Genomic DNA, 56,607 nt, shown 5'->3' on the forward strand with positions numbered 1-56,607 from the left:
CCGCCGCCGTCTGGGCCGCAGCCGCCGGTTTCAAGCGGCTCCGGCCTGGCCCGGCCGCGCCCAAGCCCAAGACCGCGCGCGGCGAGGCGACAAGGCGGGCCATCCTGTCGGCGGCGGAAAAGGTCATCGGCGAGCAGGGCTTCAACGAGGCCTCCATCGGCTCGATCACCCGCGAGGCGGGCGTCGCACAGGGCACATTCTACATCTATTTCGCCAGCAAGGACGATGTCTTCTCCGAGCTTGTGGCCGATATGGGCCGGATGTTGCGCCATGCGATCAGCGAGGCAACCGCCGGCATCGCCAACCGGCTGGACGCCGAGCGCGAGGGCCTGCGCGCCTTCCTGACCTTCGTCTCCGCCCATCCGGAGCTCTATCGCATCGTCCAGGAAGCGCAATTCGTCGATCCCAAGGCCTATCTCGCCTACTTCCGCACCTTCGCAGAGGGCTACCGGGACGGACTGGCGCAGGCGGCGGACACTGGCGACATCCGCGCGGGTGACGCCGATATTCGCGCCTGGGCGCTGATGGGGATCGCGCGCTCGCTGGGCGAATATTCCGTCGTCTTCGGCAGCGACGCCTCGATCGACGAGATGGTCGACACCGCGCATGAGATGATCGTCCACGGGCTGGCCGCCGGACGCGCCCGGAGCGCCGACGATGCCTGATTTCGCCGGTCTGGAGATCCACGACCGCGTCGCGACCGTGACGCTGGACCGGCCCGGTCGCGGCAACGCGCTGGTGCCGGAGCTTCTGCGCGATCTTCGCGATTGTCTCGCGCGGGCCGCCCGCGCCGACGTGCATGTTCTGTTGCTGCAGGCGCGGGGGCGGGCGTTTTCCGCCGGCGGCGATGTCGCCGCCTTCGCCGGGCACGGCGCGGACACGCAAGGATTGCTGGCCTATTCGGCCGAGATCGTCGGAGACCTCAATCGCGCCATTCTCGACCTTCTGGCCTTTCCCGTACCCGTGGTGGCGGCGGTCAATGGCGCGGTCACCGGCGGGTCCGCCGGGCTGGTGCTTGCCAGCGACATCGTGGCGATGAGCGAGCGGGCATTCCTTCAGCCCTATTATTGCGACATGGGGTTTGCGCCGGACGGCGGCTGGACCGCGCTGCTGCCGGAGCGTATCGGCGCTGCGCGCGCGCTGGAGGTGCAATATCTCAACACAAGGCTCGATGCCCGCACCTGCCGGGATCTCGGGCTGGCGAGCCGGATCTGCGCGCCGGAGGCTCTCGAGGCGGATGTCGCCGAACTCATCGACGTGATCGTGTCCAAGGATCTTGCGAGCCTCAAGGCGAGCCGCGCGGGCGTGTGGACGCCGAAACGCCGGGCGGCCGTCGCGGTCGCGCTCGAGCGGGAACGCGCCGCCTTCCTTCATCTGATTGCCCGCCCGGAGACGGCGGCCCGCATGGCCGCCTTTCTGGCGCCCGTGGCGGCCGCGGGAAAAGGACGCTGACATGGACTGGCTGACCGACATGGCGGCAAAACGCGCGGAACTGACGCCGGACCGGCCCGCCTTCACCGATCACGCCAGCGGTGAGGTTCTGACCTTCGCCGAGGTGAATGCGCGTGCCATTCGCATGGCGCGCGCGTTTGCGGCCCTTGGCGCAGAGGAAGGCGACCGCATCGCCGTGCTTTGCCACAATCACCCGGAGTTTTTCGTGCTGCTGTTCGCGGCACAGAAGTCGGGCGTGATCCTGCTGCCGCTCAACTGGCGACAGCCGGCGCCGGAACTCGCGCCGGTGCTTGCACAGGCCGGCGCCCGGATCCTGCTGCATGACGCGGCGACCCGCGACACGGCAGCAGCCCTTTGCCAGGGCACGGACGTTCGCCGTCTCGGCTTTGCCGACGCGGCCGGAGAAGGCGGCACCGATAGTCTGGACGATGTGGCAAGCGGCCTTGCGCCGGCGTCGGCTCCGCTCGCACCCCGACGGGTGCCCGCCAACGCGCCCTGGTATCTGCTCGCCACCTCCGGGACCACAGGCGCGCCCAAGCTGGTGATCCAGACGCCGACGATGGCCTGGGCCAATGCGGTGAACTACAGCCAGGCCACGGGGCTTAGCGGCGACGACACGGCGGTGAACTTCCTGCCGCTGTTCCACACCGCCGGCATCAACCTGATGACGCTGCCGCTTTTTCTCGCCGGCGGCCACTCCATCGTGTTGCGCAAGTTCGAGGCCGAAACCGTGCTGGATCTCGTGCGGCGCGGAAAGATCACCGCCTTTTTCGGCGTGCCGGCGATCTATCAGGCGCTGGCGCTCGATCCGCGCTTCGAAACCGTGGATTTCGCGCCGCTGCGCTCGCTCGGCTGCGGCGGCGCGCCGATGCCGGCGCCCTTGCTGCGCACCTATCTGGCGCGCGGCGTGACCGTGTGCAACGGCATGGGCATGACCGAGACGGGGCCGACGGTGTTTCTCGCCGATGCAGCGCGCGCGCCGCAAAAGATCGGCTCCGTCGGCAAGGCACAGATCCTCACCGAGGTGCGTCTGGTCGCGCCCGACGGCACGGTGGTGGAGGGCGCCGGCGAGGGCGAATTGCAGATCCGCGGACCGGGCGTCACGCCCGGCTATTTCGAAAACCCCAAGGCAACCGCCGAAGCCTTTGCCGAGGGCGGGTGGCTGCGCTCGGGCGATGTCGCAAGGCGCGATGAGGACGGCTATTACGCCATCGTCGACCGCATAAAGGACATGTATATCTCCGGTGGCGAGAACGTCTATCCGGCCGAGGTGGAGAAGGTGCTCGTCACCCATCCGGCGGTTCTGGATGCGGTGGTTCTCGGCGTGCCGGACGACAAATGGGGCGAGGTTGGCGCCGCCTATCTGATCCCGCGTCCGGGCATGACGGTCGACCCGGCCGCCCTGGTCACCTGGTGTCGCGAGCGTCTCGCCGGCTACAAGGTGCCCCGCCACATCGAGATCGTCGAGGATCTGCCGCGCACCGCTGCCGGCAAGGTGCAGAAACACATTCTCAAGATGCAACACGCCGAGACCGGCAAACAGGAAAGGCAGGGCCGATGACCGCGCCCCTCGCAGATGCCGCCGCCTGCGGCGATGCCATGGAACATCACGCGCGCTGGACGCCGGACCAGGCGGACTTTGACCGCTTTGCCGCGCTGTCCGGCGACGACAATCCGATCCATGTCGATCCGGCGTTTTCCGCGCGCACCCGCTTCAAGCGCACGGTGTCGCACGGCATGCTGCTCTATTCCAGGCTCTGGGCGCTGATCCAGACCCGTTGGCCGGGCCGCCGCCATGCCGTGCAGGAACTGATGTTTCCAAACCCCGCCTATGCGGGAGAGGAGCTGGCGATCGCCATTGTGCCGGACGAGGCGGATCCCGATGATCTGGCAATCACGATCCGGCGGGTGGCGGATGACGCGGAGGTGCTGCGCGGACGGTGCCGTCTGGGTGAGGCGCCGGGTGCCGGCGCAAGCGCCCGCGAAACGCAACACCAAGATGCGCCGGACCCGGGAGCGCTGGCGGTTGGCCGCAGTGCGGAACTGGTGCGGCTCTATCCGCGCGCGCAAGCCGGCGACTTCGCCGCACTTTCCGGTCTGGACAAGGATCTCGACACGGTGCCGGAATCGCTGATCGGCGGCATGTTCTCCTATCTGCTGGGCGTGAAACTGCCGGGCTCCGGCACCAACTACCTCAAGCAGGAAATGACCTTCCATGCGCCGGCCGCCTTCGATGTGCCCCTGCGGGCGCGGGTCGCCATCACCCGGCTGCGGCCGGAAAAGCATCTCGTCGATCTGGAAACGGTCTGCGAGACGCTGGACGGGGAGGTGATCTGCACCGGGCGCGCGCTGGTCTATGTGGAAGACGTCGGCGCCTGACCGGTCAGCCGGGGAAGGCACAAACAAAAACACCGCCGGCAAGCCGGCGGTGTTCTCGTCAGGTTCGACTGGCCGGTTAAGGCTTAGTCGAGCGCGAGCTGCGCGGCCTGCAGGCCACGGCCGCGACGATCTTCTTCCGTCACGAAGGTCAGCGTGGTGCCTTCAGCCGGAACGGCCATGCCCGAACGTTCGAAAGCGGTGATGTGAACGAACACGTCCTTGCCGCCTTCGGCCGGGGTGACGAAGCCAAAACCACGATCATGGTTGAAGAACTTGAGGGTGCCTGTCTGGCGCATGGGAAACTCCTGTCCCGAGTCTTAGTTTAAAGAGCGCAAGTAAGCGCACTTGCTTGCGCGAGCGTGGCATTCAGAAACGGGAAAGGCAGTTCTGTCCGACAAGACCGGTCCCTGGGACCGGGTAGGCGCCGCATACCGAAACTTTCTTAACCGGGGTTCGAATTTTCAAGCCCGCTTGTGAAGGACCAAAGTCCAACGACGGCATGGTAGTCGAAATGGGCCATTCCGGCAAGGGCAATGAAAATTGACGTAGGGTTTTGGGCGCCCGTTACTCTGCCTTGCACAGGTCGGCAAGGAGCGCGTTGAAGGCCCCGGACGCCTCCAGATGGGGGGCGTGGCCGGCCGTCGCAAAGGGACGGATGCGCCCGTGTCGCAGGCGGTCCAGCTGCCATTCGGCCGCCCCGCCCGCATAGAGCTGGCTCGCGCCGCCGGGCGTCAGCGTGACCGCAACGTCGATCCGCGGGAGGAGGGGGCGAAAGTCCTGTGCGGTGAGCGAGCTCCACATGGCGGCGAGCGCCGGCCCGCGCGCCTTGCGCATCTCGGCTTCCGCAAAGGCGATAAGCTCTTCCGGCGCGTCCGCCGCGAAGCTGCGCCGGGCGGTGGCGCCGACCAGCCGCGGCCACTGGCTGGAGACCGCGCGGGCGAAGTCCCGGCTGCGGACGGCATCGAGGCCGGAGCGCGTGCCATGCGGCCAGTCCGCGTCGTTCAGCACCTTGGGCGACATGTCCTCGACCACGAGATGGGCGAGGCGACCGGTGCCGTGGCGCTCGATCATCGACCAGGCGACCAGCGCGCCCATCGACCAGCCGACCAGCACGACATCCCGAAGGTCCTCTACGGCAAGCAGCCGCTCGAGCGCGTCGGCTGCCGCCTCGATGGTCAGGCCGTCGCTCTGCGCGCTGTCGCCATGGCCGGGAAGATCGGGGGCGATTACCCGGGTTATGCGGCCGAGCGCCTCCATCTGCGGGCGGAAGAAGCCACCGTGGCACGACCAGCCGTGCAGCAGCACGAGCGGGCGCGCGTCCGGCGTCCGGGTGCCGGCCGCGCGAAAGGAAAGCAGGGTCATCCGCGGCTCCGCAGCCGGCCCACCACTCCATCCGGGAAGAAATAGACGGAGACAATGAAGAGCACGCCGAGCCACATCAGCCAGCGTTCCGGTGCCACAAGGTCGGGGATGAGCGGCAGCATGGCGGTGGCGTGTTCGGCGGCCCCCATCAGGCTTTGCAGATAGGTCTGCGCCAGGATGAAGAGCGTTGCGCCGATCACCGCGCCATACATGGTTCCCATGCCGCCGATCACCACCATCAGCAGGATGTCGATCATGATCTCCATCGACAGCGTCGTCGCCGGTCCGGTGTAGCGGATCCAGATCGCGAGCAGCGCGCCGGCCAGGCCCGCGACGGCGGCAGACAGCACGGTGGCGGCGGTGCGGTACCAGATCACCCGGTAGCCGATCGCCTCGGCGCGGAAGGCATTGTCGCGCACGGCCTTCAAGGTTCGGCCAAAGGGCGAGTTGACGACCCTGAGCAGCCCCAGGAAGAGCACCAGCGCGGAGACGAACACGAGATAGTAGGCAAGCAGCCGACCGTCGATGCGCACATCCAGGATGCGCATGTCGAGAAGCTTGTAGGCCGGCGTCAGCACCCGCGGGATGCGGTAGGTCAGCCCGTCCTCGCCGCCGGTGATGGTGGAAAGCTGCGAGACGAGAACCGCAAAGGCGCTGGCAACCGCCAGCGTCACCATGGCGAAGAAGATCGCCTTCACCCGCAGCGAGAACAGTCCGATGGCAAGCGCGAGTGCCGCGGCGACGGCGGTTCCGCCGAGAACGCCGACGACAATCGCCGTGAAGGACGCGCCAAGTGCGGAGAGCGACAGCGCCACGCCATAGGCGCCGATGCCGAAGAACATCGTATGGGCGAAGGAGACGATTCCCGTATAGCCGAGCAGCAGGTCGTAGCTTGCCACCAGCACGATGAAGATGCAGATGCGCGCGGCCGTATCCAGCGACTTGGTGCCGGGAAACAGGAAGGGCGCGAAGGCGAGCGCGAGGGCAATCGCGATCAGCACCAGCGCCAGGGGGCGGGAGTTCGGGCGGTCGCCGGAAAGAAGCCTGTCGATCATGGGTACGTCCTACTTCGCCTTGACGACGGGATAGAGTCCCTCGGGCCGCCACATCAGCACACCGACCATCAGCGCGATGGTGGAGACGAGCGCAACCTTGGGAGCGAGGAAGGTCATGTAGTTGGACAGAAGGCCGACGAGCAGCGCGCCGATGAAACAGCCCTCGATGGAGCCGAGCCCGCCGATGATGACGACGATGAAGACCAGCACCATCAGCTCCGATCCCATATGCGCGGTGATCGTCTCGTTGTAGAGGCCCCACATCACGCCGCCGAGGCCGGCGAGCGCGGAGCCGACCATGAAAACCACCAGGAACAGCCGGCGGATGCGGTAGCCGAGCGCCTCAACCATCTCGCCGTTCTCCACGCCGGCGCGCACCAGCAGGCCGACCTTGGTCGACTTCAGCATGTGGCGCATGCCGAGGAACAGCACGAGGCCGATGGCGACGGCGAAGAGGCGGTATTTCTCGATCACCGCGTCGAAGACGATGACCGAGCCGCGCAGCGTCTGCGGCCGGGCGACATGAATCGCATCCGGCCCCCACACCACGTGAATGAGCTGCTGGGCAACGATCAGCCCGCCCATGGTCACCAGGATCTGTTTCAGGTGATGGCCGTAGACCGGGGCGACGATCACCCGTTCGAAGGCAAGTCCGAGCACACCGGTCACCGCCATGGCGGCGAGGATCGCGAGAAAGACCGCGGCGAGGTTCATCATCACCGCCGGGTTCTCGGTCCAGCCCGTCAGCCAGGCGAGCACCGTGAAGCCGACGAAGGCACCGACGGAGACGAAGGCGCCATGGCCGAAGTTGATCACGTCCATCAGCCCGAAGACCACCGTCAGCCCGGAGGCCATGATGAAGATCATCAGCCCCATGGCGAGGCCGGCCACCGTCAGCGTCAGCCAAGTCGCGGGGTCGGCGATGGCGATCAGCCCCGCCAGCGCCATCACCGGCGCAAGCAGCAGGGGCGCGGCCTTGCGCAGCCGGTCGCCGGTGGAACTGGCCACCAGCTTGGGTCGGATCGCGGTCTCGCTCATTGGTGCACCTCCAGGCTCAGTCCCATCAGCCGCTCCTGCATTCCGGGGTCGCCGGCAAGTTCGGCCATCGCGCCGGCATGCACGACGCGGCCGTCGTCCATCACCGACACCGTGTCGCCGAGCGCGGAGGCCATGGCGAAATTCTGTTCAACGAGCAGGATCGTCGTGTCCGTCTCCTTGAGTTCGCCGAGCGCGCGGGTCATCGCGGAGATGATGGCCGGGGCAAGCCCCTTGCTCGGCTCGTCGATCAGGATCAGCCGGCGCGGCTCGATGATGGCGCGCGCGACCGCGAGCATCTGCTTCTGGCCGCCTGACAGCGTGCCGGCGGGTTTCTCCCAGAAGGTCGCGATCGGCGGGAACAGCTCCTTGATCCAGGCAAGCCGGGTCGGGTCGAAGGGCCCTTGGGTTGCCGCAAGCTGCATGTTCTCGCCGACGGTGAGGTCGGAGAAGATCCCCATGTTCTCCGGCACATAGGCAATGCCGGCACGCGAGATCGCCGGCGTCGGCGTTCCGCCGATGGAGTTGCCGTCGAAGCGGATCTCGCCGGCGCTGGGCTTGAGAAGCCCCATGATGGTGCGCAAGGTGGTGGACTTGCCCGCACCGTTGCGCCCCAGAAGCACGCTCACCCCGCCGCGCGGCACGACAAGGTCGACGCCTTGCAGGATGTGATAGGGACCGATGTGGGTGTGGACGCCCGAGAGCGTCAGCAGCGCCTCAGTCATGGGCGATTTCCTCCGCCGGTTCCGGCGCCTTGCCGAGATAGGCCTCCTGCACGATGGCCGAGCGCATCACCTCACCCGGCTCGCCATCAGCGACCAGTTCGCCGTTGTGCAGCACGATGATCCGGTCGGCGAGCGAGCGGATCACGTCCATCTTGTGCTCCACCAGCAGGATGGTTCGGTCATGATCGCGCTTGAGGTCGCGGATCAGGTCGAGAATGACCGGCACCTCGTCGACGCTCATGCCAGCCGTCGGCTCGTCGAACATCAGCACCTGGGGTCCGAGCGCGATCATCAGCGCCACCTCCAGCTTGCGCTGGTCGCCATGCGGCAGCGCGGAGACCGGAAGGTCGCGTTTCTGCAGGAGGTTGACCTCGGCCAGCACGTGATCGGCGCGTTCGGTCAGCTCGATGTGGCTGTCGGCGCGCGAGATGAGGTCGAAGCCGCGATTGGCGCGGGCCTGCACGACGAGGCGGACGTTCTCGCGCACGGTGAGGCTTGGAAACAGGTTGGTGAGCTGAAAGGCGCGTCCGATGCCGCGCCGGCAGCGCTCCGCGACGCCGAGCCGGGTGATCGTCTCGCCATTGAGGCGGACAGACCCCTCGCTTGCCTTCAGCTGTCCGGAGATCAGGTTGAAATAGGTGGTCTTGCCGGCGCCGTTCGGCCCGACGATGGCGGTCAGCGTGCCGCGCCTGAAGGCGCAGCTCACGCGGTCGACAGCGACATGGCCGCCGAAACGGATGGTCAGGTCCTGGGTTTCGAGCACCGGCGGTTCGACAGCCGTCGGCCGGCCGGCAGGATGGTCGCGCGTCACGGCGGCATCTCCGTAAGGGGGCGACGAACGGCGGCGTGGCCGGCGTCTTGCGTGCGAAAAGGGACGGGGAGACGGCGCGGTCGCCGTCTCCGGGGCGCTGTTGTCAGCGTCCGTTGCGCACAGGGATCGACATGTCCTCGATCTTCAGCTCGCGAACGAGCTCGGGAATGCCCCATTCCACGTCCGGTTCGACCCGGATCTTGAAGTGGTACATCGACTGCAGCGCCTGGTGATCCTCGGGGCGGAAGATCATCGTGCCCTTCGGCGTTTCGAAGGACATGCCTTCCATCGCCGCGATCAGCTCTTCCGTGTCCGTGGAGCCGGCCTTGCGGATGCCCTCGACCACGGCGATCGCCGCCGTCATGCCGCCGGCGGTGAAGAAGTCGGGCGGCGACTGGAAGCGTTTCTCGTGTTCGGAGACCAGCCAGTCGTTCGCCGGGTTCTTCGGGATCTCGTGATAGTAATAGGTGGCGCCTTCCATGCCGGGGAGGGCCTTGTAGGCCTTCATCGCCGCAAGGATGTTGCCGCCGGTGGCGATCTCGATGCCGAGGCGTTCCGGCTCCATCGCCTTGATCTTGCCGATGGGGTTGTTGCCGCCCGCCCAGATGATGAAGAGGAACTTGCGGCCCTCGATATCCTTCATGGCCTCGAAGATGCGCTGGGCGCTCGCGGTGAAGTCCTGGGTGTCGGTCGGCGCATATTCCTCGAAGGCGAGCGTCGCGCCGGTGCCGGCAAGCGCTTCCTTGAAGGCGGCGACGCCGTCGCGGCCGAAGGCATAGTCCTGCGCCAGCGTCGCGATGGTCACGCCCTCCTGGCCGAGCGCCACCGCATTGGCAATGGCGTCCTGCGAGGAGTTGCGCGCCGTGCGGAAGATGTAGCGGTTCCAGTTCTCGCCGGTGATGCTGTCGGCGACCGCCGGCTCGACGATGAGAAGCTTGCCGTATTCCTCAGCGACCGGAAGCATGGCGAGCGCAACGCCCGAGGACACGGGACCGACGGCGATATCCACCTCGTCGTCGCCATAGGCCTCGGCGAGTGCTGCGCGGGCGATGTCCGGCTTGAGCTGCGTGTCCTTCTCGATCACGACGATCTTGCGGCCGTCGATCTCCATCGTGCCGTTGGTGGCATATTCCAGCCCCATCATGAAGCCTGTGTGCGACTGCTTCGCATAGGCCTCCAGCGCGCCCGTCTTGCCGTAGACATGCGCGATCTTGATGTCGTCGGCCAGGGCCGGCGCACCCGCAAGCCCGGCCGCGACGAGCGCGGCGGCATACAAATGTCTCATGGTCTTTCCTCCCGTTCGACGTCCGGTCGGCGCGTGGCATGTGCGTGTCGCGGCGTCTTGCAATATATGACGCATGATTCATGTTTCATGTCAATTCGGCCGCCGGCCTGCCGGTTCCCGGATCCCGACGAATTTCGCCAAATCCCGCCCGATCCCGGCCGGTCGCCCAACACGGCGAAGCGTGATCGCCGTCACATCGGAATGCCGGGGATGGGCCTATCTTCAGGACATAGGCGGACGACAGAGCCGCAGGGATGTTCAAACAGAAGCTCAGACAGAGGGAATCAAGTCATGATGAAGAAGATCGCAACCACCGGGTTTGCCATTGCCCTGACCGCCGGCGCCATGCTCGCGACCGGCTCCACCGATGCCGAGGCGAAGAAGTGGCACCATCAAAACGGCTGGGCCGCGGCCGGCGGCTTCGTGGCCGGCGCGGTGATCGGATCGGCGCTCTCCCAGCCGCGTTACGTCCAGCCGGCGCCTGAATATGTGCCCGCGCCGGTCTACTACGGCCGCCCGGCGCCCTGGTCGCCCGCGTGGTATCGCTATTGTTCGTCGAAATATCGCAGCTTCAACCCGGACACCGGCTATTTCCTGACCTATTCGGGACGCTACAAGTTCTGCCGCTGATCCGGCGGAATTGACAGGACTGCCGATAAAGGGCCGGGCGCACCGGCCCTTTATCTGTTTGGGCCGGCATGCGTCGTGCGGGAGCGGAGGCGACGGGTTATCGCCCGGCGGGTCGGGAGGGGGCGTCTAGAAACTCGGCGGTCGTGCGATCGCGGCCCATGTCCTTGGACCGGTACAGCAGGCGATCCGCCCGGGCGAAGGCCTCGTCCATGGTATCGTCGTCGCGATAGTCGGTGACGCCAAGCGACATCGTCAGCGCGATGTCCTTGTCCTCAAGGGGGATCGGCGTTGCGCTCAGCAGGGTCCGCATGCGTTCGGCGCGCTCGACGCTCTCGCTCGACGAGGTATTTGGAAGGATCACAAGGAATTCCTCGCCGCCGAGACGCCCAAGGTAATCTGTGTCGCGCAGTTGCGATTCAATGCGGCGGCAAAATTCCTTCAACACCTCGTCGCCGGCGAAATGTCCCAGATCGTCATTGACCTTCTTGAACTTGTCGATGTCGAGGATCATCAGGCAAAGAGGTTCGCCGCGCGCGCGTGCCCGAATGCCGCAATCGCGCGCCGCGGACAGGATCGCGCGCCGCGACATCGTCCCGGTCAGCTCGTCGCGATGCGCCAGTTCGTAAAGCTCCGCCTGCCGCATTTTCAGTTCGGTGATGTCGACCCGGAACCCCACCGTGCCGCCATTCGGCAAGCGCTTTTCCAGCACCCGGACCCAACGTCCGTCCGGCAGGAGCTGTTCCACCGGCCCGGTCGGATTCGCATGGGCCGCCAGGCGCTCCGCGATCCAGGCATCTTCCCGTCCGATCGCTTCCGCATATTGCTTGCAGCGCACGCCTTCGCGAATGATCTCCTCGAAGCTGCGCCCCGGCTGGATGACGTGGGCCGATTCCGGATAGGTCTCGCGATATTGCTCGTTGCAGATTGTCAACCGGTCGTGTTTGTCGAAAAGCACGAAGCCGTCGGGAAGCGTCTCGATCGCTTCCACCATCACCTTCCAGGCATCGCGCGCGGTTTGCTCGGCACCGTCGTGCTGGATCTCGCGGACGGCCAGATGGGCGGCATCCTCAAGGGCCTGGCGGTCGATTTCGCTGGCGCTCACGGGCGTGCGGCTTGCAAGGCACAGGGTGCCGATGGCCTTGCCGGTCGCGTCGCGAAGCGCGACACCGGCGAGAAACTCAAGGCCGAGGGCGCCCGGATCGACGGCCTGGCGGTTCGCCGCAGCCGACGGCCCGTTCGCTTGCAGGATCAGCGGGGCCGCGCTCTTCAGGATGGCGTTTGCCACGTCCCGGGAGGCATCGCGCAGCTTCCCGCACCGGTCATTGGAATAAAACCTCCGCCCGTCCAGCGGCTCCAGCAGGGTTATGAAGATGCATTCGACAGGGTGCAGCCGCTCGAGAAGCCGGAACAACCGGGCCAGCGATGGCGCGTCCGGCCCCTGCGAGCGGGACATCGGCTTGGACGCGGCCAAGACGTTCTTTGCCAGAGGCACGAGCCTGGGTGGTGGATTGCCAATAATCAAGAGACCAAACCCCGATAAACGCAACCGAGCATTCTCAAAAATAACACTACGGAAACAGTGTAGTCCGAGAAGGTAAAAGTTCGATCAATTTGCAGGTCTATTTTTTGACGAAAGGTCTCTGCTCCGCTGTCAAAGGAACGCCGCGGTCTTTTTCTCAGGCGACAAAGTGGGGTTTCAAGCCGTGGGGTCTTGCCCTGTCGCGAGACCGGAGCGCAGGGGCAGGGACATGCGGTGGTTCACGTGATGGTCTTGGCGCCCGCCAGTCGCGCATCGATGGCGTGCGCGGCTGCAAGGCCTGTCGCGAAACAGGCCTGGAGCAGATAGCCGCCGGTCGGCGCGTCCCAGTCGATCATCTCGCCGGCGACGAAGACGCCGGGGCGGTCCGTGAGCATGTAGCTGTCGTCGATGCTCTCCCACGAAATGCCACCGGCGGAGGAGATCGCCCGTTCCAGCCCGGCAAGCCCCGCGACGGGAAGCGGCAGGGCCTTGATCTGCGCGGCGAGCGCTTCCGCATTGTCGGGCCGTTCGCCGGCTTCCTGAAGCAGCGCCACGGCCGCGGGCGCAAGACCGGTGCTTTTTCGCAGGTGGTTGGAGAGTGAGTTCTTGCCGCGCGGTCGGGCAAGCCTTGCCGCAAGGGGCCCGGCATCGAGGTCTGGGCGCAGGTCGAGGGTAAGGACGGGAGCGTGTTGCGTTTCCAGCGCCCGGCGGATGTCCGGGCTGAGGGCATAGATGCCGCCGCCCTCCAGTCCGCTTTCGGTGATCATGGCTTCGCCGCGCACCGTGCGGTCGCCGATGCTCAGCGCGATCCGCTTCAGCGGAACCCCCTGGAACCGCGCGGCGAAATGCGCCGACCAGTCGATGCGCACGCCGCAATTGGACGGGGCGAAGGGCGTGCAGCCGATTCCGATGGCATCGGTGGCGCCGGTCCACAGGCCGTCGCTGCCAAGCCGCGGCCAGCTCGCGCCGCCGGTGGCAAGCAGCACGGCGTCCGGCGCGGGAAAACTCCGCGCGCCCTCGGGCGTGTCGAACAGCAACTCGCCTTGCGTGCCGAAGCCGGTCCAGCGCCAGCGGGTGCGGATCGAGACGCTGTTTGCGGCAAGCCGCGCCAGCAAGGCACGCAGAAGCGGCGAGGCCTTCATCTGGCGCGGGAACACGCGCCCGCTCGACCCGACGAATGTCTCGATGCCGAGGTCCGCGCACCAGGCCCTGAGCGCCTCCGGCGGAAAGGCCTCGAAGGCGGCCCTGAGCCGCGGCTCTGCCTTGCGGTAGCGCGAGAGAAAAGCGTCCGCCGGTTCGCTATGGGTCAGGTTGAGCCCGCCGCGCCCGGCCATCAGGAACTTGCGCCCCACGGAGGGCATCCGGTCGAACACCGTCACCTTGATGCCCTGCGCCGACAGGCTGTCGGCTGCGATCAGCCCGGCCGGTCCGCCGCCGATGATCGCGACATGCGCGGATGTCCCGGTCATTGCGACGTTCCTCGTGTCTCGCTCTGCGCCAGCAGTTCGGCCTCATAGGCCTTGGCCAGCCGCAGAAAGCGCGTGTAGGCGAAATTGGTCGAGATCACGAGGCCCCACCAGCCGTAGAGCGCGTAGCGGCGCACCACATAGGCCTTGAGAAAGGCGAAGGGAAATTCGGTGAGGAGCCGCCAGCGCGCGATTCTCCGGCCGCGCGCTGCCATGTCGTCGGCCTGCATGGTGGAGTAGCGGTTCATCTTCTCTACGTGGAAGGCGACGGAGCGAATCGAGCGGTGCGCCATCGCCGCCTTGAGCTGCGCAATGCGAGCGCCTTCCGGCGGGCGCACGGTGTCATGCACGGGAGAATCGGAGAACCGCCCCTTGCTGCGATCGTAGAGCCGGATCTGGTTGTAGCCATAAGCCCAAGGGGCCGGTTCCGATTCATGCGCGAAGACATCGCGGATGCGCACGCGCCAGAATGGTGCGTTTTCGAGCGCTACGCTTGCCGCGAGCGCCTTGATCTCGGCGGCGAGCGCCGGAGTGGCGGCTTCGTCGGCATCCAGGTTGAACAGCCAGTCGTTCCGGCAGAGGTCTTCCGCGAAGCGTTTCTGCGGTCCGTAGCCCGGCCAGGGATTGACGAGAACGCGCGCACCAAACGATTCGGCCACGCGAACCGTCTCGTCCGTTGATCCGCTGTCGACCACGATCACCTCGTCGGCGAATGATTCGACGCTGCGAATGGCCCGCCCGATCCGGTCTTCCTCATTGTGCGCTATTATAAAGACGGAGATCGGGGTGGCGGCGGTCATGAAAAAGGGCCCTTGTCGCGGTCGAGGCAGCCGGCAGCCGGCCTGTGGGCGTTCCTTAGCGGGTTCTCCGGCCTTGGTTCAAGCAAATGCGCCGGCTGCACGGCCCGATGTCCGATACGCGCGCGGAATCACGCGAAAAACCGGCATCGGCGGAAATCCGCGCTTTCGGGCCGACAAGTGCTAACAGGGTCTTAACGGGGTGTGCCCACAAAGACACACTGTGTCCCTCCAGTGCCTTTAGAGGGCATTTGCCGGTTGCGAGGCGCGCACCCCGTCGCTTAAAACAAACTCGAGCTCGCGGGGAAGCTTGCTCAACTCTTCATCTCCTCTTGGCCGACAGGGCCTTGCAGGAAACAACGACGAGGTCAGGAAATGAACATCAAGAGCATCCTGCTCGGCGCTTCCGCAGCTGCCCTGGCAGCCACGGGCGCACAGGCCGCCGACCTTCCGGTCGCTCCGGAGCCGGTCGACTACGTTCGCGTTTGCGACGCTTTCGGCACGGGCTTCTTCTACATCCCGGGTACCGAGACCTGCCTGAAGATCGGTGGCGGTGTCCGCGCTGAATTCCGCATGTTCGACGTGCTCGACAACGGTGGTTCCAACTGGGACGCACGCACCGACGACAGCACCGGCATGCGTGCTCGTGGCTACATGAACTTCGACAGCCGCACCAACACCGAGTATGGCCTGCTGCGCACCTACGTGGCTGCGTACATCACGGTCGACAACTCGGGCGGCGCTGGCCTGACGCTTGACGAAGCCTTCATCCAGCTCGGCGGTTTCGTCGCTGGTCGTACCGGTTCGTACTTCGACTTCTACACCGGCGACAACTGGGGTTCGGTCCTGAACCAGGGCTTCTCGGATAACGGCGACGTCAACCTGTTCGCTTACACCTTCCAGTTCGGCAACGGCTTCTCGGCTTCGGCCTCGGTCGAAGTTGGTTCGGACCGTCGCGCCAACATCTTCTACAACGGCACTCAGATCGGCACGCGGGCTGTGGCTCTTACCGGAGCGGCATCTGCAACGATCACCGGTTACGGCGGCGACAAGGTGCCGGACTTCGTTGCCAACCTGCGCGTCGATCAGGGCTGGGGTTCCGCACAGTTGATGGGTGCCCTGCACCACGTCTATGGTCGCTCCTTGAACGCCGCGACGATGGGTACCGGCACGGCGGCTACCAACTTCCCGGGCGCAGTTCCGAACATCACCGGTAAGGGCAAGCTCGGCTACGCAATCGGCGCTGGCGCCACGTTCAACCTGCCGATGATCGCAGCTGGCGACAGCTTCTCGATCCAGGCAGCTTACGCGAACGGCGCAGTCGGCTACGTGAACGCCAACTTCACCGGCTTCTCGGACGGCTCCTACAACGCTGCCGGCCAGCTGAAGCTGTCCAGCGCTTGGGGCATCGGTGCAGGCTTCACGCACTTCTGGACCCCGGCGATCTCCACGTCGATCACCGCCAACTACTCGCAGCTTGACCAGGCTGCCGGTGGCGCTGACTTCAACGAGATCAACGTCCAGGGTAACGTCGGCTGGCGTCCGGTTTCCGGCCTCTACGTCGGTGCCGAGCTCGAGTACCGCAACCGCGACTTCACGGCAGCTGGTGCAGCTTCCGACGACGCGCTGGTCGGTATCCTCCGCGTGCAGCGCACGTTCTAATCTGATCCTCACGGATTGGATGAAAGCCCGGCGGGAAACCGCCGGGCTTTTTCTTTTGTCCGGCGTGAAGACCGGACGTCTGAACGCGAGATGGGCCGCCCGGCTGACGGGCGGCCCATCTCGTTTGGACCTGTGATGTCTTCGGGGGCGGCCAATCGGCGCCGTTTCAGGCGAGGCGCGGCATGGCCTTGCCGTCGGCGCCGAAGACATGGCAATCGCCGCCCTTCAGTCCGATGCGCACCGTGCTGTCGATCGATTGCGGCGCGTCGCCCCCGGCGCGGGCGGTGAGCAGGGTCCCGTCGGCGAGCCGCACATAGAGAAAATGGCTCTCGCCCAGTTCCTCCACGACTTCGACGGTGCCGGAGATCGCCTGATCGGTGTCCGCGCCGGCATGAAACAGATGCTCCGGGCGGACGCCCAGCGTTACCCGGTCGCCTGTAGCGAGGGCGGTCACGTTTACCGCCGCAAGGACATGGCCGCCGCCGGGCAGGGCGAGCGTTGCGCCTTCAGGGCTCGTCTCAAGCACCTCGCAGGATATGAAATTCATCTGCGGCGACCCGATGAAACCGGCGACGAAGAGGTTTTGCGGATGGTGGTAGAGGTCGAGCGGCGCGCCGACCTGTTCGACGCGGCCCGCCGACAGCACGACGATCTTGTCGGCGAGCGTCATCGCCTCGACCTGGTCGTGCGTCACATAGACCATCGTCGCGTTCATGCGCTCGTGCAGCTTGGCGATCTCGATGCGCATCTGCACCCGAAGCGAGGCATCGAGGTTCGACAGCGGTTCGTCGAAGAGAAACACCTTGGGATTGCGCACGATGGCGCGGCCGATGGCGACCCGTTGGCGCTGCCCGCCGGAGAGCTGCTTCGGTAGCCGATCGAGAAGCTCGCCCAGCTCCAGCGTGTCGGCCGCGGCGCGGACCTTTGCGTCGATGTCGTGCTTGTCCGTCTTCGACAGTTTCAGGCCAAAGGCCATGTTCTCGTAGACGGTCATATGCGGGTAGAGCGCGTAGGACTGGAACACCATCGCGATGCCGCGCTCCTTGGGGGTCTTGTCGGTGACATCCTCGCCGTCGATTTCCAGCGCCCCGACTGTGATGTCCTCCAGGCCGGCGATCAGACGGAGCAAGGTGGATTTGCCGCAGCCGGAGGGGCCGACGAAGACGACGAACTCCCTGTCGCGGATGTGCAGGTCGACGCCGTGGATCGTTTCGACCCGACCGAACGACTTGCGCACCTGCCTGAGAATGACCTCCGCCATGTTTGTCCTCCGTTGATCCGCCGCTGCTGCCGTGGCCGAGCGGGGTATCGCGTGTTTCAGCGTCAGTCCGCGCTGCGGCAGACCTGCGCATAGAGCGCGTCGAATGGCGCAAGCCGCAGCAGCGCTGCCTCGCCGTCGATCTCGATTTCACCCGAAAAGTCGGGCGCGTTTCGCGCGTGTGCCTGTGTGATGCCGTCAAGCCGGACACAGGCTTCGGTATCTCCCAGATTGAAAGCGCACAGCAGTTCACGCCCGTCCAAGACCCGCAGAAAGGCGAGAACCGGCTCATCGGTGTCGAGCAGCGTGATATCGCCGGCCAGCAACTCGGGCTGTTTGCGGCGCCAGGCCAGAAAGCGCCGGGTGCGGTGAAGCGGGGATGCGGGATCCGCTTCCTGCCGCTTGACGGAGCGGGCCCGGTGGTCGTCCGGGATCGGCAGCCAGGCGGAGACCTGCGAAAAGCCGGTGTGCGGCGCCTCGTCGTCCCAGGGCATCGGCGTGCGGCATCCGTCGCGCCCGCGAAACTCCGGCCAGAACTCCTTGCCGTAAGGGTCCTGCAGGTGTTCGAAGGCGACCTCGGCTTCCTTCAGGCCCAGTTCCTCGCCCTGATAGAGGCAGGGCGTGCCGCGCAGGGAGGTGACAAGGGCGACGATCAGCGGCGCGAAGGCCTCCGGCGGATGCATGCCGCCCCATCGCGTCGCGACGCGGGGCACATCGTGGTTCGAAACCGCCCAGCTCGGCCAGCCGCTGCCGATCCCGGCTTCCATGGCGCGAACAGTGCGGCGGATATGGGCGGCGGAGGAATCGGTCGTCAGAAGGTCAAAGCCATAGGCCATGTGCAGCCGCTTGTCGGCCTGGGTGTAGGCGGCGGTGGTGCCGAAGGGGTCGTGATCGGAGCCGATCTCGCCGACCATCGTGGCATGCGGATAGCTGTCGGTGAGCGCGCGCAGCCGCTCCAGGAACGCAAGGTTCTCCGGCTGCGTCTTGTCGTGGATATGGTCCTGATAGGAGTAGGGGTTGGAGCGCTCGACGCCGGAGATCGGCTTGCCCGGCGGCAGCGGCGGATTGTCCCGCAGTTTCGGGTCGTGGAAATAGAAGTTCACGGTGTCGAGGCGAAAGCCGTCGACGCCGCGCTCCAGCCAGAAACGCGCGGCATCGAGCACCGCGTCCTGCACCTCAACATTGTGGAAGTTAAGGTCCGGCTGGCTGGCCAGGAAGTTGTGCAGATAGTACTGCCGCCGCCTGGAATCCCAGGCCCAGGCCGATCCGCCGAAGATCGAAAGCCAGTTGTTGGGCGGTGTGCCGTCGGCCCTGGGATCGGCCCATACGAACCAGTCGGCCCGGGCGTTGTCGCGGCTGGCGCGGCTTTGCTGGAACCAGGGATGACGGTCGGAAGTGTGCGAGATCACGAGATCGATGATCACCTTGAGACCGCGATCATGCGCGGCCGCGATCAACCGGTCGAAGTCTTCCAGCGTGCCGAAGATCGGGTCGACATCGGTGAAATTCGAGACGTCGTAGCCGAAGTCGTCCATCGGCGAGGGATAGAACGGCGAGATCCAGATGGCGTCGACGCCCAGGCTCTCCACGTGGTCGAGTTTCGCCGTGATGCCGGCGAGATCGCCGATGCCGTTGCCGTCCGTGTCGTAGAAGGAGCGGGGATAGATCTGGTAGATGACCGCGCTGCGCCACCAGTCCGGGTCGGTGGCGGGCCGGGGGGCGGTTGCGGGGTCGGTGACGGACAGTGGAAGCATGAACGGACTATCCCTTGACGGCGCCGGCGGTGAGGCCGGAGACGATCTTGCGTTGGAAGATCAGCACGAGAACGACGAGCGGCACGGTGACGATCACGGAAGCCGCCATGATGTTGCCCCAGGGCAATTCATGCTGGCTGGCGCCGGTGATCAGCGCGATGGCGACCGGAACCGTGCGCATGTCGTTTGAGAGCGTGAAGGTGAGGGCGAAGAGAAACTCGTTCCATGCCGCGATGAAGGCGAGCAGGCCGGTGGTGACCAGCGCCGGCCACATCAGCGGCAGGAAGACATGGCGCACGATCACCCACGACGAGGCGCCGTCGACCACGGCGGCTTCCTCGAGTTCCTTCGGCAACTCGCGCATGAAGGTGGTGAGCACCCAGACGGTGAAGGGCAGCGTCAGGATCAGGTTCGACAGCACCAGCCCCGGCAGCGAATTGTAGATGCCGAGCAGCCGGATCAGCTCGAACATGCCGGACAGCACCGCCACCTGCGGAAACATGGAGACCGACAGGATGGTGAAGAGCAGCACCCCGCGTCCGCGAAAACTGACCCGCGCCAGCGCATAGGCGGCGGTGACGCCGAGAAACAGCGACAGGCCGACGACGACGCTCGCGACGGCGACCGAGTTCAGGATGTTGCGCGCAAACGGCTGTTCGGCGAAGACCGAGATGTAGTTGGACGGATCGAAACTGCTCGGCCAGTAGGTGACGGTGAAGAGCTCGGAGCCGGAGCGGAACGACGACAGGATCGCGTAATAGAACGGAAACACCGAGAAGACGACGATCGCCGCCACCAGGGCATAAAGGCCGAGTGTCTTGAGCGGAGAGCGGCGCATCATTTCATCTCCCCGCCGAGCCGGACCTTGCCGAGCGTGATGGTGGCGATGGTGAGCGCCGCGATGACCAGGAACAGAAGGGTCGAGGCCGCGGAGCCGTAGCCGACCTCCTGGAAGTCGACGAGTTGCTGGCGCGCATAGACGGACATCGACATGGTGTCGGAGGAATTCGACGTCAGCACGTAGATCAGGTCGAAGATGCGCAGCGCGTCGAGCGCGCGGAAGATCACCGCGACCATGATCGCCGGCCGGATCAGCGGCAGGGTGACCTTGAAGAACACCTTTACCGGATGGATGCCATCGACCCTTGCAGCTTCGTAGCAATCGGCGGGCAGCATCTGCAGGCCGGCGAGGATCAGCAGCGCCATGAAGGGCGTCGTCTTCCAGACATCGACCATGACCACCGCCCACATCGCGGTTTGCGGATCCGCCGTCCAGGCAACCGGCTGGGACAACAGTCCGATGCCCATGAGAATGTCGTTGAGGACGCCGAACTGGTCGTGCAGCATCCAGCCCCACATCTTGGCGGAGACGATGGTCGGGATCGCCCAGGGAATGAGAACGGCGGCGCGCACCAGGGCGCGGCCCCTGAAGTTGGCGTTGAGCACCAGCGCGACGATCAGCCCAAGCGCGGTTTCGATGGAAACGGACACGGCGGAAAACCAGATCGTGTTCCACACGGCATTCCACCAGGACGGATCGACGATCAGCCCGTAGGTCTCGCCGTCATAGACCGAGTAGTAGTTTTCAAGCCCGATGAACTGCGTGGCCGACAGGTCCGACAGGTTGGCATCGGTAAAGCCGAACCAGATGGTGCGCAGCAGCGGCCAGCCGGCGACCACGGCAAGAACGACGATCATCGGCGTCAGAAAGAGCCATGCGGATCTCAGCCGCGACTGCGACAGGCGCGAGCGTCGGGCCGGCGCGGCGGTGGCTGTGGTCAGGGCAATGTCGCTCATGGGATCGGGTCCGGTTTGCCCGCGCGCCCTCCGCCTGGTGTCGGCGGGAGAGGCGGGAGGCCGTGGCGGCAGGTGACCGTCGTCGGGACCGCCGGGCGGGACGACGTCCGCCGTCTCGCCCGGTCGGGGCGGTGCCGGCGCGCCTACCAGCCGCGCCGCTTGATCCGCTTCAGCTCGCGTTCGAGATCCGCCATCGCGGTCGCCGCGTCGGTCTTGCCGGAGAGGACGTCATGAGAGGCGTTCCAGAAGGCGTTCGAGACGCGGTTGTAGTTCGTTCCGGTCACGCGCGACGGCCGGGCGACCGCATTGGTGAAGGTCTCGTAGAGGTCGCCGAAGAAGGGGGCGGCCGCGAGCACGTCTGCATCCTCGTAAAGCGATGCGATCGTCGGGTTGTAGGTGCCCTCGATGGCCCGGCGCTTCTGCTCGGCCTCGCTCGTCAGATACATCACCAGATCGGCGGCGATCTCCGGGTTTGCGGAGTATTTCGACACCGAAAGCTGCCAGCCGCCCAGCGTGCCGGTGTTCTTGCCGTCCGGTCCGCCCTTGGGAAGGGCCGTGACGCCGATCTTGCCCTTCACCGGGCTGTCGGCGGAATTGCCCAGCCCCCAGGCATAGGGCCAGTTGCGCATGAAGACCGCGTTGCCGGACTGGAACACGCCGCGCGCCTCCTCCTCGGCGTAGTTCAGGACGCCGCCGGGGGTGATGTCGCCGACCCAGGAGCCGGCCAGTTCGAAGGCTTCGATCGCCTTGGGATTGTTGATGGTGATCTCGCCGTCGGCGTCGACGATGGTGCCGCCGCCGAAGCTGTCGACCCATTCCAGCGCGTCGCAGGTCAGCCCCTCATAGGCCTTGCCCTGGAAGACGAAGCCCCAGAGCGTGTCCTTTCCCTCCGCCCGCTCGGCGGCCTGGATGATCCTGGCCGTTTCGGTCATCTCCTGCCAGGTCGTCGGCACCGGCTTGCCGTGTTTTTCCAGCAGGTCCTTGCGGTAGTAGAGCAGTCCCGCGTCCGTGTACCAGGGCATGGCGACAAGCTGGCCGCCGACCCTGTTGTTTTCGACGATGGGGGCGAAATGCGCCTTTTCCGCGCCGTCGGAATAGGCGGCGAGGTCGATGAAATGATTGCTAAGAATGCCGGGCCAGATTACGTCGATCTGGAAAACGTCGATGTCGTCCGCGCCGGAGGCGAGCAATTGCTGGTACAGCGCCAGCCGTTCCGTGGTCGAGTTCGGCGTGGAGACGATCTTGACCGTGTTGCCGGTCTTTTCCGCCCAGGCATCGGCGCCGGACTTGCACAATTCCAGTTCGATGCCGACAGCGCCGCAGGAAATGGAGATTTCCGCAGCCTGTGCGCCGGCGTGTCCGGCACCCAGGGGGGCAAAGAGCGGCACCGCAAGCGCGGTCGCGGCCAGAATGGATGTGCGCAGCATCATGGTCCTCCGATTGCTTCGGCCCTTGCACCGCCAAGGCGATGTCCGCCGATCCCGTCTCGCGTGGCCCGACCGCAAACCGGCAGGCATCACCGCGTCGTCGAAAAAGGTTTCGTCCGGCAAAAACTGTCTGGAGAGGGGACGTCCCGGATGGCGAGGACTTCAGATGCACGCCGGAACGGTCCCCGCGTGTCACCCTGTCCCGGCGCGCCTCGAACGAAGCTGCGTCATCCTGGTCAGCGCCCCTCCCAAAGCGCTTTGGATATCGAGCCTGCCGGATCGTTCCGGATGAGTCAAGCGACGGCGCGGCACTTTTCATTGTGCAGAGCGGCGAGGTGGTTTTGCGACGCACAAGAAAAATGGCTGGATTTGGCGCTTTCAAAGCCCTTAGGATCAACGAGGAGGGTAAGCTTGCGCCCGGGGCTGCCGATTTTCCGGGAAGGGCCCGCTGCGGTCTGGCAAGAATTCGCCTGTGAAAAATGCTGATCTCGAAGTGTTTTTCCAAAGCGCTTTGGGTTACGATTTGTGTGCGGCAACGGATGCGGCCGGCTGTCGGATGCGCGGTCGTTGCAGCCTGGCGCGGCCGACGGGGCGCGGGCGTATCGCTGATCGCCTTGCAAAACCGACGGCCGTGTGGTCGAAGCGCCGGGACGCGCGGGCGGGATGAAAACGGAGAGAGGCTCTTGTCGGGAGGATCGGTCGGGTGAACCTGCGTGAACTCTCCGCTCATCTGGGCCTGTCCCAGACCACGGTGAGCCGGGCGCTCAACGGCTATGCCGACGTTGCGCCCGCCACCCGCCGCAAGGTGGTGGAGGCCGCGGAGCGGGTTGGCTATCGCCCGAATTCCGGCGCCCGGCGGCTGGCGACCGGGCGCTCCCAGGCGCTCGGCATCGCCTTTCCCGTCGACCGCAACCTGCTGCTCGATCCGCATTTCATCGAATTTCTCGCCGGCGTTGCCGCGACGGCGGGGGAGAAGGGCTACGACCTGACTGTCAGCCCCACCACCGGCACGGAAGACGAGGTCTATCGCCGGTTTGCCCGCACGCGCACGGCGGACGCCGTGATCCTGTCGGGACCGGCGGTTGAGGATCGGCGCATCGCCCTGCTCAACGGGCTGGGTCTGCCTTTCGTGGTGCACGGGCGCACGCAAACGCCGCTTCCCTACGCCCATGTCGATATCGACAACCGCGGCGCCTTCCGCCAGGCCTGCCGGCTTCTGCTCGATCTCGGGCATCGGCGGATCGCGCTGATCAACGGCGATGAGGGGCAGACCTTCGCCCGCGACCGCCGCTCGGGCTGGCAGGAGGCGCTGGCGCAGGCGGGGCTGGCCGACGATCCGGACTGCCCGTCCTGCTGCGGCGCGATGACGGAAGAAAACGGCTATCGCTTCGCACGCACGCTTCTGGAGCGAACGCCGGCGCCGACGGGCCTGTTGTGTTCCAGCGTCCTGCTGGCGTTCGGCGCCTATCGTGCGATCCGCGATCTTGGCCTCACGGTCGGACGGGACGTTTCCGTGATCGCCCATGACGACGATCTTCCGTTCTTGCGTCCCCACACGCTCGATCCGCCGCTGACGGTCACCCGCAGCCCGATCCGCAAGGGCGGCGAGCAGGTCGCTGATTTCGCGATCCGTCTTGCCACCGGTACGCTGATCGACCAGCTCACGGACGTGAAGCCGGTGGATCTGGTCTATCGCGGATCGGTGGCCGCACCCGCAAGCGGATAGCGGGACGATCTCCCCAAGGGGCGGATGATGTGCTTTTAAAACGGCAAAATATTGATATAATGTATTTTTTTAAATCTCATTGACGTAATGGTAAAAATAATATCTTGCGCGTTTCCCGCCAAGGTGGAATTCTCGCCGTCGATCCGATCGTCTCTGTCCGATCTGCTGCCGGTGCCGGCCATGAGCCGGGGCGCGGCGGGGATGCGCGACCAACAGGGAGTAAGCAGATGACCGCTGCCATCGTGGGCTGGGCCCATACGCCATTTGGAAAGCACACCGAGGAAACCGTCGAGAGCCTGATCGTCAAGGTCGCGCGCGACGCCATCGCGGACGCCGGTCTCGAGGCCAGCGATGTCGACGAGATCGTCCTCGGTCATTTCAATGCGGGCTTTTCCGAGCAGGACTTCACCGCCTCCCTGGTGCTTCAGGCCGACCCCGCCCTGCGCTTCAAGAAGGCGACACGCGTCGAAAACGCCTGCGCGACCGGGTCCGCGGCCGTGCATCAGGGCGTGCGTGCGGTGACCTCCGGCGAGGCGCGGGTGGTGCTCGTCGTCGGCGTCGAGCAGATGACAACGACGCCGGGTCCCGAGATCGGCCGCAATCTGCTCAAGGCCTCCTATCTCCCCGAGGATGGCGACACACCGGCCGGTTTCGCCGGCGTGTTCGGCAAGATCGCGCAGGGCTATTTCCAGAAATACGGCGACCAGTCCGATGCGCTGGCCGCGATTGCCGCCAAGAATCACCGCAATGGCGTCAATAACCCCTATGCGCAGATGCGCAAGGATCTGGGCTTCGATTTCTGCCGCACCGAGAGCGAGAAGAACCCCTTCGTCGCCGGCCCGCTGAAGCGCACCGACTGTTCGCTGGTGTCCGACGGTGCGGCGGCTCTCGTGCTCACCAATGTCGAGACCGCGCTCGGTCGCGACAAGGCCGTGGCCTTCCGCGCCCTCGCGCATGCGCAGGACTTCCTGCCGATGTCGAAGCGCGACATTCTCGCCTTCGAGGGCTGCGGTGCGGCGTGGAGCCGGGCGCTCGGCGCGGCCGGCCTTGGCATCGAGGATCTCTCCTTCGTCGAGACCCATGACTGTTTCACCATCGCCGAACTGATCGAATATGAGGCGATGGGCCTGACGAAGCCGGGCGAGGGCCATCGCGCCATTCTCGAAGGCTGGACCGAGATGGGTGGCAAGCTTCCGGTCAATCCGTCGGGCGGGCTGAAGGCAAAGGGCCATCCGATCGGCGCGACCGGCGTGTCCATGCACGTCCTGAGCGCGATGCAACTCACCGGCCGCGCCGGCGACATTCAGGTCAAGGACGCCGAACTCGCCGGGATCTTCAATATGGGCGGCGCTGCCGTTGCCAACTACGTGTCGGTGCTCCAGCCGCTGCGCTAGGCGGTTTTCACGACCGGCGATGCCGGGGCGGGCGGCAGGTGTCACGCGCGACGCCTTCTTCCGTTTGCCCCGCGCAGCTCAAAAGGCACCCTAGATCAGGCTTGCCTCCATGTGCCGCGCCAGATCGAGCAGGTCGAAGGCGATCACGTCCCACGCATCGGCGGGCGCAAGGTCGGTGGTCTGGCCCTTGCCGAACTCCTTCGGTCTTGAGAAGAAGGCTGTCTTCAGGCCGGCGGCACGCGCGGCGTCGAGATCCCGGTTGTGGGCCGACACCAGCATGACCTCGCCGGGCTCCAGCCCGATCGCGGCGGCGCAATGGGTGTAAACCTTGCTCGCCGGCGGATGGCAGCGCGCCAGATCGGCCCCGAGGATCAGGTCCCACGGCAATCCCGCGCTCTTTGCCAGCCAGGTCATCATGGAAATCGAGCCATGGTTGCAGGGCGCAATCACATATTCGCGCCGGAGCGCGCGCAGTCCGGGCACGCTGTCTGGCCAGGGGCGCAGGGTCTCCCAGCTTCGCTCCAGGGTTGCCCTGTCCCTGTCGCCGAGACGACGGGCCAGGTCGGCGTCGCCCAGGACTTTCGCCAATGCCTCACGATGGATGGCGTCCAGTCCCAGATAGGGCGCGTCTTTTGCCCCGTCGCCGGTGGCTTCGGCCAGGCGGGAGGCGATCTCCGCGCGCCAGGCATCGGCCAGTTCCCAGGGCTTGATATCGGCGCCGGATTTGGCGAAAGCCTGATCGAAGGCATTTGCAATGCCGCTTCTCCAGTCCACCACCGTTCCGAAAACATCGAAGAAAATAGCTTTGACCACGGCATTCACTCTTGTCGAATTATGGGCTGTCTCAGGGTAGAATGCATGTCTGGGGTTGTTCTCTTCAATTAATCAACCTTTAGTGTTGTATGAGAGTAAAATATTAGCATCACAAAAAACGATTCGACATGACAAAGTACTACTTTTGATGATGAGAATATTGCATATGGTGACCGATTCCGGTAAATGCGAATTAATTTTATTTCTATAAAGCGGATGTGGCATCTTTTATAGTTCGGTTGCAGCAAACAAAAATATGCAATTCTCACTTCGCGTTTTTTCTTATCGCAAACGTATAAGAGTACGCGGATCCAAGCAAACCATGTTTTCATAGCCGGCGACGACCGATCTTCGTCACCAATTCGGTGACGCTTTGGAGGCCTTCGACGCCGGGAGAATGTTTTTTCTCTCTTTGCCCTTGCGATTGAAATGCCATGCCCGGCGCAAAGTCTGCGCAGGCCTTATGTGTTGGCGGTATCCAACGCAGTCGGAGTCTGCTGTCCATGTCGCGCCAGTCCGATCGAAAACTCGATGTGTTTCCAGCCTTTCAAAAGGTCGCGGGTCGCCGTGTGGTCGTGGTCGGCGGCGGCGAGGAGGCGGCCGCCAAGCTCCGGCTCCTGTCGGAAACCTCTGCCGTGCTCGAGGTGATTTCGCCCACCGTCGATGACGCGCTTGCCGCGGCCATCGAGACAACCGGGGCGATCTGGCACCGCACGGCGTTTCGCCCTGCCTTGCTGACCGGGGCCGCTCTTGCCTTTGCGGCAAGTGGTGACGAGGCGGCGGATACCGCCGTCGTCAACGCCGCCCGCGTCTTCGGCATTCCGGCAAATGCGGTTGACCGTCCCGCGCTCTGTGATTTCTACGTCGGCGCCCTGGTGAACCGGGCGCCTGTCGCCATCGCCATCACCTCAACGGGCGTCGGGCCGGTGCTTGCGCGCCACATCCGCGCGCGCATCGAGGCCATGCTGCCCGGCACGACCGGCGACCTTGCCCGTCTGGCCGAGAGCTTCCGCGACACGGTCGCACGGGTGATCGCGCCCGGCGCGGACCGCCGGCGCTTCTGGGCGCGGTTCTTTTCCGGAAGTGTCGCCGCAAACCTTCAGGCCGGGCGTGCCGACGTGGCGCGCGCGGAGGCGCAGCGCCTCCTGAACACCCGCAACGACGAACCCGGTTTCGTCTGGCTGGTCGGCGCCGGCCCCGGTGCGGAGGATCTGCTGACCTTGCGCGCCCAGCGCCTGCTCCAGGAGGCCGACGTGATCGTGCATGACGCGCTCGTGCCCGATGCGGTGGTTGCCATGGGCCGGCGCGATGCGGAGCGCATTGCGGTCGGCAAGCGCAAGGGCGCCCATTCGGTGCCGCAAGAGGAGATCAATGCCATCCTGGTGCGCGAGGCCGCTGCCGGGCACCGGGTCGTGCGGCTCAAGAGCGGCGATCCGCTGGTGTTTGGCCGGGCCGGCGAGGAACTCGCCGCGCTCAAGGCGGCCGGAATCGGCTGCGACATCGTGCCGGGCGTCACGGCGGCCCTTGCGGCTGCGGCGAGCGCGCGCATTCCGCTCACCCTGCGCGGTGTTGCCTCGCAGCTTGTCTTTGCAACCGGCCACGACAAGGACGGCGAGACGCTGCCTGCCTGGGCCGACCTTGCGCTCTCCGGCGCCACAGTCGCCGTCTACATGGGCCGCACCGTGGCTGCACGCGTCGCGACGCGGCTGATCGCGGCCGGCCTGCCGGCGCAAACGCCGGTCGCCGTGATCGAGAACGCCGCGCAGCGTGACGAGCGTTTTCTTGCCGGCGCGCTCGACGACCTCGGCGTGCTGGGCACGCGCGACGACATCGACGGACCCGTCCTGATCGTGGTCGGGGAGGTCGTCGCCCACGCGGATCTCGCTGCCAGCGAACCGCTCCGGGTTGCCGGGCCGCTGCGCGCCATCGCGGCCGCCTGACGAAATCTTGCTGAAAGGATCCCGCACATGAAGGCACTGACCGCAAACCGGCTGATCGACGGCGAGGTCGTCTGGCTCGGCCGGTCCGGCCAATGGGTCGAGATGTTGCAGTCGGCGTGGGGACTGGAAACCCCGGAAGCGGAAGCCGAAGCGCTGGCCATCGGCGCGCAGGCCGTGGCCGACAGGCTTCTGGTCGACCCCTATCTGATCGATCTGCGCCGCACGGAGGATGGCATCGAGGCGGTGCGTTTCCGCGAGCGGATCCGCGCGAAAGGACCGACCACGCGCCCCGATCTCGGCAAGCAGGCACGACGCGAAACCTCCGCCGCGTGACGGCAGTCAACGGGCCCGCGCGCCTTCAGGAGACATGACATGTACCGCTATGACGAATTCGACACCGATTTCGTGTCGGCCCGGGTGGAGCAGTTCACCGACCAAGTGCGCCGCCGCCTTGCCGGCGATCTCGACGAGGAGCAGTTCAAGCCGCTCAGGCTGATGAACGGCGTCTACCTGCAGCTCCACGCCTATATGCTGCGGGTGGCGATCCCCTATGGCACGCTGAACGGCGCTCAGATGCGCAAGCTCGCCTATGTCGCGCGCACCTACGACCGGGGCTACGGCCATTTCACGACGCGCCAGAACATCCAGTTCAACTGGCCGCGCCTGAAGGACATTCCGGCCATTCTGGAAGAACTCGCCACGGTCGAGATGCATGCGATCCAGACCTCGGGCAACTGCATCCGCAACGTGACCGCCGATCATTTCTCGGCTGCCGCCGCCGACGAGATCCTCGATCCGCGCCCCTATGCGGAAATCCTGCGGCAGTGGTCGTCGCTGCACCCGGAGTTTTCCTTCCTGCCGCGCAAGTTCAAGATCGCGGTGACCGGCGCGCCGCACGACCGCGCCGCCGTGCAGGTGCACGACATCGGCCTGCAGGCCAAGCGCGACGCAGACGGTAATGTCGGTTTCACCGTCTTCGTCGGCGGGGGGTTGGGGCGCACGCCGATGATCGCGCGCAAGGTCCGCGACTTCTTGCCCGAGGAGGATCTGCTGGCCTATTGCGAGGCGATCCTGCGCGTCTACAACCGCTACGGCCGGCGCGACAACAAATACAAGGCCCGCATCAAGATCCTCGTCCACGAGACGGGTGTGGAGACGCTGAAGGCCGATATCGAGCGCGAGTTCGAGGAAATCCGCCACGGCGTGCTGCGGCTGCCGCAGGACGAGATCGACCGCATCACCGATTATTTCGCAGCCCCTCCCTTCGATGCGGACGCGGATGACGGCAGCCTGGACCGCGCGTCCGCCGCCGATCCGGCGCTGGCCGCCTTTGTCGAGCGCAACCTCCATGCCCACAAGGCGCCGGGCTACGCCAGCGTCACGATCTCGCTGAAGCCGATCGGCAAGGCGCCGGGCGATGCGACCGCCGACCAGATGGACGCGGTGGCGGCCCTTGCGGAACGCTACGGCCACGACGAGATCCGCGTCAGCCACGAGCAGAACCTGGTGCTGCCGCATGTGCGCAAGGCGGATGTTCCGGCAATTTTCGAAGGGCTGAAGGCGGCGGGTCTGGCGGAGGCCAACGCCGGCCTCGTCACCGACATCATCGCCTGCCCGGGCATGGATTTCTGTGCGCTTGCCACCGCGCGGTCGATCCCGGTCGCGCAACGCATTTCCGAACGTTTCGGGACGCCGGAGCGCCAGCGCGACATCGGCGATCTCAAGATCAAGATCTCCGGCTGCATCAACGCCTGCGGCCATCACCACGTCGGCCACATCGGCATTCTCGGCGTGGAGAAGAAGGGCGAGGAATACTACCAGATCACGCTCGGCGGTTCCGGCGACGAGAACAGCTCGATCGGCGAGATCATCGGCCGGGGGTTCTCCTACGACGATGTCGTCGACGCGGTGGAGACGCTGGTCGACACCTATATCGGCCTGCGCGAGACCCCGCAGGAGGATTTCCTGGCCGCCTACCGCAGGGTGGGCGATGCCCCGTTCAAGGAGGCGCTCTATGGGACGGCATGAAGCCCTAGCGGCAGTCGAAGACACGGGCGATCTCGCGCGCGTGCTTGCCGCCCGCTTCGACGGCGCGCCGGCGGAAGAGGTGATCGCCGCGGCACGGGAGCAGTTTGCGGACGGCCTCGCGCTGGTGTCCTCCTTCGGCGCGGAATCGGCGGTGCTGTTGCATCTCGCCGCCCGCGTCGATCCGGCACTTCCGGTGCTGTTCATCGACACCGGCAAGCTCTTTCCGGCAACGCTGCGCTACCGGGACACGCTGGTGGAGCGCTTCGGCCTCAGGGACGTGCGGGTTCTGAAGCCCTCAGTGGAGGATCTTCAGGCGGAAGATCCGACCGGCGCGCTGTGGATGCGCGACACCGACGCCTGCTGCGACATCCGCAAGGTGCGCCCGCTGGCACGCGCGGTCGCGGGCCTCGATGCCTGGATTTCCGGCCGCAAGCGGTTTCAGGCCAGCTCGCGCTCCAATATTCCGCTATTCGAGGCCGACGGTCCGCGCGTGAAGGTCAATCCGCTCGCCGACTGGGACCCTGGCGATCTGCGCGCCTATATGCAGGCGCACGACCTGCCGGCCCATCCGCTGGTCGCTGAAGGATATCCTTCCATCGGCTGCATGCCCTGCACCAGCCCGGTGGCGGAGGGCGAAGACCCGCGCGCCGGACGCTGGCGCGGCGGCGAGAAGACGGAATGCGGGATCCATTTTCCGCTTCCGCAGGAAAACGAGAACGGAGCGGGGATCTGACCATGGCGGCACAGCTTTACAAAGACGGCGGCTTCGTTGCCGATGACTGGCGCCATCTGGGCGACGACGACCTGCTGCCCGAGGCGGGCGCTGTCATCCTGCCGCTCGCGCGCTTTCTGGAGAGTGTTGCCACAGCGCCGGCTTCTCTCAAGCTCGCGGTGCTCCTGCGCGCGGCGGACGATCCCGACGCGCTGGCACCGCATTTGTCGCGGCTAGAGCTGATCGCCGTCGACTTCGCCAAGTTCTCCGACGGGCGCGGCTATTCCACAGCGCGGCTGCTGTGCCGGCGCCACGGCTTCGACGGCGAGCTGCGGGCGGTCGGCGATGTGCTGCTCGACCAGATCCCCTTGATGCGCCGCTGCGGCTTTACCGCCTTCGAGATCGTGCACGCGCCAACGCGTCGCGCCCTTGAGGCTGGTCACAATGTCGAGGTGCCGTTATATCTGCAGCCTGCGGAGCGGGCCGGCGAACGCCCGGCCGGCGCGCGCGCCTGGGCCAGGCGCCCGGCGGCATCGCCTGTTTGAGACTGTCCATCGCTGTGCATCGGGTGCCTGGACCGCGATGCGCACACCGGCCGGACCGGACCCCGGCGGCCTGTCGTGAATTGCGAATGTAAGGATGCATGGCATGAATGTGGTCGATCTTTCCGGTACCACGGCGGATGTCGTTCCCGCCGGCGCAACCGCCGAGACCGTGACCGAGGTCCAGCATTACACCGACGACCTGTTCCGCTTCCGCATGACGCGGCCGGCAAGCTTCCGCTTCCGCTCCGGCGAATTCGTGATGATCGGCCTGATGGTCGGCGAAAAGCCGATCTACCGCGCCTATTCGATCGCCTCGCCCTCCTGGGACGAGGAGCTGGAATTCTTCTCCATCAAGGTCCCCAACGGTCCGCTGACCGAGCATCTCGCCAGGATCAAGGTCGGCGACAAGGTGCTGATGAAGAAGAAGCCGACGGGAACGCTGGTCAATGACGCGCTGATCGCCGGCAAGCGGCTCTACATGTTCTCCACCGGAACGGGCTTTGCGCCTTTCGCGAGCCTCATTCGCGATCCGGAGACCTACGACAAGTTCGACGAGGTCATCGTCACCCATTCCTGCCGCTTCAAGGCGGAGCTTGCCTATTCCATCGAGACGGTGGCGGCGGCCAAGGAAGATCCGCTGATCGGCGAGCTTGCCTCCGAGCGGCTGCGTCTCTTCACCTCCACGACGCGCGAGCCTTCGGAGCATGTCGGCCGCATCACCACGCTGATCGAGAGCGGGGAGTTGTTCGAGGCGCTTGGCGTTCCGCCGCTCGATCCCGCGACGGATCGCGGCATGATCTGCGGCTCCATGGCCATGCTCAAGGACACCAAGGCGCTGCTGGAAGCGCGCGGTCTCACCGAGGGCGCCAACAATCGCCCGGCCGAATTCGTCATCGAGCGCGCCTTCGTCGGTTGAAGATCCGCCGTCCCCGTGCCATCGCTCCCGACAAAGCGGCAGGGGCGGGAAACGACGGAGCGGGCGTGTGAGCGACGACAGGACGACGGCTGGCGGCGAGGACAAGGATGCGCGCTTGCGCATTCTCGACACGCGCACGCTTTACCGGGGCTTTTCAACCTACCGGGAAATGGAGGTCGAGGAGCGCCGCGCCGATGGCTCGACGCATCGGCTGTCGCGTGAATACCAGACGCGCCGCGATGTCGTTGCGGTGCTGCCCTTCGATCCGGAGCGAAAGGTCGCGCTTGTGGCGCGGCAACTGCGCGTGCCTTTGCTTGCGCGCGGCGACGACGATGGCTTCCTGATCGAGGCGCCGGCCGGCTATGTCGACGACGGCGAAACGCCTCTCGACGCTGCCCGACGCGAGGCGGCGGAAGAGGTCGGGGTTGTTCTCAAGCATCTTGAGCCGGTCGGCCAGGTCTATTCCTCGCCCGGCGCCATGACCGAACGGATCGACCTGTTTCTCGGCGAATACACCTCCGCCGATCGCCAGAGCGCCGGCGGCGGGCTTGCCCATGAGGGCGAGGAGATCGAGGTGCTGGAGCTTCCGCTTTCACGGCTTGTGTCCGACCTGCAAGGCGCCGGCGGTCAGGACGCCAAGACGCTGCTTCTGGTGCAGGCGCTCATGTTGCGCCGCACCGAACTTTTTGCGTAACTTCGTTGCAACGTGCCGGGGCGGCCCTTCGGTCGCCTCCCGGCGATTTCCCTGAAAATCCGAGGATCCTGCAATGTCGATGAACCGTACCGTGCGTCTCGTAAAACGTCCCGCGCCCGGGCTAGTCAGCCCGGACTGCTTCGAGATTCGCGACGAGCCGGTCGCTGAGCCTGGCGAGGGCGAGTTTCGCGTGCGCGCCGAATATGTCTCGCTCGATCCGGCCATGCGCGGCTGGGTGAACGAGGGCAAGTCCTATGTGCCGCCGGTCGCGCTCGGCGATGTCATGCGCGCCTTTTCCGCCGGCACGGTGGAGGCGTCCAATCACCCCGAGTTTCGCGAAGGCGACAAGGTGGTCGGTCTCTTCGGCGTGCAGACCCACGCGATCTCCGACGGACGCGGCGTGCAGCGCGTCGACACCGCCATCGCGCCGCTGCAAAGCTGGATCGGCGGCCTCGGCATGCCGGGCCTGACCGCCTATTTCGGCCTGTTGCGCGTCGGCGAGGCCAAGGCCGGCGACACGGTGGTCGTCTCGGCCGCCTCGGGCGCGGTCGGCTCGCTGGTCGGGCAGATCGCCAAGCTCAAGGGCTGCCGCGCGGTCGGCATTGCCGGCGGGCCGGAAAAATGCCGGGCGCTGATCGAGGAAGACGACTTCGACGCGGCGGTCGACTACAAAGCGGGCGACCTCGGCGCGCAGCTCGACAAGGCCTGTCCGGACGGGATCGACGTCGATTTCGAAAACGTCGGCGGCGAGATCCTCGACACCATCCTGCCGCGCATGAATACCTTTGGACGCATTGCGGTCTGCGGGCTGATCTCCGCCTATACGGCGACCTCCGTGCCGCCGGGACCGGTGAACCTGCGCTATGTGCTCACCCAGCGGCTGAAGATGCAGGGGCTCATCGTCTTCGATTTCGCCCGCGACAATGCGGTTGCGCTCGCCGATCTCGGCGCCTGGGTGAAGGAGGGCAAGCTGAAGCTGCGCGAGGACGTGCGCGAGGGCGGGGTCGATGCCTTCGTGGAGACGCTGAACCTGCTCTACACCGGTGGCAACTTCGGCAAGCTCAGCCTGAAGGTCTGAGCGGATTGCCAATGGCGCGTCGCCATTCTCCTGACACGATGTCCCCGCCATCATCGCACGGTGGCGAGATGCGGTTGGGAGGATGGCGATGCGGTTGAAGCGGATGAAAACGGGGGCCCGGGCCGGGCTCGTGGCGGCGGCGCTCGCTGCCGGGGCGATGCTTGCCTCCTCCGATGCGCTGGCAGCCTCGCTCGACAGCTGTGTTGCCAATATCCGCGCGCAGGCGATCAAGGCCGGCGTGAGCCGCGCCACCGCCGACCGTGCCTTGTCGGGCGTCGCCTATGACGAGAAGGCGGTGCGATTTTCGCAAAGCCAGCCGGAATACAAGACCCCGATCTGGGACTACCTTGCCTTCCTGGTCGATGAGGAACGCATCGCCGACGGCAAGAAGATGCTCGCCCGTCACGCCAGCACGCTGGCCCGGGTCGAAAAATCCTACGGCGTCGACCGGTACATCGTGCTCGCGGTCTGGGGCGTGGAAAGCGACTACGGCCAGTTTCGCGGCGATTTTCATGTGCCCCATGCGCTTGCCAATGTCGCCTGCAACGGCCGGCGCGCGAAATACTTCCGCTCCGAACTGATCGAGATCCTCAAGATCGTCGACCGGGGCGACGTCAAGCTGAAGGACCTGCAGGGGTCCTGGGCGGGCGCCTTCGGCCAGACCCAGTTCATGCCCTCGACCTACCGCCGGCTTGCGGTCGACTATGACGGCGACGGCCGGCGCGACCTGGTCAATTCCGTTCCCGATGCTCTCGCTTCCACGGCGAATTATCTCAAGAAGGCCGGCTGGGTGACCGGCATGCCCTGGGGCTACGAGGTGCGCCTGCCCAAGGGCTACAACGGCCCGTCGGGGCGCAAGAACCGAGCCACGGTCACCGCCTGGGGCAAGCGCGGCATCACCCATCTCGACGGCGGCAAGATCGCCGGCGAGGCGCGTGCGGGCCTGCTGCTGCCGGCCGGCGCCGACGGACCGGCCTTTTTGGTCTTCAAGAATTTCGACGCGATCTATTCCTACAATGTCGCGGAAAGCTACGCGCTGGCGATCTCGCATCTTGCCGATCGCCTGCGCGGCGGCGGCCCCTTCGCAACGCCCTGGCCGACCTCGGATCCCGGCCTGTCGCGCGCCGAACGTGTCCGGCTGCAGGAGCTTTTGCTGCGCGCCGGCTACGACATCGGCGAGGCGGACGGGCGCGTCGGCCCGGCAACCCGCGCCGGGATCAAGCAGGCGGAGGCGCGTTTCGGCATGCCCCAGACCGGCCGGCCCGGCCGCAGGATCTACGAGAAACTCGGCGGGCGGTAGCCGCAGGCCGCAGCGAACGGCTGCGGCTCACCCCTTGCCGGGAATGCCCTTGAAGGCCTCCGTGCCCCAGACCCGCTTCACGGTCTGATCGCGCCCGCACGACCAGCGATAGTAGGAGTAGCGGGTGCTGCTCTTTTCATAGAAGTCCTGGTGATAGTCCTCCGCCGGATAGAAGGTCGCGGCCGGCAGGATCGGGGTAACCACCTCCCTGTCGAGAATGCGTGCGGCTTCCGCCTTTTGCTGTTCCGCGACCTGTTGCTGGGTGTCGTCGGTGACAAAGATCGCTGTGCGATAGGACGGGCCCCGGTCGCAGAACTGTCCGCCCGCATCCGTCGGATCGACGCTGCGGAACAGGGCGGCCACCAGCTCCGCATAGCTTACGGTGTCGGCGTCGAAGGTGATGCGGACGGCCTCGTAGTGCCCCGTTCCGCCCTCGGTCACGGCGGCATAGGTCGGATTGTCGAGCGTGCCGCCGGTGTAGCCGGAGACCGTTTCCAGAACGCCCGGGATCGCGTCGAAATCCGATTCCACGCACCAGAAACAGCCGCCGGCGAAAATCGCCGTCTGTTTGTCCGCCGCGGTCGCGGGGCCGGGCAGGGCGGTCGCCAGCGCCGCCAGGAAGAGCGTTCCGATCAGGCCGCTGGCGGCGCGCCGTGTAGAGGTCGTTGTCATGGAAATCTCCTTCTGATCGCCCAGCAAATGGCGGCCACCGGGCCGGCGATCAAGTCAAAGCCGTATCACATCCTCGGGATGGACATGGCCGGGCACGCGGCGGACGGACGCGCCCATTCGGATTGCGGGGGCTGGTGCCATCGGCTACCGTCCCGGCAACATGGTATTCGTATGACAAACGGGAGGACGGCTTTGTCCAGCGAAATCAGGCGTTTCCAGGCCGTGATCGATGGCGTCGCCGGAGAGGCGACCGGCGGCCGCCGCATCGACGTGATCGCGCCGAGCACGGGCGAGGTTTTCGCCAGCATTCCGCGCTGCGACGCGGGCGACGTGGGGCGCGCGGTGGTTGCCGCGCGCAACGCCTTCGAGGGCGGCAACTGGGCCACTATGCCCGCCGTTGAGCGCGGGCGCATCCTGACCCGGCTGTCCGCGCTGGTGCTTAGGCATATCGACGAATTGGCGGAGCTGGAATCGCGCGATACCGGCAAGCCCTTGCGCCAGGGCCGCGCCGATATCGTCAATGCCGCGCGCTATTTCGAGTTTTACGGCGGGGCCGCCGACAAGGTCACCGGCGACACGCTTCCGGTCCAGACCGGTTTCATGGCGATGACCCTGCGCGAGCCGCATGGCGTCGTCGGCTCGATCGTGCCGTGGAACTATCCGGCGCAGATCATGGGCCGTGTCGCGGGGGCCGCCCTTGCCATGGGCAACACGCTGGTGATGAAACCGGCCGAGGACGCCTGCCTGTCCGTGCTGCGCATCGCCGAGCTTGCGCTGGAGGCCGGGCTTCCGGCCGGCGTATGGAACGTGGTGCCCGGCTACGGCGAGGAGGCCGGCGCCTCGCTTGCCAATCATCCGGGCATCGACTTCCTCACCTTCACCGGTTCGCCGGAGGTCGGAACGCTGATCCAGACGGCGGCGGCCAAGAACCACATCGGCTGCACGCTGGAGCTTGGCGGCAAGTCGCCGCAGATCCTCTTCGCCGATGCCGACCTGGAGGCCGCGCTGCCGGTGATCCTGAACGCCATCGTGCAGAACTGCGGCCAGACCTGCTCCGCCGGCAGTCGTCTTTTGGTCGAGGCGGCGGCCTTCGAGGCGGTGGTCGAGGAGTTGCGTCACCGGTTCCGCGCGCTTGTCAGCGGTCCGCATGACGCCGACCTCGACCTCGGCCCTTTGATCAACGAGGCGCAGGCCCGCCGCGTCGCGAGCTTTGCCGAGGAGGCGGAGGCGGAAGAGATCCCGCTGATCGCGGAAGGCTCGATCATGCCGGACAGCCCGGCGGGGGGCTTCTATCAGCCGGCGCGGGTCTACGGCCCGGTGCCGCGCGACGCGCGTCTCGCCCAGGAGGAGGTCTTCGGCCCCGTGCTCGCTGTCATTCCCTTTGCCGACGAGGCCGAGGCGGTGGAGATCGCCAATGGCACCGACTACGGCCTTGTCGCCGGTGTGTGGACCCGCGACGGAGCGCGGGCGATGCGTGTGGCCCGCGCGGTCAGGGCCGGGCAGGTCTTCGTCAACGGCTATGGCGCCGGCGGCGGTGTCGAACTGCCCTTCGGCGGCTTCAAGAAATCCGGTCACGGGCGGGAAAAGGGCTTCGAGGCACTCTACGAGTTCTCGGCACTCAAGACCGTCGTCGTCAATCACGGATAGACAGTGCGCCTCAAGAGCGCGGCAGCAATCGGGAGAAACGACATGAGCGGACGTCTTGCGGGCAAGGTGGCGATCGTCACCGGTGCCGGGTCGGGCTTTGGCGAAGGCATTGCGAAACTCTATGCCGGGGAGGGCGCGTCGGTGATCGTCGCCGATGTGAATGGCGATGCGGCATTGCGTGTCGCAGGCGAGATCGGCGCGAGCGCCCATGCCGTGACAGCCGATGTGGGCAAGCGCGCGGGCGCGGAGGCGATGTGCCGGGCCTCCGGGGAGCGCTTCGGCGGGCTGGACATTCTCGTCAACAACGCCGGCTACACCCACCGCAACGGCTCGCTGATGGAGGTCGACGAGGACACGTTCGACCGGATCTTCCAGGTCAACGCCAAGGCGATCTATCTGGCGACGCAGGCGGCCGTGCCGATGATGAAGGCGCGCGGCGGCGGCGTGATCCTCAACACCGCCTCGACGGCGGGCCTGAGGCCGCGTCCGGGGCTGACCTGGTACAATGCCTCCAAGGGCTGGGCGATCACCGCGACCAAATCGATGGCGGTCGAACTCGCCCCCGACAACATCCGCGTCAATGCGCTGTGCCCGGTCGCGGGCGAGACCGGCATGCTGTCGCTGTTCATGGGAGAGGACACGCCGGAGAAGCGGGCGCAATTCGTCGCCAGCATTCCCCTTGGCCGGCTGTCGCAGCCGCGCGACATCGCCAATGCCGCCCTGTGGCTCGCCTCCGACGAGGCCGACTTCATCACCGGCGTGGCGCTTGAGGTCGACGGCGGGCGCTGCATCTAGGGACCGGGTGAGGGGCAAGGCACGCAGCCGCGCCTTGCCCCATGGGTGTTACGTCTTGAACTTCCGGATCTCGCCGCTTGCAAGCCGCGCGCTGTAGGACTTCAGTTCCTTCCTGACGAGCTTCATCAGGAAATAGAGCGCGAAGATGTTCACCACCGCCATGGAGAAGATCGCCGCATCGGAGAAGTCGATGACGGGGCCGAGGCTTGCCGCCGCGCCGATCACGATGAAGATGCAGAAGATCACCTTGAACACCAGTTCGGTCGTCTTGCCTTCGCCGAACAGATAGGTCCAGGCCTTGAGGCCGTAGTAGGACCAGGAGATCATCGTCGAGAAGGCGAAGAGCACCACCGCGAGCGCCAGCACATAGGGGAACCAGGAGATCGACGATCCGAAGGCCGCCGATGTCAGGGCGACGCCCGACGTATCGCCGATGGTCTTGATCGCGCTCCCCGCCTCGTTGAGCACGAACTGGCCCGTTTCCGGGTTCATGATCAACTGTCCGGAAATGGTGATCACCAGCGCGGTCATCGTGCAGATCAGAACCGTGTCGATCAGCGGTTCCAGCAGCGACACGAAGCCCTCCGTGATCGGCTCGTTGGTGCGCACGGCCGAGTGGGCGATGGCGGCGGAGCCGACGCCGGCCTCGTTGGAGAAGGCGGCCCGCTTGAAGCCCTGGATCAGCGCGCCGACAAGGCCGCCGGCGACACCCAGCCCGGTAAAGGCGCCGGCGAAGATCTGGCCGAAGGCCCAGCCGATCTTGTCGTAATTGACCAGCAGGATGACCAGTGCCGCGCCGACATAGAGGATCCCCATGAAGGGCACGACCTTTTCGGTCACGCGGGCGATCGACTTGATGCCGCCGACGATCACGGCGAAGACGACCGCCGCGAAGATGAGCCCGGTGATCCAGCCCGGGTAGTCGCCGACGATCCCGGCGATCTGCGCGTGGGCCTGGTTGGCCTGAAACATGTTGCCGCCGCCGAGCGCGCCGAGGATGCAGAAGACGGAGAACATCACGGCCAAGATCTTGCCGCCGGGAAGGCCGAGTTCCTTGAAGCCCTTCGACATGTAGTACATCGGGCCGCCGGAAACGGTGCCGTCGTCATACTCGTTGCGGTATTTCACGCCGAGGGTGCATTCGGTGAATTTCGAGGCCATGCCCATCAGGCCGGCGAGGATCATCCAGAAGGTGGCGCCCGGACCGCCGATGCCGACGGCAACCGCGACACCGGCGATATTGCCGAGGCCGACCGTTCCCGACAGGGCGGTTGCCAGCGCCTGGAAATGGCTGACCTCGCCCGCGTCCTTGGGGTCGGAATAGTCACCCTTCACCAGCGCGATGGCATGGCCGAAGAAGCGGAACTGGACGAGGCCGAAATAGACGGTGAACACCGAGGCCGCGACGACGAGCCAAAGCACGATCCAGGGAAAGGCGGTTCCGGGAAAGGGCGCGAAGATGAAATTGACGAAGGGGCCGGTGACGGTCGCGAAGGTCGCGTTGACCCGTTGATCGATGGTCATGGCCTCCTGGGCGAGGGCGGGAGCGGACAGGCCGAATGCGGCGGCCTGCGCGAGCAGGATCTTGCTGAGGGTTTTCATGATGCCACCTCAGACGACGACCGTGACGGGCACGCTGGCGCTCATCACGAGGTTTGAGGTTGCACTTCCGAAGATGCGCCGGGTGAAACCGCCCTCGGAGGAGCGTCCGACGATGATCTGGTCGGCGCCCTGTTCCTCCGCGAGGGCGTTCAGCGTTTCGGCCACGTCGCCGTGACGCACGACCCCGGAGGCGGTGAACCCGGCGTCCTGCAGCTTCTTCACGGCCGGGTCGATGATCCGGCTCTTGGCGGTGGAGATTTCCTCCTCGCGGCGCTTGTGGCGCTGGGCGTTTTCTTCCTGCGTCTGGAACGAGTAGGGCGACCACTCGATGACATAGGCGGCAATGAGTTCGCAGTCGCCGATCAGCTTTGCCAGCATCTGCGCATGGGTCATGGCGCGCTCACCCGATCCGTGGCCGTCCAGGCCAATCAAGAATTTCATTCCCATTTCTTCCTCCTGAAATCAGGGTTCCCCGATGGTCGTTTCATGTCGAAGGCGCTGGCGCGGTTGAGGCTTGCGCTTCTTGCACCTTCGACGATTAATTATAGGAAAAAAGACTGGTTTGTGTGCCTATATTTGGTCTATATTGAGGAATATGACCTAAATTTTAGAGATAAATAGCCTTATCGGCTAAACTATGGGCTTTTAGACTGGAGAGGCAACTGCGTGAGGCGGCATCTCGATGCGATTGATCGCAAGATCCTGGACGCGCTTCAGCGCGACGGACGACTGTCCATCGTCGAGCTGGCAAACCGGGTCGGCCTGACCAAGACCCCCTGCGCGCAGCGGGTTCGCCGGCTGGAGCGGTCGGGGGTGATCAGCGGATACGCGGCCCGGCTGGATCCGGTGGAGGTCGACCGGAATCACGTCACCATCGTTCAGGTCAACATGATGCTGACCGCCGACACGGCGCTGTCGGATTTCAACGAGGCGGTCAAGCGCATCCCGGAAATCCAGACCTGCATGATGATCGCGGGATCCTTCGACTACCTGCTTCAGGTGCGCACGCGCGACATCGCCCATTTCCGCCAGTTGCTGGGCGACAAGATCAGCAAGTTGCCGAACGTCATGCAGACGCATTCCTTCGCCGTGCTGGAGACGGTGAAGGACAGCGAAATTATCGAGATGGCAGAAGAGCGCGCGCGGATCTAGCCGATACGGCCGCGCTTACGAGGCGACGACGCAGTCCCGCCCGGCGGATTTGGCCGCATAGAGCTGGATGTCGGCGGCATGGAGCGCGTCTTCCAGTGTATCGGCGGTGCCGTCGTTGAGGCCGATGCTCAAGGTGACGGGGCCGATCCTGCTCAGCGTGCCGCCGGGGCCGGTGAGGGTGTTCATGCTGAGGCGCAGGGCGTCGAGGAAGCGGGTGCAGGCCGCGTGGTCCAGGTCGGGCAGCACGACGCAGAACTCGTCTCCCCCCAGCCGGGCGGGAAAGGCCTGCGGCGGACAGCACTCGGCGAGCGCCCGCCCGAAGGCCCGGATCAGGGCGTCGCCGGCTTCGTGGCCATGGGTGTCGTTCACGCTCTTGAAGCGGTCGATGTCGATCGAGGCGACCCTTGCGCCCGCGCCCTTGTGGCGCGCCGTGTCGAAGATCCCGCGACCCTGGGAAAACAGGTGACGGCGGTTGGAGAGGCCCGTAAGCGCGTCGCGGTGGGCCATGTCGGCCAGGGCCTGGATCCGGTCGAGCGTGTCGAGGTTCTGCGAGATCCGCAGCATGAATTCTTCCGGCGTGCAGGATTTCGGCAGAAAGTCGTTTGCGCCCGATTTCAGGAAGCGGGCGATGATCTCCGGTCCGGCCTGTCCCGACAGGCCGATCACGGCCATCTCGTGCATGCCATGGCGCGCGCGCAGACTGCGCAGCAGCTCGAAGCCGTCGGTGCGCGGCATCAAATAGTCGAGCACGACCAGTCGGAGGTTCGGGATCGTGTCGAGCATCGCCAGCGCGGTGCCGTGATCGCTCGCGGTGTGGACGTTGAGCTGGTAGAGCCTGAGCCGCCGCGCGACGATCTCCAGATCGACCCGGCTGTCGTCCACCACCAGGGCGTCGATGTTCCGGTTGGCATAGACGCGCTGCACCAGTGTGCCGACATAGGCAAGGCTCGAGGCATTGTCCTTCAGGATATAGTCGACAACGCCCTTTGCGAGCAGCGTGTCGCGCAGCCGCTCGTCGAAGCGACCCGAGAACACGATGGTCGGCAGACCGGCCGCCATCGTGACGTCGACGATTTCGCCGTCCGGCGCATCGGGAAGCGTCAGGTCGACGAGGGCGACGTCCAGCACGATGCCGGGGTCGGCCAGCACTCGTTCGGCATCGGCGCGCGTCGGCACGGAGATGACGTCAAGCCCTGCGGAAACGGTGAGCTGGCGCTTGATCACCCGTTCGAAGAACGGGGTGTCCTCAACAAGAAGTACCTGTCCCATGGCGCACTCTCTCGGTCCTGTGCCGGTCCCGTGATAGCGAAAACAATTGTCCCTTGCGGGTTAAGGAAACGTTCACCTGGAACGGGATGATTCGCTTTCGACCGGCCGGCAATCGAAAACGGCCGGGCACCCAGGGCGCCCGGCCGTTGTGGATCGGTCCGCAATGGGCGGTTCCAGCGTCAGGCGGGAACCTTGACCTTCGCCTTGGTGTTGGCGAGCACGTCCTCGATTGTCACATCCGGGGCCAGTTCCACCACATCCAGTCCGTCTTCGGTGACGTCGAAGACACCGAGGTTGGTGATGATGCGGTTGACGCATTTCACGCCGGTCAGCGGCAGGGTGCATTCCGGCAGGAGCTTGGGGTCGCCCGCCTTGGAGGTGTGATCCATGATCACCACCACGCGCTTGACGCCGGCAACGAGATCCATCGCCCCGCCCATGCCCTTGACCATCTTGCCCGGGATCATCCAGTTGGCGAGATCGCCTGTCTCAGACACTTCCATGGCGCCGAGGATGGCCATGTCGATGTGACCGCCGCGGATCATCGCGAAGCTGTCGGCGGACGAGAAGAAGCTCGTCTGCGGCAGTTCGGTGATGGTCTGCTTGCCGGCGTTGATCAGGTCCGGGTCGATCTCGTCCTCGGTCGGGAACGGGCCCATGCCGAGCATGCCGTTTTCCGACTGAAGCGTCACATGGACGCCTTCGGGGATGTAGTTGGACACCAGCGTCGGAATGCCGATGCCGAGGTTGACGTAGAAGCCGTCTTCCAGCTCCTGCGCCGCGCGCCGAGCCATGTCATCGCGAGTCCAGGCCATGTCTGTTCTCCTTCGTTTTCTCAGGCTGCGCGCACGGTGCGCTTTTCGATGCGCTTCTCGTGGGTGCCCACGATGATGCGGTCGACGAAAATGCCCGGCGTGTCGATGTGATCGGGGTTGAGCTCGCCGATCTCGACGATCTCCTCGACTTCCACAATCGTGACCTTGCCGGCGGTCGCCATCTCGGGATTGAAGTTGCGGGCGGTCTTGCGGAAGACGAGGTTGCCTTCCTTGTCCGCCTTCCAGGCCTTGATCAGCGAGAGGTCGGCGACCAGGCCTGTCTCCAGGATGTAGGTCTCGCCGTTGAAGTCCTTGTGCTCCTTGCCCTCGGCGATAAGCGTGCCGACACCGGTCTTGGTGTAGAAGCCCGGGATGCCGGCGCCGCCGGCGCGGCAGCGCTCCGCCAGCGTGCCCTGCGGATTGAACTCCAGCTCGAGTTCGCCGTTCAGATACTGGCGCTCGAAGGTGGCGTTCTCGCCCACGTAGGAGGAGATCATCTTCTTGATCTGACGGGTCTGCAGGAGAAGCCCGAGGCCGAAGTCGTCGACGCCGGCATTGTTGGAGATCGCGGTGATCTCCTTTGCGCCATTGTCCCGCAGCGCGACAATCAGATTCTCGGGAATGCCGCACAGGCCGAAGCCGCCGGCCATGACCGTCATTCCGTCGAAAGTTACGCCCTCAAGCGCGGAAGCCGCGTCGGGGTAGATCTTATTCATAGGGATCTCCTTGCATCGGATGAATGCCGGGCGTTCGTCCCAACATGAACCGCTCGTCAGGGGCTTGTGATAACGCCACAGGCCGCGCACCTCAAGCGCCAAGCGCAGACCGGTCGCTTGCCGGCGCCATTCGGGCGGCTTTCGCCTTGAACCGTTGCACGATAGAGCCTATTCCCGCATCAAGGGACCTGCAGCGCGCCCGACGCTTGTACCCGCCCGCAAGAACCGGATCCGCACATGAAACGTCTTCTCGCGATAGCCGCTGCGATCGTTGTGCTGGGTGCGCTCCTGATCAGCGCGCCGGCGCTGCTGATCTCCACCGACGCCGCGCGCGCGCGCATCGAGACGCAGCTCTCGGCCTGGTTCGGCGCCCGGGTGCGGGTCGGCGCGCCGCCGCGCCTCTCCGTCTTGCCGCGGCTCAGTCTCGGGCTCGACGACGTCAGCCTTCAGGGTCGCGGCTGGAGCCTGACCGACGCCCGGTTGACGGCCCGTCTCGATCTCTCCGCGCTTCTTGGCGGAACCACACGCCTTGCCTCGCTTGCAATCGACAATCCGACGATCCGCATCGCCGCGCCGTTGGAGGAACGCCCGCAAGCAGCCTATGCCGCCGGTCGAGCGCTGCAGCGCATCCTGCTCCACCCGCTCACCGTCTCGAATGCCAGCGTGGCGATCGGCGAGACGGAAGAGCCGGTCCTGCGCGACATGACGCTCAGGCTAGCCGCCAGCGGCGACGGCGCCAGCGTCCGCGGGGCGTTTCTGTTCGACGACCAGCGGGTGGAGGCCACTTTGTCGCTGGCCAACACCTCGGTGCTGGCAGGCGAGGGCACCGGCAGCGTGATCGCGACGCTCAATGCCCCGCTGGCGTCGCTGCGCATCGAGGGGATGGTCGGAGAGGGCGGCGCGCCGCGTCTTGCTGGAACCTTCGCGGCGTCCACCAGCGACCTGCGGGGCCTGATGCGGCGTTTGGGCTATGCGCTGATCGGCGACGCGGCCTTCGGGGTTGCGGCGATCTCCGGAACGGGATCCGCCTCGTTCTCCGCGCTCGAGCTTGACGCGGCGCGGGTGGAACTCGACGGCAACGCCGGCGAGGGGCGCCTGGCACTGTCCGACGGCAACCTGCGGCCCCGCCTTGAGGGAACGCTGGCTTTCGAGCGGCTTGATTTTTCGCCCTATCTGGAAGAACTGCGCGGCTTTTCCCGCGCCGGAACCCCGGGACCGGACTGGGTGCGCGCGCCGATGTTCCAGTTGTTGTCGGGGGCGGATATCGACCTGCGCCTGTCGGCGGCAAGCCTCGTTGCCGGCGCGCTGGAAACCGGTCCGAGTGCGGTGTCGCTCCTGCTGCGCGACGGCGACCTGTCGGTCAACCTCAGCGAGACGCAGGTGGCCGGGGGAACCGGAGCCTTGACCGTTCGCGCCCGACCCGAGGCGGAGAACGGCTATGCGGCGACCGCGATGCTGATCGGCGAGGACCTGGCGTTGACGGACATGCCCCTTCCCGAGGGCGGACCGCAGGTCGCGGCCGGCCGGGTCGGCGGTCGGCTGGACGTCACGGCCCGCGGGGCGACGCTGCTGCAGCTTGCGCAAGGCTATGCCGGAACCCTGACCGTCGACGCGGAGGCCGTCGAGGTCGGCGGGGGCGACCTCGATGCGGCGATGGGGGGGCTGCTGGCCGGCGAGGCCGGAGCCGAAGCCGGCAGCAGGTCGCGGTTCGAGACGGTCGCCGCGCGTCTGCAGGTCGATGCCGAGCGTCTTCAGGTGAGCCGGTTGGACGTGCTGACGGCGCGCCACCGGCTCGATCTCGCCGGCAGTATCGCGCGCGCCGATGCCGGCCTTGCGATGCGCGGGGCCTTGAGCGAACGCCGGGCCGATGCGGCGGAAGCCGATGCATCGCCGGCAAAGGCGATGCCGGTTCTGGTGCGCGGCACGCTGCTGGCGCCGCGCCTGCTGCCCGACATGACCGGTCTGACGGGGCCGCCCGCGCGGTAACGATCTTGCGTGAAACACGCGACTTCGCGCGGACCTCCGCCTGATGTATGAAAGAGCTGGAAGCTCAAGGGCCGGGGGCGGATTTCTTGCTGCGAATGCTGTCGACGCTGTTGAAAATCGGGCTGGCCTCGCTCCTGACGGGCGCGGTGCTGGCCGAATTCGACGTGTCCGCCAACGATCTTCTGGCCCAGGCCGGTCTCACCCCGCAGGACATCGCCGACTTCGCCGTGCGGACCTACCAGTGGGCGCTGCCGAATGTCATTCTGGGCTCGCTGATCGTCGTGCCGGTCTGGCTGGTGATCTACCTGTTTCGGCCGCCGCGCGGTTAGGCCCGCCGGGTCGCACGGCGCCTCACGCCTGCGCTTCGGCGAGGCGCATGTCACGCTCCTTCAGCACTTCCTGGCGCTTGGTGACGATGGAGGCGGTGATGACGATCACCGTCACCAGCCCGACCAGAATGGTACAGACCGCGTTGATCTCCGGCGTCACGCCGAGGCGCACCTGGGAATAGATCTTCATCGGCAGCGTCGTGGCTTCCGGCCCCGTGGTGAAGCTTGCGATCACCAGATCGTCGAGCGACAGGGTGAAGGCCAGCATCCAGCCGGCGATCACGCCCGGCAGGATGATCGGCAGCGTCACCGAGAAGAAGGTGCGCAGCGGCGGGCAGCCGAGGTCCTGCGCGGCTTCCTCAAGCGCCCGGTCGAAGCCGGCAAGCCGCGACTGGACCACCACCGCGACGTAGCACATGGCAAACGTGGTATGCGCGATCATGATGGTCCAGAAGCCGCGGGCCTGGTCGACGGCGACGAAGAGCAGGAGCAGCGACAGGCCGAGGATCACCTCCGGCATGACGAGCGGCGCATAGACCATGCCCGAAAACAGCGTCCGTCCGGCGAAGCGGCCCGAGCGCGCCAGCACGATGGCGGCCAGCGTTCCGAGCACGGTGGCAAGCGTTGCGGAGAAGAAGGCGACGCGCACCGTCACCCAGGCCGCGTCGAGAAGCTGCTGGTTGGAGAACAACTCCACGTACCACTTGGTGGAAAAGCCGCCCCAGACCGTGACCAGACGCGATTCGTTGAAGGAATAGATCACCAGCAGGACGATCGGCAGGTACAGGAAGGCGAATCCGAGCACCAGCGAGGTGACGTTGAACCAGCTTGGCCCCTTGCGCATCAGTTCCGCCCTCCAGGTGTCGCTTCGCCGGTCATTGGCTCTTCTCCGCAACCCTTTGCTGCTGGTTCTGGAACAGCACGATCGGCACCACCAGAATGAGCAGCAGGATCACGGCGACGGCGGAAGAGACCGGCCAGTCTCGGTTGGTGAAGAACTCCGTCCACAGGGTCTTGCCGATCATCAGCGTGTCGGAGCCGCCGAGAAGGTCGGGAATGACGAATTCGCCGACGGCGGGAATGAACACCAGAAAACACCCCGCGATGATGCCGGGCATGGAAAGCGGCACGGTGATGGTCCAGAAGGCGCGCCAGGGCGGGCAGCCGAGGTCGCTCGCCGCTTCCAGCAGGCTCACGTCCAGCTTTTCCAGGTTGGCATAAAGCGGCAGCACCAGGAACGGCAGGTAGGAATAGACGATGCCGATATAGACGGCGATATTGGTGTTGAGGATCGTCAGCGGATCATCGATCACGCCGATCCACAGCAGCACCTGGTTCAGCAGGCCCTCGTTCTTGAGAATGCCGATCCAGGCGTAGACGCGGATCAGGAAGCTCGTCCAGAACGGCAGGATCACCAGCATCAGCAGGGTCGCCCGCCACTCCTTGGGCGCGCGCGCCATGCCGTAGGCGATGGGGTAGCCGACGATCAGCGTGATCAGCGTCGAGATCGCGGCGATTTGCACGCTGGACAGATAGGACTTCCAGTAGAGATCGTCCTGGGTCAGCCAGAGATAATTCTCCAGCGAGAATTGGCGAATGGCGGCGACCACACTCGACCACCCCTCAGCCAGGTCGATGGTCGGCAGATAGGGCGGAATGGCGACGGCGATTTCCGACAGCGAAATCTTGAAGACGATGAAGAAGGGCGCGAGGAAGAAGACGACCAGCCAGGCGTAGGGAATGGCGATCAGCAGCCACCCGCCGGCGCTGCGCCTCTGGCGGGGCGGGCGCGGAATGTCGCGGCCCGCGGTGGTGGCTGCGGCTGGCGTCTTGTCCGCGCGCGTCATCTGCCGGTCCCCCTGTTCGAATATGTGCCGGACGCAGCCCTGGAGCGGGTCATTGGGTCAGCACGACGCCGGCGTCGCGGTCCCAGGAGAGCCAGACCTTGTCCTCCCAGCTCATCGGGCGTTCCACCGTGCGCGAGCGGTTGGCGACGGTGGCGCGCACCGTTTCCTCCGCGGCGATATGCGTATGGTAGATCGACACGTCGCCGAGATAGCCGATGTCCCAGACCTCGCCGGACAGCCGGTTCGCCGGACCCTCGGGCTCATCGAAGGAAATGCGCACCTTTTCCGGGCGGATCGCGAACCACACCGTGTCGCCGATCCCGGCCTCGACCGGTTGCGCGACTTCGATGGCGCAGTCGAACAGCGGAGCATGCAGCTTCGTCATCTCGCCGTCGCGCGCCGTCACCTTGCATTCCATCAGGTTGATGTCGCCGATGAAATCCGCCACGAAGCGCGAGTTTGGCACCTCGTAGATTTCCGAGGGCGTCGCGATCTGGACGATGCGGCCCTTGTCCATCACCGCGATGCGGTCGGCCATGGTCATGGCCTCTTCCTGATCGTGGGTGACGATCACGAAGGTCATGCCGAGGTCCTGCTGCAGGTCGGTCAGCTCGAACTGCGTTTCCTCGCGCAGCTTGCGGTCGAGCGCGCCAAGCGGCTCGTCGAGGAGCAGCACCTTCGGCTTCTTGGCGAGCGAGCGGGCGAGCGCGACGCGCTGGCGCTGGCCGCCGGAGAGCTGGTGCGGCTTGCGTTTGGCGAAGTCCTGCAGCTTGACGAGCGAGAGCATTTCCTCGACCCGTCCGGCGATCTCCGCCTTCGGCATGCCCTCCTGCTTGAGGCCGAAGGCGACATTCGCCTCCACGCTCATATGCGGGAACAGCGCATAGGACTGGAACATCATGTTGACCGGGCGCCGATGCGGCGGAACGCCGGCCAGGTTCTGCCCGTCGAGAAAGATCTCGCCCGCGTTCGGCGTCTCGAAGCCGGCGAGCATGCGCATCATCGTGGTCTTGCCGCAGCCCGATCCGCCGAGCAGGGCGAAGAACTCGCGCTCGTGGATCTTCAGGCTGAGGTTGTCGACGGCGGTGAAGTCGCCGAATTTCTTGGTGACGTTGCGGAATTCGATATAGGGCCGGGCCTGGGGATCGTCCCAGGGTGCGAAGTCGCGGCGGATCGGTCCGATCGGTTTCTTGGCCAAGCTCAACCCCTCCCGAGTGGAGCGAATTTGACATTTGAACCCCGTTGGTGGCGAGGCTCCCGCTCAAATGTCAAATTCAACGGCTCCACGAAAACCATGTATCTATCTGGTGGTTCTCTTGATCCCGACATTTGCTGCGAGGGTGCCCCAAGGGGAGGCAAATGTCGGAATCGAACCACCAGCGGATGTCGTCGGGAGGCCCGCGAACCGGGCCTCCCGCGTACACTCACTGACCGGTCTTGACCGTGGTCCACTCGCGGGTGCGGGCCCGCATGGCGCGGGGCGACTTGGTGGTGGTGGAGAACAGGTTGTTCACCGTCTCCTCGCTCGGATAAATCGCGGGATCCTCAAGCACTTCCGTGTCGACGAACTCCTGGCTCGCCTTGTTGCCATTGGCGTAGAAGACGTAGTTGGTCGCCTTGGCGATCACCTCGGGGCGCATAATGTAGTCGAGGAAGACATGCGCCTCCTCGGTGTGCGGCGCATCGGCGGGGATCGCCATGTTGTCGAACCACATCATCGCCCCTTCCTTGGGGATCACGTAGCTGACGGTCACGCCATTGTCGGCCTCCGCCGCCCGGTCGCGGGCCTGCAATATGTCGCCCGACCAGCCGATCGCCAGGCAGATGTCGCCATTGGCCAGCGCGTTGATGTACTCCGAGGAATGGAACTTCTGGATATAGGGGCGGACCTTCATCAGCAGTTCCGTCGCCTTCTTGAAGTCTTCCGGATCGTTGCTGTCGGGGTCGAGGCCGAGATAGTTGAGCGCGGCCGGGAAGATCTCGTCGGCGGTGTCGAGCATGTGCACGCCGCAGTCTGCGAATTTCGAAACGACCTCGGGATCGAAGATCATGTCCCAGCTATCGACCGGCGCGTCGGGCATGCGCTCCTTGATCTTCTCGACGTTGTAGCCGATGCCGGTGGTGCCCCACATGTAGTTGATGGCGTATTCGTTGCCCGGATCGAACTTCTCGATGCGCTGCATGATCTGCGGCCAGAGATTGCCGATGTTTTCGAGTTTGGACTTGTCGAGTTTCTGGAACACGCCGGCCTGGATCTGGCGGCCGAGGAAGGTGCCCGTCGGCACGACGACGTCATAGCCGGTGCCGCCCGCGAGAAGCTTGGTTTCCAGCATCTCGTTGCTGTCGAACACGTCGTAGACGACCTTGATCCCGGTTTCCTTGGTGAAGTCCTCCAGGATGGAGTCGTCGATATAGTCCGACCAGTTGAACACACGCACGGTGCGCTCTTGCGCCTGGGCTGCGCCGATCGCCAGGGCGCTCGCGAGCGCCACCCCCGTCAAGAAGAGCTTCTTCATCCTGTTCACCTCCGTTTGGCCCGTGCGCCGGTTTCCGGTCGCGGGCGTTCCGCTCTGTTTCGTGTCCGCGCGCCGGTCTGTGCGGCAGGCTTGTTCTGCGGACCGGCCACCCGCTGGCGGACATGTGCCACGGGCAGCCTAGAAGCATTTCGCCCGCCGCCTCAAGGGGTGGCGGCAGGCATGCCGTCAATTTCACCGTTTCGCCAACAACTTCCCCATTGCGTTCTTCCCCGCGAGACCGTGCGATCTCTCAAAGATAGGTCTGGCGCTCCAGCGTCGATATTTCGCGCCCGAATGCGAAGAGCTCGTGACGCTTGATGTCGGTGAGCACCTTGTGCATCTCCTCGCCCACCGCCTTCTTCATCCGCTCCGATGCCTCGAAGGCGTCGATCGCCTCGTCCATCCAGGGCGTGAGACGCGGCGCCGTCTTTTCATAGGCGTTGCCGTCGACCGGCGGCGGCGGCGCGATCTCGCCGAGTACGCCGTCCATCATCCCGGAAAGGACGCCGGTCAGCACCAGATACGGATTGGCGTCGGCGCCGGCGATCCGGTGCTCGATACGCGCCGATTCCGGCGTGCCGGCCGGCACCCGCAGCGCCACCGAGCGGTTGTCGTGCCCCCAGCAGATCGACGTCGGCGCATAGGAGCCGGGCTGCATGCGGCGGAAGCCGTTGAAGGTGGACACGAACAGGAGATGCGCCTCCGGCATGGTGTCGAGCAGGCCCTTGATGGCATAGCCGAGCCGCGTCTCGCCGTTGTCCGGATCGGCGAAGATATTGCCGTTGCCGTCCTCCAGCGAGCAGTGCACATGCATGCCGTTGCCGGGCCATTCCACGAAGGGCTTGGCCATGAAGGAGGCCTTGAGGTCGTGCTTGCGCGCCACGCCGGCGACCAGCCGGCGCAGCAGCACCGCGTCGTCGGCCGCGCGCAGCGGATCGCGACGGTAGTGCAGGTTGAGCTCGAACTGGCCGGGCGCGGCTTCCGACACGGCCGCGTCGGCAGGAATGTCCTGCGCGTCGGCCGAACGGCGGATCTCGTCGACCAGCGGCATGAAGGCTTCCAGATCGGAGAGCGCGTACATGTTCTGCCGCGCCGGGCCGAGATGGGTCGAAAACACCGGCTGCGGCGCGCCGCTCCAGTCGCCGTCGTCCTGATCCTCGAAGAGATAGAACTCCAACTCGAAGGCGGCGGTTGCGGTGAGGCCATGGCTGCCGAGCAGATTCGTCATGCGGGCCAGCACATGGCGCGGGTCGCACAGGAAGGCTTCGCCATCGCGGTCGTGCATCGACAACAGAACCTGTGCCGTCGGCCGCGCCGCCCAGGGCACGGAGCGCAGCGTGCCGGGCACGGGCCAGCACACGCCGTCCTTGTCGCCGGTCTCGATGTGCATGCCGGTTTCCTCGACCTCGCGGCCCCAGACATCCAGCCCGAACAGCGAGAAGGGCAGCGCCACGCCGTTTTCGAACACCTTGCGCAGCGCACTGCCCGGCAGCCATTTGCCGCGCAGCACGCCGTTGCTGTCCGGCAGGATCACCTCCAGCGTGTCCAGATCGGGGTGCTCGGCCTCGAACCGCGCGAGCTCCTCCTGCCAGGCATCGCCAGTGTCCGGACGTGCCCAGGCGGAACGGGACGTGTGAAGCATGAAATCCTCCAGGAGGTCGGGCCATTGCGGCCGCGACGATTGCCGATTGGGTAAAAATGTGATCACGTAGCGACGACACTGTCAAGCAAGCCCGTCCGGAGGTCTGTGACCGCGATGCCCGTTTCTCCTTCCCAGCATGCCGCTCCGTCGAGCGATGTGGTGACGCAGGCGCCGCGCCGATCCGTTCGCGACGAGGTGGAGCAAAGCCTGCGCGCCGGCCTGCTGTCCGGGCGCTTCGTGCCTGGCCATTCGGTCACCTTGCGCGGGCTGGCACAGGAACTGGGTGTCAGCCCCATGCCGGTACGCGAGGCGGTGCGGGCGCTTTCGGCCGGAAACGCGCTGGAAATCCGCAGCAACGGGCGGATCCAGGTGCCGACGATGACGCCGCAGCGCCTGTCGGAAATCCTCACGGCCCGCCTTCTGCTGGAGCCGGAATTGGCCTTCGTTGCGGCCGCAAATCTGGGATCCGCTGACGCAACGGCGCTGCGCAAGATCGACGACCGGGTCGACGAAAGCCTCTCCGGCGGCGATGCGGAAACCTACATGCGGGAGAATTTTGCCTTTCATTTCCATATCTACCGCGCTGCCGGGTCGCAGGTGCTGATGCCGCTTGTGGAAAGTCTGTGGTTGCAGTTTGCCCCCTTCATGCGCACGGTCTACGGCCGGGTCGGCACGGCGGCGCTCGACGATCACCACAAGGAGGCGATCGCCGCGGTGCGCAGCCGGGATGCGGGTGGCCTGCGCGACGCCATCGCCGCCGACATCCGCTGCGGCATGGACCTGCTCGACCGCAGCTCCGAGGAGGGCCTGCGGGACGAATAGCCGGGACCCCCGGATTGACACATTCGGGCAAATGTGATCACAAATCGAAGGGCCTTGGCTTGCCGCGCAGTCGGCCGCCGGGGCGTGCGGCGCGGGATGTCCGGCCGCCCGTGCGAGGAAAGCAGGTGCAAGCGTGAGCAAGAAGAAGAAGTCTCAGCCCAAGATCGAGAGCCGGCGCGGCGTTGCCTCGCTGGAGGAGGCGGGCACCTGGCTCATCGAGCGGGGCATCGAGGACATCGAATGCATCGTGCCCGATCTCGCCGGCGTCGCGCGCGGCAAGATGATGCCGACGGAGAAGTTCTTCTCCGGCCCGGTGATGACCATGCCCTCGTCGATCTTCGCGCAGACGATCTCCGGCGACTATCCGCCGGACGACGAGCGCTTCCAGCACAATCCGACGGACGGTGACCTGTTCTTCCGCGCCGATTACTCGACGCTGACCACCGTGCCGTGGGAGAACGATCCGACGGCGCAGCTCATTCACGACGCCTACACCCGCGACGGCATTCCGGTGGAAACCGCGCCGCGCAACGTGCTGAAGCGCGTGCTGCAGCTCTATGAGGACGAGGGCTGGGCGCCGATGGTCGCGCCGGAGATGGAGTTCTATCTGGTCAAGCCGAACACCGATCCGGACTATCCGCTGGAGCCGCCAACAGGCCGCTCTGGGCGTCCGGAAGTGGGGCGGCAGTCCTATTCGATCTCCGCGCTGAACGAGTTCGACGATCTGATCGACGACATCTACGACCTGTCGGAGGCGCAGGGGCTGGAGATCGACACCCTGATCCACGAGGAGGGGGCCGCGCAGATGGAGATCAACCTGCGCCACGGCCATCCGCTGGAGCTGGCCGACCAGGTGTTCCTGTTCAAGCGCACCATTCGCGAGTCGGCGCTGCGCCACGACATGTATGCGACCTTCATGGCCAAGCCGATGTCGAACCAGCCCGGTTCCTCGATGCACATCCACCAGTCGGTGGTCGACGCGGAAACCGGCAAGAACATCTTCTCGCTGGAAAACGGCGAGGCGAGCCGGGAGTTTCTCTCCTTCATCGCCGGCCACCAGACCTATCTGCCGGCAGTGACCTGCATCATGGCGCCCTATGTGAATTCCTACCGCCGCTTCACGCGCGATTCCACTGCGCCGGTGAATGTCTATTGGGGTTACGACAACCGAACGGTGGGCTTGCGCGTTCCAAATTCCGGTCCTGCGGCGCGCCGTCTTGAAAACCGTGTGCCGTCGTCGGACGCCAACCCCTATCTGGCAATCGCCGCCTCGCTTGCCTGCGGCTATCTCGGCATCAAGCAGAAGCTGACGCCGGACGAGCCGCGCACCGGCGATTCCAGCGACAAGATGCACGCGCTGCCGCGCGGCCTGCTGGAAGCGGTCGCCATGTTCGGGGACTGCGAGGAATTGCGGGAACTGTTCGGCGAGAAATTCGTCGCCACCTACCGGGCGGTCAAGCAGGAGGAGTTCGAGACCTTCATGTCGGTGATCAGCCCGTGGGAACGCGAATACCTGCTGCTCAACGTCTGAGCGGGCAGGGCGCGTTCCCCACGCAACCCCTAATCACGCGCCTGTCCCGCCATGGGCAGGCGCACCGACACCCATCGCTGCGCCGTCGCGAGAGGCGCGCCACAACCGGGAGACATCACGCCATGACCGGGGCCTCCAACCTCTATCCGACCCGCGAGCTGCAGGCGCGCGACGCGGCGCATCACATCCATCCCTTCACCGACACCAAGTCGCTGAACGCGGAAGGCTCGCGCATCATCACCGGGGCCAAGGGGGTCTGGCTGACGGACAGCGACGGCAACCGCTACCTTGACGGCATGGCGGGCCTGTGGTGCTGCCAGGTCGGCCACGGGCGCGACGAGATCGCGGATGCGGTGAGCCAGCAGATGCGCGAGCTCGACTATTACAACACCTTCTTCAAGACCAGCCATCCGCCGGTGATCGCCCTGTCGGAAAAGCTCGCCGAGCTGTCGCCGCCGCAGTTCAACCGCGTGTTCTTCACCTCGTCCGGGTCGGAAGCCAATGACACGGTGTTTCGCATGGTGCGGACCTATTGGGACCGCATGGGCAAGCCCGACAGGAAGATCATCATTGGCCGCTGGAACGGCTATCACGGCTCGACGCTTGCCGGCACCAGCCTCGGCGGCATGAAGGGCATGCACGAGCAGGGCGACCTGCCGGTGCCGGGCGTACGCCACATCGCCCAGCCCTACTGGTTCGGCGAGGGCGGCGACATGTCGCCCGACGAGTTCGGCATCTGGGCCGCGCGCGAGCTGGAGCGCGAGATCGATGCCGCCGGCGCCGACAAGGTCGCCGCCTTCATCGCCGAGCCGATCCAGGGCGCGGGCGGGGTCATCATCCCGCCGGACACCTACTGGCCGGAGGTGGCGCGCATCTGCAAGGAGCGCGACATCCTGCTCGTCGCCGACGAGGTGATCTGCGGCTTCGGGCGTCTCGGCACCTGGTTCGGCTCGCAGTATTACGGCTTCGAGCCGGACCTGATGCCGATCGCCAAGGGCCTGTCGTCCGGCTATCTGCCGATCGGCGGCGTGCTGGTCTCCGACCGGGTTGGTGCGGCCTTCGTCGACAAGGACGGCGACTTCAACCACGGTTACACCTACTCCGGCCATCCCGCCTGCTGTGCGGCAGCCCTTGCCAATCTGGAAATCATGCAGCGCGAGAAGCTGGTGGAGCGGGTTGCCGACGACATCGGTCCCTATCTGCAGGCGCGCTGGAAGGCGCTTGGCGACCATCCGCTGGTCGGCGAGGCGCGCATGGTCGGTCTGGTCGGCGCGCTGGAACTGGTCCCCGTCAAGGGCGACCGCAGCCGCACGTTCGAAAACGTGGGAACCGTCGGCAACCTGTGCCGTGACCTCTCCTTCGACAACGGGCTCGTCATGCGCGCGGTGCGCGACAGCATGATCATCTCGCCGCCGCTGGTCCTGACCCACGAGGAGGCGGACGAACTGGTGGCGCGCGCGCACAAGACGCTGGACCAGACCTATGCCGCGCTGAAGCGCGACGGCCGCATCGCCGCCTGAAAGACCCGCGCGCCATGACCGACATCACCGAGGCCCATGCGCCCTCCTATTATGCCGCAACCGCGCCGGAACGCTCCGCGCGTCCGGCTTTGGCGGAACCGGTTCATGCCGATGTCGCGGTCATCGGCGCCGGCTTCACCGGTCTCAATGCGGCGCTGACGCTGGCGGAGGCCGGGCGCTCGGTCG

The 56,607-nt window shown here is 65.7% G+C and carries 53 protein-coding genes (1 of these 53 only partly in view); 26 read left to right on the plus strand and 27 right to left on the minus strand.

Features of this window, described 5'->3' with window-relative positions:
* Window positions 1-104: 104 nt before the first annotated feature.
* Genes LC092_RS12875 through LC092_RS12890 form a run of 4 tightly spaced genes read left to right on the plus strand, consistent with a single transcriptional unit; the run spans window position 105 to window position 3,831 of the window.
* Entirely contained in the window at window positions 105-665 is a 561-nt protein-coding gene (locus tag LC092_RS12875; RefSeq protein ID WP_224807207.1) for a TetR/AcrR family transcriptional regulator, read from the plus strand.
* On the plus strand, window positions 658-1,452 hold the full coding sequence (locus LC092_RS12880; RefSeq protein ID WP_224806948.1) for an enoyl-CoA hydratase/isomerase family protein: 795 nt from the start codon (window positions 658-660) through the stop codon (window positions 1,450-1,452). The genes LC092_RS12875 and LC092_RS12880 overlap by 8 nt, the downstream gene beginning before the upstream one ends.
* A 1-nt stretch (window position 1,453) precedes the next feature.
* Window positions 1,454-3,013 carry an AMP-binding protein gene (locus tag LC092_RS12885; protein ID WP_224806949.1) on the plus strand — a complete coding sequence of 520 codons (1,560 nt, stop codon included), beginning with the start codon at window positions 1,454-1,456 and terminating at the stop codon, window positions 3,011-3,013.
* Window positions 3,010-3,831, plus strand: a complete 822-nt coding sequence (locus tag LC092_RS12890) for a MaoC/PaaZ C-terminal domain-containing protein (protein ID WP_224806950.1) — start codon at window positions 3,010-3,012, stop codon at window positions 3,829-3,831. Before LC092_RS12885 ends, LC092_RS12890 begins: the two co-directional genes overlap by 4 nt.
* Before the next feature lie 83 nt (window positions 3,832-3,914).
* Here LC092_RS12890 and LC092_RS12895 read toward each other — a convergent pair whose 3' ends face one another.
* The 7 genes from LC092_RS12895 to LC092_RS12925 form a co-directional block, all read right to left on the minus strand.
* Window positions 3,915-4,127, minus strand: coding sequence for a cold-shock protein (locus LC092_RS12895; protein ID WP_029058427.1), 213 nt, complete (start codon window positions 4,125-4,127; stop codon window positions 3,915-3,917).
* A gap of 268 nt (window positions 4,128-4,395) precedes the next feature.
* Window positions 4,396-5,193, minus strand: coding sequence for an alpha/beta fold hydrolase (locus tag LC092_RS12900; RefSeq protein ID WP_224806951.1), 798 nt, complete (start codon window positions 5,191-5,193; stop codon window positions 4,396-4,398).
* The gene (locus LC092_RS12905; RefSeq protein ID WP_224806952.1) at window positions 5,190-6,248 is read right to left on the minus strand and encodes a branched-chain amino acid ABC transporter permease; all 1,059 of its coding nucleotides are present in this window, start codon (window positions 6,246-6,248) and stop codon (window positions 5,190-5,192) included. Before LC092_RS12905 ends, LC092_RS12900 begins: the two co-directional genes overlap by 4 nt.
* A 9-nt stretch (window positions 6,249-6,257) precedes the next feature.
* The gene (locus tag LC092_RS12910; RefSeq protein WP_224806953.1) at window positions 6,258-7,286 is read right to left on the minus strand and encodes a branched-chain amino acid ABC transporter permease; all 1,029 of its coding nucleotides are present in this window, start codon (window positions 7,284-7,286) and stop codon (window positions 6,258-6,260) included.
* Entirely contained in the window at window positions 7,283-8,008 is a 726-nt protein-coding gene (locus LC092_RS12915; RefSeq protein WP_224806954.1) for an ABC transporter ATP-binding protein, read from the minus strand. The genes LC092_RS12910 and LC092_RS12915 overlap by 4 nt, the downstream gene beginning before the upstream one ends.
* Window positions 8,001-8,819: an ABC transporter ATP-binding protein gene (locus LC092_RS12920; RefSeq protein ID WP_224806955.1), complete on the minus strand. Its 819-nt coding sequence runs from the start codon at window positions 8,817-8,819 to the stop codon at window positions 8,001-8,003. Before LC092_RS12920 ends, LC092_RS12915 begins: the two co-directional genes overlap by 8 nt.
* A 103-nt stretch (window positions 8,820-8,922) precedes the next feature.
* The gene (locus LC092_RS12925; RefSeq protein WP_224806956.1) at window positions 8,923-10,104 is read right to left on the minus strand and encodes a substrate-binding domain-containing protein; all 1,182 of its coding nucleotides are present in this window, start codon (window positions 10,102-10,104) and stop codon (window positions 8,923-8,925) included.
* Between the two features lie 291 nt (window positions 10,105-10,395).
* Here LC092_RS12925 and LC092_RS12930 point away from each other — a divergent pair, with 291 nt between their 5' ends.
* Window positions 10,396-10,734, plus strand: coding sequence for a BA14K family protein (locus tag LC092_RS12930; RefSeq protein ID WP_224806957.1), 339 nt, complete (start codon window positions 10,396-10,398; stop codon window positions 10,732-10,734).
* Window positions 10,735-10,831: 97 nt separating this feature from the next.
* Here LC092_RS12930 and LC092_RS12935 read toward each other — a convergent pair whose 3' ends face one another.
* The 3 genes from LC092_RS12935 to LC092_RS12945 form a co-directional block, all read right to left on the minus strand.
* Window positions 10,832-12,205, minus strand: coding sequence for a sensor domain-containing diguanylate cyclase (locus LC092_RS12935; protein ID WP_224806958.1), 1,374 nt, complete (start codon window positions 12,203-12,205; stop codon window positions 10,832-10,834).
* Window positions 12,206-12,492: 287 nt separating this feature from the next.
* The gene (locus LC092_RS12940; RefSeq protein WP_224806959.1) at window positions 12,493-13,722 is read right to left on the minus strand and encodes a TIGR03862 family flavoprotein; all 1,230 of its coding nucleotides are present in this window, start codon (window positions 13,720-13,722) and stop codon (window positions 12,493-12,495) included.
* A complete protein-coding gene (locus tag LC092_RS12945; RefSeq protein ID WP_224806960.1) occupies window positions 13,719-14,519 on the minus strand; it encodes a glycosyltransferase family 2 protein in 801 nt (266 codons plus the stop codon). Before LC092_RS12945 ends, LC092_RS12940 begins: the two co-directional genes overlap by 4 nt.
* Before the next feature lie 372 nt (window positions 14,520-14,891).
* Here LC092_RS12945 and LC092_RS12950 point away from each other — a divergent pair, with 372 nt between their 5' ends.
* Window positions 14,892-16,178 (plus strand): porin, encoded by a 1,287-nt coding sequence (locus tag LC092_RS12950; RefSeq protein WP_224806961.1) that lies wholly within the window; start codon window positions 14,892-14,894, stop codon window positions 16,176-16,178.
* Between the two features lie 166 nt (window positions 16,179-16,344).
* On the opposite strand, the gene LC092_RS12955 is transcribed toward LC092_RS12950, so the two are convergent.
* From LC092_RS12955 to LC092_RS12975, 5 genes are all read right to left on the minus strand, one after another.
* Complete coding sequence (locus LC092_RS12955; RefSeq protein WP_224806962.1) at window positions 16,345-17,439, minus strand: ABC transporter ATP-binding protein; 1,095 nt, start codon at window positions 17,437-17,439, stop codon at window positions 16,345-16,347.
* Between the two features lie 62 nt (window positions 17,440-17,501).
* Window positions 17,502-19,190: an alpha-glucosidase gene (locus LC092_RS12960; protein ID WP_224806963.1), complete on the minus strand. Its 1,689-nt coding sequence runs from the start codon at window positions 19,188-19,190 to the stop codon at window positions 17,502-17,504.
* Window positions 19,191-19,197: 7 nt separating this feature from the next.
* Complete coding sequence (locus LC092_RS12965) at window positions 19,198-20,031, minus strand: carbohydrate ABC transporter permease (protein ID WP_224806964.1); 834 nt, start codon at window positions 20,029-20,031, stop codon at window positions 19,198-19,200.
* Window positions 20,028-20,987, minus strand: coding sequence for a carbohydrate ABC transporter permease (locus LC092_RS12970; protein ID WP_224806965.1), 960 nt, complete (start codon window positions 20,985-20,987; stop codon window positions 20,028-20,030). The genes LC092_RS12965 and LC092_RS12970 overlap by 4 nt, the downstream gene beginning before the upstream one ends.
* 143 nt (window positions 20,988-21,130) lie before the next feature.
* A complete protein-coding gene (locus LC092_RS12975) occupies window positions 21,131-22,414 on the minus strand; it encodes an ABC transporter substrate-binding protein (RefSeq protein WP_224806966.1) in 1,284 nt (427 codons plus the stop codon).
* A 703-nt stretch (window positions 22,415-23,117) separates the two neighbouring features.
* On the opposite strand from LC092_RS12975, the gene LC092_RS12980 reads away from it, so the two are divergent.
* Both LC092_RS12980 and LC092_RS12985 read left to right on the plus strand, forming a co-directional pair.
* On the plus strand, window positions 23,118-24,140 hold the full coding sequence (locus LC092_RS12980) for a LacI family DNA-binding transcriptional regulator (protein ID WP_224806967.1): 1,023 nt from the start codon (window positions 23,118-23,120) through the stop codon (window positions 24,138-24,140).
* Between the two features lie 227 nt (window positions 24,141-24,367).
* The gene (locus tag LC092_RS12985) at window positions 24,368-25,534 is read left to right on the plus strand and encodes an acetyl-CoA acetyltransferase (RefSeq protein ID WP_224806968.1); all 1,167 of its coding nucleotides are present in this window, start codon (window positions 24,368-24,370) and stop codon (window positions 25,532-25,534) included.
* A gap of 90 nt (window positions 25,535-25,624) precedes the next feature.
* Here LC092_RS12985 and LC092_RS12990 read toward each other — a convergent pair whose 3' ends face one another.
* The gene (locus LC092_RS12990; protein WP_224806969.1) at window positions 25,625-26,347 is read right to left on the minus strand and encodes an HAD-IA family hydrolase; all 723 of its coding nucleotides are present in this window, start codon (window positions 26,345-26,347) and stop codon (window positions 25,625-25,627) included.
* Between the two features lie 503 nt (window positions 26,348-26,850).
* On the opposite strand from LC092_RS12990, the gene cysG reads away from it, so the two are divergent.
* From cysG to LC092_RS13035, 9 genes are all read left to right on the plus strand, one after another.
* Entirely contained in the window at window positions 26,851-28,287 is a 1,437-nt protein-coding gene (gene cysG / locus LC092_RS12995) for a siroheme synthase CysG (protein ID WP_224806970.1), read from the plus strand.
* A 27-nt stretch (window positions 28,288-28,314) separates the two neighbouring features.
* Window positions 28,315-28,620, plus strand: a complete 306-nt coding sequence (locus tag LC092_RS13000; protein WP_224806971.1) for a DUF2849 domain-containing protein — start codon at window positions 28,315-28,317, stop codon at window positions 28,618-28,620.
* A 39-nt stretch (window positions 28,621-28,659) separates the two neighbouring features.
* A complete protein-coding gene (locus LC092_RS13005) occupies window positions 28,660-30,315 on the plus strand; it encodes a nitrite/sulfite reductase (RefSeq protein WP_224806972.1) in 1,656 nt (551 codons plus the stop codon).
* Window positions 30,302-31,048 carry a phosphoadenylyl-sulfate reductase gene (locus tag LC092_RS13010; RefSeq protein WP_224806973.1) on the plus strand — a complete coding sequence of 249 codons (747 nt, stop codon included), beginning with the start codon at window positions 30,302-30,304 and terminating at the stop codon, window positions 31,046-31,048. The genes LC092_RS13005 and LC092_RS13010 overlap by 14 nt, the downstream gene beginning before the upstream one ends.
* Window positions 31,049-31,050: 2 nt before the next feature.
* Entirely contained in the window at window positions 31,051-31,572 is a 522-nt protein-coding gene (locus tag LC092_RS13015) for a DUF934 domain-containing protein (protein WP_224806974.1), read from the plus strand.
* Between the two features lie 94 nt (window positions 31,573-31,666).
* Window positions 31,667-32,488, plus strand: a complete 822-nt coding sequence (locus LC092_RS13020) for a ferredoxin--NADP reductase (protein ID WP_412103579.1) — start codon at window positions 31,667-31,669, stop codon at window positions 32,486-32,488.
* Between the two features lie 67 nt (window positions 32,489-32,555).
* Entirely contained in the window at window positions 32,556-33,182 is a 627-nt protein-coding gene (locus LC092_RS13025; protein WP_224806976.1) for an NUDIX domain-containing protein, read from the plus strand.
* Between the two features lie 73 nt (window positions 33,183-33,255).
* Window positions 33,256-34,260: an NADP-dependent oxidoreductase gene (locus LC092_RS13030; protein WP_224806977.1), complete on the plus strand. Its 1,005-nt coding sequence runs from the start codon at window positions 33,256-33,258 to the stop codon at window positions 34,258-34,260.
* 103 nt (window positions 34,261-34,363) lie between these two features.
* Complete coding sequence (locus tag LC092_RS13035; RefSeq protein WP_224806978.1) at window positions 34,364-35,560, plus strand: lytic murein transglycosylase; 1,197 nt, start codon at window positions 34,364-34,366, stop codon at window positions 35,558-35,560.
* 27 nt (window positions 35,561-35,587) lie between these two features.
* Here LC092_RS13035 and msrA read toward each other — a convergent pair whose 3' ends face one another.
* Window positions 35,588-36,232: a peptide-methionine (S)-S-oxide reductase MsrA gene (gene msrA, locus LC092_RS13040; protein ID WP_224806979.1), complete on the minus strand. Its 645-nt coding sequence runs from the start codon at window positions 36,230-36,232 to the stop codon at window positions 35,588-35,590.
* Window positions 36,233-36,403: 171 nt separating this feature from the next.
* On the opposite strand from msrA, the gene LC092_RS13045 reads away from it, so the two are divergent.
* Together LC092_RS13045 and LC092_RS13050 are read left to right on the plus strand one after the other, a co-directional pair.
* The gene (locus LC092_RS13045; RefSeq protein ID WP_224806980.1) at window positions 36,404-37,879 is read left to right on the plus strand and encodes an aldehyde dehydrogenase family protein; all 1,476 of its coding nucleotides are present in this window, start codon (window positions 36,404-36,406) and stop codon (window positions 37,877-37,879) included.
* 42 nt (window positions 37,880-37,921) lie between these two features.
* A complete protein-coding gene (locus tag LC092_RS13050; protein WP_224806981.1) occupies window positions 37,922-38,674 on the plus strand; it encodes an SDR family oxidoreductase in 753 nt (250 codons plus the stop codon).
* Between the two features lie 48 nt (window positions 38,675-38,722).
* Here the strand turns inward: LC092_RS13050 and LC092_RS13055 are convergent, their stop codons facing one another.
* Together LC092_RS13055 and LC092_RS13060 are read right to left on the minus strand one after the other, a co-directional pair.
* Entirely contained in the window at window positions 38,723-40,276 is a 1,554-nt protein-coding gene (locus LC092_RS13055) for an alanine/glycine:cation symporter family protein (protein WP_224806982.1), read from the minus strand.
* A gap of 9 nt (window positions 40,277-40,285) precedes the next feature.
* Window positions 40,286-40,717, minus strand: a complete 432-nt coding sequence (locus tag LC092_RS13060) for a universal stress protein (protein WP_224806983.1) — start codon at window positions 40,715-40,717, stop codon at window positions 40,286-40,288.
* A gap of 225 nt (window positions 40,718-40,942) precedes the next feature.
* On the opposite strand from LC092_RS13060, the gene LC092_RS13065 reads away from it, so the two are divergent.
* Window positions 40,943-41,428 carry an Lrp/AsnC ligand binding domain-containing protein gene (locus LC092_RS13065; RefSeq protein WP_224806984.1) on the plus strand — a complete coding sequence of 162 codons (486 nt, stop codon included), beginning with the start codon at window positions 40,943-40,945 and terminating at the stop codon, window positions 41,426-41,428.
* Window positions 41,429-41,443: 15 nt separating this feature from the next.
* Here the strand turns inward: LC092_RS13065 and LC092_RS13070 are convergent, their stop codons facing one another.
* The 3 genes from LC092_RS13070 to LC092_RS13080 form a co-directional block, all read right to left on the minus strand.
* The gene (locus LC092_RS13070; RefSeq protein WP_224806985.1) at window positions 41,444-42,697 is read right to left on the minus strand and encodes a diguanylate cyclase domain-containing protein; all 1,254 of its coding nucleotides are present in this window, start codon (window positions 42,695-42,697) and stop codon (window positions 41,444-41,446) included.
* 179 nt (window positions 42,698-42,876) lie between these two features.
* On the minus strand, window positions 42,877-43,512 hold the full coding sequence (locus tag LC092_RS13075; protein WP_224806986.1) for a CoA transferase subunit B: 636 nt from the start codon (window positions 43,510-43,512) through the stop codon (window positions 42,877-42,879).
* 20 nt (window positions 43,513-43,532) lie between these two features.
* Window positions 43,533-44,228, minus strand: coding sequence for a CoA transferase subunit A (locus LC092_RS13080; RefSeq protein WP_224806987.1), 696 nt, complete (start codon window positions 44,226-44,228; stop codon window positions 43,533-43,535).
* Between the two features lie 237 nt (window positions 44,229-44,465).
* Here LC092_RS13080 and LC092_RS13085 point away from each other — a divergent pair, with 237 nt between their 5' ends.
* Both LC092_RS13085 and LC092_RS13090 read left to right on the plus strand, forming a co-directional pair.
* A complete protein-coding gene (locus tag LC092_RS13085) occupies window positions 44,466-46,214 on the plus strand; it encodes a hypothetical protein (protein WP_224806988.1) in 1,749 nt (582 codons plus the stop codon).
* A 95-nt stretch (window positions 46,215-46,309) separates the two neighbouring features.
* Window positions 46,310-46,543 carry a DUF6460 domain-containing protein gene (locus LC092_RS13090; RefSeq protein WP_224806989.1) on the plus strand — a complete coding sequence of 78 codons (234 nt, stop codon included), beginning with the start codon at window positions 46,310-46,312 and terminating at the stop codon, window positions 46,541-46,543.
* 22 nt (window positions 46,544-46,565) lie between these two features.
* On the opposite strand, the gene LC092_RS13095 is transcribed toward LC092_RS13090, so the two are convergent.
* The 5 genes from LC092_RS13095 to LC092_RS13115 all read right to left on the minus strand — a co-directional run bounded on the left by LC092_RS13095 (window position 46,566) and on the right by LC092_RS13115 (window position 52,548).
* A complete protein-coding gene (locus LC092_RS13095; RefSeq protein ID WP_224806990.1) occupies window positions 46,566-47,387 on the minus strand; it encodes an ABC transporter permease in 822 nt (273 codons plus the stop codon).
* A gap of 31 nt (window positions 47,388-47,418) precedes the next feature.
* Complete coding sequence (locus tag LC092_RS13100; RefSeq protein WP_224806991.1) at window positions 47,419-48,390, minus strand: ABC transporter permease subunit; 972 nt, start codon at window positions 48,388-48,390, stop codon at window positions 47,419-47,421.
* Window positions 48,391-48,439: 49 nt separating this feature from the next.
* A complete protein-coding gene (locus tag LC092_RS13105) occupies window positions 48,440-49,588 on the minus strand; it encodes an ABC transporter ATP-binding protein (protein ID WP_224806992.1) in 1,149 nt (382 codons plus the stop codon).
* 226 nt (window positions 49,589-49,814) lie between these two features.
* Window positions 49,815-50,906, minus strand: a complete 1,092-nt coding sequence (locus tag LC092_RS13110; RefSeq protein WP_224806993.1) for a polyamine ABC transporter substrate-binding protein — start codon at window positions 50,904-50,906, stop codon at window positions 49,815-49,817.
* A 250-nt stretch (window positions 50,907-51,156) separates the two neighbouring features.
* Window positions 51,157-52,548, minus strand: a complete 1,392-nt coding sequence (locus tag LC092_RS13115) for a glutamine synthetase family protein (RefSeq protein WP_224806994.1) — start codon at window positions 52,546-52,548, stop codon at window positions 51,157-51,159.
* A gap of 114 nt (window positions 52,549-52,662) precedes the next feature.
* On the opposite strand from LC092_RS13115, the gene LC092_RS13120 reads away from it, so the two are divergent.
* The 4 genes from LC092_RS13120 to LC092_RS13135 form a co-directional block, all read left to right on the plus strand.
* Window positions 52,663-53,370 (plus strand): GntR family transcriptional regulator, encoded by a 708-nt coding sequence (locus LC092_RS13120; RefSeq protein WP_224806995.1) that lies wholly within the window; start codon window positions 52,663-52,665, stop codon window positions 53,368-53,370.
* A gap of 133 nt (window positions 53,371-53,503) precedes the next feature.
* Window positions 53,504-54,901: a glutamine synthetase family protein gene (locus LC092_RS13125; protein ID WP_224806996.1), complete on the plus strand. Its 1,398-nt coding sequence runs from the start codon at window positions 53,504-53,506 to the stop codon at window positions 54,899-54,901.
* A 122-nt stretch (window positions 54,902-55,023) separates the two neighbouring features.
* A complete protein-coding gene (locus tag LC092_RS13130) occupies window positions 55,024-56,421 on the plus strand; it encodes an aspartate aminotransferase family protein (RefSeq protein ID WP_224806997.1) in 1,398 nt (465 codons plus the stop codon).
* A gap of 14 nt (window positions 56,422-56,435) precedes the next feature.
* Window positions 56,436-56,607, plus strand: partial view of an NAD(P)/FAD-dependent oxidoreductase gene (locus tag LC092_RS13135; RefSeq protein WP_224806998.1) — the 5' portion only. 1,118 nt of this gene lie beyond the right edge of the window; only the first 172 of its 1,290 coding nucleotides appear in the window; its start codon is at window positions 56,436-56,438; its stop codon lies off the right edge, out of view.

Source organism: Stappia stellulata (assembly GCF_020176715.1).
Lineage (GTDB): Bacteria > Pseudomonadota > Alphaproteobacteria > Rhizobiales > Stappiaceae > Stappia.

Bases quoted from the DNA above. Each gene is read 5' to 3' on its own strand.
- LC092_RS12880 (WP_224806948.1), top strand. From the start codon at position 658: ATGCCTGATTTCGCCGGTCTGGAGATCCACGACCGCGTCGCGACCGTG.
- LC092_RS12885 (WP_224806949.1), top strand. From the start codon at position 1,454: ATGGACTGGCTGACCGACATGGCGGCAAAACGCGCGGAACTGACGCCG.
- LC092_RS12890 (WP_224806950.1), top strand. From the start codon at position 3,010: ATGACCGCGCCCCTCGCAGATGCCGCCGCCTGCGGCGATGCCATGGAA.
- LC092_RS12895 (WP_029058427.1), bottom strand. From the start codon at position 4,127: ATGCGCCAGACAGGCACCCTCAAGTTCTTCAACCATGATCGTGGTTTT.
- LC092_RS12900 (WP_224806951.1), bottom strand. From the start codon at position 5,193: ATGACCCTGCTTTCCTTTCGCGCGGCCGGCACCCGGACGCCGGACGCG.
- LC092_RS12905 (WP_224806952.1), bottom strand. From the start codon at position 6,248: ATGATCGACAGGCTTCTTTCCGGCGACCGCCCGAACTCCCGCCCCCTG.
- LC092_RS12910 (WP_224806953.1), bottom strand. From the start codon at position 7,286: ATGAGCGAGACCGCGATCCGACCCAAGCTGGTGGCCAGTTCCACCGGC.
- LC092_RS12915 (WP_224806954.1), bottom strand. From the start codon at position 8,008: ATGACTGAGGCGCTGCTGACGCTCTCGGGCGTCCACACCCACATCGGT.
- LC092_RS12925 (WP_224806956.1), bottom strand. From the start codon at position 10,104: ATGAGACATTTGTATGCCGCCGCGCTCGTCGCGGCCGGGCTTGCGGGT.
- LC092_RS12930 (WP_224806957.1), top strand. From the start codon at position 10,396: ATGATGAAGAAGATCGCAACCACCGGGTTTGCCATTGCCCTGACCGCC.
- LC092_RS12940 (WP_224806959.1), bottom strand. From the start codon at position 13,722: ATGACCGGGACATCCGCGCATGTCGCGATCATCGGCGGCGGACCGGCC.
- LC092_RS12945 (WP_224806960.1), bottom strand. From the start codon at position 14,519: ATGACCGCCGCCACCCCGATCTCCGTCTTTATAATAGCGCACAATGAG.
- LC092_RS12950 (WP_224806961.1), top strand. From the start codon at position 14,892: ATGAACATCAAGAGCATCCTGCTCGGCGCTTCCGCAGCTGCCCTGGCA.
- LC092_RS12955 (WP_224806962.1), bottom strand. From the start codon at position 17,439: ATGGCGGAGGTCATTCTCAGGCAGGTGCGCAAGTCGTTCGGTCGGGTC.
- LC092_RS12960 (WP_224806963.1), bottom strand. From the start codon at position 19,190: ATGCTTCCACTGTCCGTCACCGACCCCGCAACCGCCCCCCGGCCCGCC.
- LC092_RS12965 (WP_224806964.1), bottom strand. From the start codon at position 20,031: ATGATGCGCCGCTCTCCGCTCAAGACACTCGGCCTTTATGCCCTGGTG.
- LC092_RS12970 (WP_224806965.1), bottom strand. From the start codon at position 20,987: ATGAGCGACATTGCCCTGACCACAGCCACCGCCGCGCCGGCCCGACGC.
- LC092_RS12975 (WP_224806966.1), bottom strand. From the start codon at position 22,414: ATGCTGCGCACATCCATTCTGGCCGCGACCGCGCTTGCGGTGCCGCTC.
- LC092_RS12985 (WP_224806968.1), top strand. From the start codon at position 24,368: ATGACCGCTGCCATCGTGGGCTGGGCCCATACGCCATTTGGAAAGCAC.
- cysG (WP_224806970.1), top strand. From the start codon at position 26,851: ATGTCGCGCCAGTCCGATCGAAAACTCGATGTGTTTCCAGCCTTTCAA.
- LC092_RS13000 (WP_224806971.1), top strand. From the start codon at position 28,315: ATGAAGGCACTGACCGCAAACCGGCTGATCGACGGCGAGGTCGTCTGG.
- LC092_RS13005 (WP_224806972.1), top strand. From the start codon at position 28,660: ATGTACCGCTATGACGAATTCGACACCGATTTCGTGTCGGCCCGGGTG.
- LC092_RS13010 (WP_224806973.1), top strand. From the start codon at position 30,302: ATGGGACGGCATGAAGCCCTAGCGGCAGTCGAAGACACGGGCGATCTC.
- LC092_RS13015 (WP_224806974.1), top strand. From the start codon at position 31,051: ATGGCGGCACAGCTTTACAAAGACGGCGGCTTCGTTGCCGATGACTGG.
- LC092_RS13020 (WP_412103579.1), top strand. From the start codon at position 31,667: ATGCATGGCATGAATGTGGTCGATCTTTCCGGTACCACGGCGGATGTC.
- LC092_RS13030 (WP_224806977.1), top strand. From the start codon at position 33,256: ATGTCGATGAACCGTACCGTGCGTCTCGTAAAACGTCCCGCGCCCGGG.
- LC092_RS13035 (WP_224806978.1), top strand. From the start codon at position 34,364: ATGAAAACGGGGGCCCGGGCCGGGCTCGTGGCGGCGGCGCTCGCTGCC.
- msrA (WP_224806979.1), bottom strand. From the start codon at position 36,232: ATGACAACGACCTCTACACGGCGCGCCGCCAGCGGCCTGATCGGAACG.
- LC092_RS13045 (WP_224806980.1), top strand. From the start codon at position 36,404: ATGACAAACGGGAGGACGGCTTTGTCCAGCGAAATCAGGCGTTTCCAG.
- LC092_RS13050 (WP_224806981.1), top strand. From the start codon at position 37,922: ATGAGCGGACGTCTTGCGGGCAAGGTGGCGATCGTCACCGGTGCCGGG.
- LC092_RS13055 (WP_224806982.1), bottom strand. From the start codon at position 40,276: ATGAAAACCCTCAGCAAGATCCTGCTCGCGCAGGCCGCCGCATTCGGC.
- LC092_RS13060 (WP_224806983.1), bottom strand. From the start codon at position 40,717: ATGAAATTCTTGATTGGCCTGGACGGCCACGGATCGGGTGAGCGCGCC.
- LC092_RS13070 (WP_224806985.1), bottom strand. From the start codon at position 42,697: ATGGGACAGGTACTTCTTGTTGAGGACACCCCGTTCTTCGAACGGGTG.
- LC092_RS13075 (WP_224806986.1), bottom strand. From the start codon at position 43,512: ATGGCCTGGACTCGCGATGACATGGCTCGGCGCGCGGCGCAGGAGCTG.
- LC092_RS13080 (WP_224806987.1), bottom strand. From the start codon at position 44,228: ATGAATAAGATCTACCCCGACGCGGCTTCCGCGCTTGAGGGCGTAACT.
- LC092_RS13085 (WP_224806988.1), top strand. From the start codon at position 44,466: ATGAAACGTCTTCTCGCGATAGCCGCTGCGATCGTTGTGCTGGGTGCG.
- LC092_RS13090 (WP_224806989.1), top strand. From the start codon at position 46,310: ATGCTGTCGACGCTGTTGAAAATCGGGCTGGCCTCGCTCCTGACGGGC.
- LC092_RS13095 (WP_224806990.1), bottom strand. From the start codon at position 47,387: ATGCGCAAGGGGCCAAGCTGGTTCAACGTCACCTCGCTGGTGCTCGGA.
- LC092_RS13100 (WP_224806991.1), bottom strand. From the start codon at position 48,390: ATGACGCGCGCGGACAAGACGCCAGCCGCAGCCACCACCGCGGGCCGC.
- LC092_RS13110 (WP_224806993.1), bottom strand. From the start codon at position 50,906: ATGAAGAAGCTCTTCTTGACGGGGGTGGCGCTCGCGAGCGCCCTGGCG.
- LC092_RS13115 (WP_224806994.1), bottom strand. From the start codon at position 52,548: ATGCTTCACACGTCCCGTTCCGCCTGGGCACGTCCGGACACTGGCGAT.
- LC092_RS13120 (WP_224806995.1), top strand. From the start codon at position 52,663: ATGCCCGTTTCTCCTTCCCAGCATGCCGCTCCGTCGAGCGATGTGGTG.
- LC092_RS13130 (WP_224806997.1), top strand. From the start codon at position 55,024: ATGACCGGGGCCTCCAACCTCTATCCGACCCGCGAGCTGCAGGCGCGC.